Genomic DNA, 56,025 nt, shown 5'->3' with positions numbered 1-56,025 from the left:
CCCGGTCACCGACGGCAACCGGACGTACGGCGTTCTCGGTATCGGAGCGGGAGCCTCCGACGACATCAGCGACCGCGAGCGGACGCTGTTGGCCGATCTCGGCCAGCGGGTCGGCCAGGCGATCACCGCGGCCGAACAGCGGAAGTTCCTGCTGGCGGACACGGCGATCGAGCTCGCCTTCGAGTGTGAGGACGAACGGTCGTTTTTCGCCGACGCGTCGGCGACCCACTCCTGTTCGCTCTCGCTCGAAGGCGTCGTCCCCGGGGAAGAGCAGTCGCTGTTGTACTTCGTCACGCTCGCGGACGCCCAACCGGGTCCCGTCGTCGAGTGGGCGCCCACGACGGCGGCCGTTTCTGACGCGCGTCTCGTCCGAGACTACGGGGACGAAGCCCTGCTCGAACTCGTCGTCGAAGGGCCGGAGTTCTCCAAGGCGTTGGTCGAGCGCGGGGCGGCGATCTCCGAGATGAGCGTTGCATCGGGAACCCAGGAAGTCGTCGGCGAAGTTCCGGCCGACACCGACGTGCGGTCCCTCGTTCGGGACATCACTGACGCGTTCCCCGACACGGATCTGCTGACGAAACGCGAGCGCGAGCGGCCGGCCGAATCGCTCCCGGCGTTCCGGTCTTCGTTGCGCGAGAATCTGACCGAAAAACAAGCAGCCGTCCTCCAGGCGGCGTACCACGCGGGGTACTTCGAGTGGCCCCGCGGCAGCACGGCCGAGGAACTCGCCGACGCCATCGGGATCACCTCACCGACCCTGCACAATCACCTCCGGCGCGCACAGCAGAAACTCCTCACCGCGTTCTTCGCCGAGGAACAGGGTCGTGCCGACGAGATGCCCTGGGCTGACGAGTAGCTACCAGTCGCTAACTGTTTAGTGAGTTCCCGAACCGACTGGCAAATCGACGGACGGAACGGCCGTTGTCCCGTTCGGATATGGTCTTCACAGTAAATATCGGCCGAGAGGAACTGTATTTTTGTTCTCAGAGGTTTGTTATTCTGTGTGACATTCTCATAAAACTGAACGTGAGTTCCTACAGGGTTGTAATAATTAGAACCGTGGCTTAACATGGTAGTTGTATTCAATCATGTTGAATCATGTCCAACCAAGGAGAGTCCGACGGTGAACTGGAAGCTCGCCTGCCGGAGGGAGAGTCGTTCTCCCCGCCGGAGTCGTTCGTCGAGCAAGCCAACGTAACGGACGAATCTATCTACGAGGAGTTCGAGGAGAACTGGCCCGAGTGTTGGGAGCGGGCTGCCGACCTCCTCGACTGGGAAGAATCGTACGACCAGGTACTGGACGACAGCGACGCTCCGTTCTACGAGTGGTTCGCAGATGGCAAGCTGAACGCGTCCGAGAACTGTCTCGACCGTCACGTCGAGGACGGGCGCGGCGACGAAGTCGCCATCGAGTGGGTCGGCGAGCCCACCGACGAGTCACGTACGTACACGTACGACGAACTCCTGCAGGAAGTCAACGAGTTCGCTGCAGCACTCAGAGAACAGGGGGTAGAGGAAGACGACGTCGTCACGATGTACATGCCGATGATCCCGGAGCTGCCCATCGCCATGCTGGCGTGCGCCCGCATCGGCGCGCCCCACTCCGTGGTGTTCGCCGGGTTCTCGGCCGACGCACTGGCGACGCGGATGAACGGTGCCGACTCGGAACACCTCGTCACCTGTGACGGGTACTACCGACGCGGTGACCCGCTCAACCACAAAGACAAGGCCGACGAGGGTCTCGACGGCGTCGACCACGACGTGACGACCGTCGTCGTCGACCGCCTCGGCGACGAACTCGACCACGAGCTCGGCGAGAACCAGCTCGACTACGACGACCTCGTCGCGGACCACGAGGGCGCAACAGTCGAGCCGGTCACGCGTGACGCGGAGGACATGCTGTTCCTGATGTACACGTCAGGGACCACGGGCCAGCCCAAAGGTGTCAAACACACTACGGCTGGCTACCTGTCCTACGCTGCTTGGACCAGCCACGCAGTGTTGGACATCAAGCCCGAGGACAACTACTGGTGCTCGGCGGACATTGGTTGGATCACTGGTCACTCCTACATCGTCTACGGCCCGCTCGCGCTCGGGACGACGACGGTCATGTACGAGGGCACGCCGGACTATCCGGACAAGGACCGGATGTGGCAGATCGTCGACGACTACGACGTGACTCAGCTGTACACTGCGCCCACCGCGATCCGGGCGTTCATGAAGTGGGGCGCGGAGTACCCCCAGCAGCACGACCTCTCCAGTCTGCGCCTGCTCGGGACGGTCGGGGAACCGATCAACCCGCGGGCCTGGAAGTGGTACTACAAACACATCGGCGACGAGTCCTGCCCGGTGGTCGACACCTGGTGGCAGACCGAAACCGGCGGCATGATGGTGACGACGCTGCCCGGCATCGCCGAGATGAAGCCCGGCTCTGCCGGCCCGCCGCTTCCCGGAATCAGCGCGGACGTCGTGGACATGAACGGCTCGCCCGTCGAGCCCGGTGAAGCCGGCTACCTCATCGTGAACAAGCCGTGGCCCGGCATGCTCCGGACGCTCTACAAGAACGACGAGCGCTTCATCAACGAGTACTGGGACGAGTACTCCAACCCGGACAAAGACGAGTGGGTCTACTTCCCAGAAGACGGCGCGAAGCTCGACGACGACGGCTACATCACCGTCCTCGGCCGCGTCGACGACGTCATCAACGTCTCCGGGCACCGCCTGGGCACGATGGAACTCGAATCGGCCATCGTCGGCGTCGAAGGCGTCGCCGAGGCCGCCGTCGTCGGCGGCGACCACGAGATCAAGGGCGAAGCCGTGTACGCGTACGTCATCACGGAGGACGGCGTCGAGGGAGGCGCGGACCTCCGCGAGCAGATCGTCGAGGGCGTCGAGGACGCTATCGGCCCGATCGCGCGACCGGAGGAGATCGTCTTCTCGCCGGAACTACCCAAAACGCGCTCGGGCAAGATCATGCGTCGGCTCCTCGAAGACATCGCGAACGGTGACGAACTCGGGAACACCAGCACGCTGCGCAACCCCGAAATCGTCGACGACATCGCAGGCAAGGTCGGAGAGGACTAACTGACACACCGTTTTTCGATCACCCACGATTTGGACAACGATACAACACACACGATACCATGACAGAGAAAAACTCACACGAATCGACCGACGACGCCGTAGTCGAGACCGACGGTGGCACGGTCACTGGGGCCGCCCAGCGCCACCGCAACACCGACTACCTGAACCGCGAAGTGAACCTGCTGAAACCCAGCACGTCGTTCATGCGCGACCACCTGAAGCTGGTCTGGGGAAGCTTCATCGTCTGGATCCTCACGACGTGGGGACCGGTTACGGCGACGTACCTCGCCCCGGGGGCGATGACCTCGACGACGTTCATGGGCTTCCCGCTGCACTACTTTATGGTGGCCTTCTTCGCGCCGACCAGTTCGCTCGTTCTGGCGGCCGTGTACGCCCGCCAGCGGGACAAACTGGACGAGAAGTACGGCATCGACACCTCGGCACCCGCCGAGTCCGCGAGCGGTGCCGACGAAGCAGCCGCAACTGACGGAGGGATGGACGAATGATGATGCTACCGCTCCAGGCGGAGGCGCTCGACATCTCGTTCAAGCCAGTCGGCGCGGCCATCGTCTTCCTGATGATGGCGTCGTTCCTGGCGATCGGCTACCTGTTCCGCGTCGCGGACACCGAAGGCATGTGGGTCGCCGGCCGTGGCATCGGGTACATCGAGAACGGCATGGCGATCGGTGCCAACTGGATGTCGGCCGCGTCGTACCTCGGGATGGCGGGGCTGATCGCCCTGTCGGGCTTCTACGGTCTGGCGTTCGTCGTCGGCTGGACGACGGGCTACTTCGTCCTGCTCATCTTCCTGGCCGCGCAGATGCGCCGGTTCGGGAAGTACACCGCGCCCGACTTCGTCGGGGACCGCTTCAACTCCTCGACCGCACGCGCGATCGCAGCCTTCACGACGATCCTCATTGCGTACGTCTACTCCGTCGGACAGGCCAGCGGTATGGGTCTGGTCGGCCAGTACGTCTTCGGCCTCGACTTCGTCCCGATGGTCATCGTGATGATGGCGATCACGGTCGGGTACCTCGCGCTCTCGGGCATGCTGGGCGCGACCAAAGGGATGGCCGTCCAGTACGTCATCCTCATCGTCGCGTTCCTTGCCGGCGTCTTCGCCGTGGGCTGGTACCACCAGGGCATGATCCTGCCCCAGATCCAGTACGGCGCGATGATCAGCGACCTGGCGACGCAGTTCTCGGAACCGTTCGCTAACGCGCCGTTCTACGTCTGGGTCGCGACCGCGTTCTCGCTCATCTTCGGGACCTGTGGGCTCCCGCACGTGCTCGTGCGGTTCTACACGGTCCAGAACGAGCGGACCGCTCGCTGGTCGACCGTCTCGGGGCTGTTCTTCATCATGCTCCTCTACTGGTCGGCCCCCGCGATGGCCGCGCTCGGCGTCGACCTCTTCGCGAACGTCAACAGCATCTCCCCCGCGACCGTGTTCGCCGGTCCCGAGGCAGGAGGCCTGTCCGGCGCGGAAGGTGACGTCATCGTCGTGCTCGCCGCGCAGATGGCGAACCTCCCGACCTGGCTGGTCGGCTTCGTCGCGGCCGGTGCGATGGCCGCAGCGATCGCGACCACGGCTGGCCTGTTCATCACGGCTTCCTCGGCAGTCGCACACGACATCTACACGGAACTGATCAACCCCGACGCGACCCAGCGCCAGCAGGTGCTCCTCGGTCGCGCGACAATCGTCGGCATCGGTGCGCTCGTGACGCTCACGGCGCTCGACCCGCCGGCCCTCATCGGTGAGCTGGTCGCACTGGCGTTCTCGCTCGCGGCCATCGTGCTGTTCCCGATGTTCTTCCTCGGTCTCTGGTGGGAGAACGCTAACCGACAGGGCGCCCTCACGGGCATGACGACCGGCCTCCTGATCTGGATCGCCGCCGTCGTCAACGACCTCATCATGCCGTTCAGCGAGGTCTACGCCGAGTTCGTCCCGGCGATCGGTGCGGCACTCATCGGCACGCCGGTTGTCTTCGCCGTCACGATCACGGTCTCGCTCGTGACCAGCGAACCGCCACAGCGGACCAAGAAGATGGTCCGGCAGTGTCACAGCCCGGAACCGATGGGCCAGCAGCAGACCGCGGAAGACGTCGTTTCCACCGACGGGGGCCAGACCCCCGCGGACGACTGAACAATGTACGAACACATCCTCGTTCCCACGGACGGGAGCAAAACGTCAGAACACGCTGTCGACCAGGCGATCGACATCGCCTCGAAGTACGACTCGACGGTCCACGTCCTGTACGTGGTCGACGTCGACGCCACCAGCTATTCGCTGGGGACCGAGCAAGTCGACCGCATCCGACAGGGTCACCTCGACGACATGCCTGAGGTGAAGGAAGACGCCGACAAGGCGACGGGTTACGTCGCCGAGAAGGCCGCCGAACACGGCCTCACTGTCGAGGAACACATCCGCGTCGGCGAACCCGCGCGTGCGATCCGCAAGTTCGTCGAGGACAGCGAGATCGACCTCGTCGTCATGGGGTCGCACGGTCGGTCGGGTCTCTCGCGGGTCATCCTCGGGAGCGTCACCGAGAAGGTCCTGCGACGGACCCGACTTCCCGTCCTCGTCGTGGACGTCCACGGCGACGAGGTCGAAGTGGAAGAAACGGCAGAAGAAGAGGAAGAGGAATAGCGCCGCATCCCTAACTTACGAGCATGACTGCACTCAGCCCACGACCGAACCGAGGTGATCGACGATGAGCATCGTCGATACGATCAGTAACCACGTTCGCGAGCATCGCTCGGGCATGGTGTCTGACCTCGTGTTCGCGCTCGTGTGGGTGACGATCGTTGAGTTGTTCTTCAACTTCGTCGACGGCCCGACGTGGGCGTACTACATGTTCATGCTCGCAGGCATCGTCGCCTACTTCGGCTTCTTCTGGTCGCTGGAGTTGGCGAAAGCGCAGCAGTAGCTGCCACTTCACCACTCTGTCCTGGCGGTCTCGACGTCCCTCGATCGGTGAGCCGCTGCTCTGTTCGTCACGCGCTCGCCGTTCGACTGGCGTGCCGACAGGCAGGTTCCGATGGCTCGGCCAGAACGCATCCGTTGTCCTCAGGTATGAGCTTCACCACGCTCGCGATCTGCCAGTCATTGCTGTGGATGCGGCTGCGGATCGAACTGAATCTGGCCGTCTAACGACAGTTGGAACTGGCCAAAAGATGCTGTCGCACTCGCGAAAAAGTGGGTACGTCACCGAGTACCGAGCGGTGCTGGCACGAAAAAGAGGAAGTCGTTGCCCGCTCGGAGGGAGGGTGGTTACAGGCCGATGTCGTTGTGACCGATGTCGACTTTCACCGAGTCGATGATCTTGATCTGTCCCTTGTAGTTGTCCAGGATCGTGTTGTCGTCGACTTTGAGGTCCTTGACCTTGTAGACGCTCAGTCCGTACTTCTTGTTCTTCCGAATGTCGTTCTTGATGATTTCCACCTCGACGCTCTCACCGACGCCGTCGACGTCGATGCCGTTCTTGCCGTTCTTCTTGATCTCGTTGTCTTTGACCTTCACGTTGTGGAGCTTGGGACCCATCTTGTTGGTCTCCAGCTCGAGTCCTTCTCCACCGTTCTTCTTGACGTGGTTGTTCTTGACGACGCTATCGTGGACGCCGTCGAGGTCGATGCCCTCTCCAGGGTTCTGGGGCAACTGGAGGTTCATCGAGGTTGTCTGCACTTTGCCGTTCTTCCGCACTTGGTTGTCTAGGACCTGGGTTTCACCGCCCTCGATGTCGATGCCGTCCCACGTGTTCTTGGCCACGTAGGATTCTTCGACTTCGCTCTCGTCGACGTTGTCCATCTCGATGCCTTCGTCACCGTTGTTCTTGACTCGGCTGTCGTAGACACCCACGAAGCTGGCGTCGTTCGCGTCGATGCCGTCGTCGATGTTGTCGTGCGTGTCAACGTTTTCGAGCGTGACGTGACCCGAGAGGATGCGGATGCCGTCGTCGAAGCCAGTCACCTCGACGTTCTCGATGGTGACCTCGTCGTCGTTGTCAGGGGTGTCGATGCGGATGCCGTCGTCACCATCTTGGGGCGTCCCATCATCGAACTGGATGAGGTTCCCCTGTCCGTCGAGGGTCACGTCGCCTGCCTCGATCGAGATACAGGGTTCATTGTCGTTTTGGTCATCAGTGAGAGTCCCATCGAGCACGTAGTGACCGGGCTCGTCGATGGTCGTACAATCGTCGATTACTTCAGGCTCTTCACCGGCCGCGACTGCGGGCATCGTCCCCATGGCCGCGAGCGCGACCAGGAGTGCCACAGCGACGGTCCTGTATGGGTGGTTGGATACCATACACCCAGTGATTCCATGGATTCTCGTATTGTAATCCCGCGGCTGAACTGTTGAAAACACCTCCGCTGGAAACCGGTAACAGTGGCTTAGTCCGCGAGATAGTTTCGACCGGCCCCACTCGATTTCCACCTGCTTGCCGGACGGTTAGACCACCCTCACGCTCGGGTAGCGAACTGATGACCGGCGGTGTAGATTCCTGAAACCGCTGCTTATCCCGATTTTCTCTCCCTAACTCGTAGGGGTTCCGTGCCCCAATCGAACGTTCAGTTATCGCTTCGTTGCGGGATTTCTCCCACCGGAACAGGCAATCTGAGTCTCATATCCGTAGCGATCAATCCGGGAACACTGCAGTCCGTGTCGGTCGTTGTTCGGTCAGTCGAAATCGGTGCTGTCATCGCTGTACCGGGCTTCTCGCTCTCGATACCCCGCCACGAACGTCGTGGGTCTCTCGAAGCAGACTCCCACGCCCGTCGTCGTCCCTCGGTGGCGGTCTCGGTTCGTCCGGGACGCGTTTCTCCGGACTGGTCCCCACAATCGCACAGAGACACACCACTGTTACAAGTGAAACTCCAGATGCGAATTTCGGTGAGAAGAACACACCACCGTTGCAAGTGAAGGTTGCGGGATGGGAATTCCTTCACTTGTAGCAGTGGTGTCCCGGGGCCCGGTGTGTTCGAGTGTTTTGGGAAATGTGGTGTGAACCGGCAGGTGGGACGAGCGGTTCGTCCGGTGGCCGTCGGCTCGCCGGTGCGCGACTTACCCGACGTTGTTCATCACCGCGATCTCGCGGATCGTTTCGATCTCGCGGTCGAGTCGGAGGACGTCGTCCATCGCGTCGATCGCACTCGTGAAGGGAACGTCGAGTTCGTAGCTGTAGTAGTTGCCGCGGGAGCCGCTCCGATTTTCCTCTGCAGAGAGGATGCCGAGCATCCGGAGGTCAGACAGGTGGTTGTGGACCGAGCGCTGCGCGAGCGTGTCCATCCCCGACGACTCGCACAGGCGCGTGTACTCCTGATAGATGTCGCTCGCTCGGCAGGGCGTCTCGTCCTTCGCGGCCTTCGAGATGACGGTCAGGAGCGCGAGTCGACCGTGAGCGGTGAGTTCGCGCATTCCCTCCTCGACGCGCTCCTGTTCCAGTTTCGAGCGGGCGTCGTCGACTTCGGCCTCGGTGATGGTGTCTGCGTCCCTGGTTTCGGCGAGTTCGCCCGCGAGGCGGAGGAGGTCAAGCGCCTGGCGGGCGCTCCCGCTGTCACGGGCGGCGACTGCAGCGCAGAGGCTGACGACGCCGGATTCACACCCCTCGTCGACGACCGCGACCTCCGCCCTCGATTCTAAGATGTTCTTGAGTTCGGTCGCATCGTAGGGCGGAAACTGCAGTTCGCGCTCACAGAGCGTGTCCTTGACCCGCGGGTCGAGCTGCTCGCGGAACTTGAAGTCGTTGCTGATGCCGATGAGGCCGACCTTCGCCTCGTCGAGATAGCCGTTCGAGCGTGCCCGCGGCAGTTCGTAGAGGAGTTCGTCTTTCTCTCCGATGGAGTCGACCTCGTCGAGGACGATGAGGATGGTGCCGCCGACCGCTTCGAGTTCCTCGTAGAGCTTCTTGAAGACGGTCTGCTGTGGGTACCCCGTCGAACTGATCTCGGCGCCCGTCGGCCGAAGCGTGTTGACCAACTCGACCGCAACCTGGTAGGAGGAGTTGAGCGTTTTGCAGTTGACCGAGATCACGGAGAGGGAGACGTCGTCGTACGCTTCGACGTCATCCTGCAGCACGTCGAGGAGATACTCGGTGACGGCGGTCTTCCCGACCCCGGTGTTACCGTAGATGAAGATGTTGTTCGGTTCCCAGCCGTCGACGATTGGCTGGAGCGCGTCCATGTACGCGTCGATCTCCTCGTCGCGCTCCTCGATCGAGTCCGGCTGGTAGGATTCTCCCAGCGCGTCCTTGTTCTTGAATATCCGACGCTTCCGCTCGAACCGAGGCATACCCTGGACCTGACGTAGCTGGCATATAAAACCACCCTTTCATCTGTTTCAAGTGAATCTCCAGTACCACACCACCGTTGCAGGTGAAGCGCGAAAGACGACGCTGTTACCGACCGACACACCATCCTTTCATCTAAAGTGCTGACATATCGTCCGCTGCTGGACGATTCCCGGGAGGGCAGTTCTGTTAGCTCCTCGGGGGGCGGTGGTCAAAAGCCTACGGTTCGCAGGTCAGTCGTGTCAATCCGGCGACGACGAGTTCGCACGTGCGTTCCTGTTTTCTTCGAGAGGGCCAGCTGGCGCCGGCCGAATTCGCGTCCAGGTGTCCCTCTCTCGGGCGGCTTCACTTGCAACAGTGGTGTGTGACTGGGCTGATCACTCCATTCTCTCGTCCGCGTCGGTCTCCATGGCCGCGTACCGGGCTTCTTGCTCTCGGTACCCCGCCGCGTCGACCACCTCCTCGAACTCCTCGAAGGAGACGCCCTCGACGCCCGCCGTGGTTCTCTCGGTCGCCAGCGTCTCGTAGGCGTCCTGCATGGCCTGCGTGGCCGCAAACAGCGCCGTCAGCGGATAGACTGCGATGTCGAATCCGATCGATTCGAGCTCGTCGGCGGGTAGAACCGGTGTCTTCCCGCCCTCGACCATATTGGCGAACGTCGGCACGTCGAAGGCGTTGGCGATGCGCTCCAGTTCCGCGCGGGACTCGGGCGCTTCGACGAAGACGACGTCTGCGCCCGCCTCAGCGTACGCGTGCCCACGCTGGATCGCCTCGTCGAGATCGAGCGGTTCGCGGGCGTCGGTGCGACCGACGATGACGAACTCGGAGTCACGTTCCGCGCGGACGTCGGCGGCCGCGCGGATGCGCCGGACGTGCTCTTCCTCGTCGACGACTCGTTTCTCGTCCATGTGCCCGCACTTCTTGGGCCAGGCCTGGTCTTCGAGGATGACGCCAGCGACGCCCGCGTCGACGCACTCGTGCATCGTTCGCCGGACGTTCAGGACCGACCCGTAGCCGGTGTCCATGTCCGCGACGAGCGGGACGTCGATGCTGCTGGTGAGGCTATCGACGCGATCGACGTTTTCGGCCATGGTCAACATCCCCATGTCGGGTACGCCGAGCGTCGTCGCTGCGATGCCGAAGCCGGAGGTGAACACGGCGTCGAACCCGGCCTGCTCGGCCAGTCGCGCCGAGAGTGCGTCGAACACGCCGGGGAGTGCGACGGTTCCGGGTCTATCGAGCAACGCGCGGAGCCGCGCCGCCGGTGTCTGGTCGTTCATGCAAGCCAGTCAGACACCACCGCAATAAGCGTTGATAGCGTGCCACCGTCCGGCCAGCGTTAAGTGCCTCAGGGTGGATAGCTCATAATTGAAAATGAACGTAGATCGCCGTCATAAACCTTTTTCGCACCTCTGTGTGTTCATCGCCCATGGACGGGTATCCGATCTCTGGATGTGATCTCGTATGACGATGGAAGATCGCGTCGAGGAACTCCGAGAGAAGAAACGCGAAGCGGAGCTGGGTGGCGGTGAGGATCGGATCGAAGCCCAGCACGACCGTGGGAAGATGACCGCGCGCGAGCGCATCGACTACTTCCTCGACGAGGGGACGTTCAACGAGGTCGACACGCTCCGCGAACACCGCTCGACCAACTTCAACATGGACGAGCGTGAGATGCCCGGCGACGGCGTCGTCACCGGCTACGGCGAGGTCGACGGCCGCAAGGTGTTCGTCTTCGCGCACGACTTCACCGTCATGGGCGGGTCGCTCGGCGAAGCGTTCGCCCAGAAGGTCTCGAAGATCATGGACAAGGCCATCGAGACCGGCTGTCCGATCATCGGCCTCAACGACTCTGCCGGCGCTCGTATCCAGGAGGGAATCGACTCGCTGGCGGGCTACGCGGACATCTTCCACCGCAATCAGCTCGCCTCCGGTGTCGTCCCCCAGATCTCGGCGATCATGGGTCCCTGCGCCGGCGGTGCGGTGTACTCGCCGGCCATCACCGACTTCATCTTCATGGTCCAGGACACCAGCCACATGTTCATCACCGGTCCGGACGTCATCGAGACGGTCACCGGTGAGGAAGTCGGCTTCGAGGAACTCGGCGGTGCGAAGACCCACGCGACCGAGAGCGGCGTCTCCCACTTCACGCGCGCCGCAGAGGAAGAAGCGCTGGACGACATCAAGTTCCTTCTCTCCTTCCTCCCGCAGAACAACGTCGAGGACCCGCCGCGAGTCGAGCCCTGGGACGACCCGGACCGCGAGCCGGACGACCTCATGGACATCGTGCCGGACCAGCCCCAGAAACCCTACGACATGCGCAACGTCATCGATCGGGTTCTCGACGAGAACTCCTTCTTCGAGGTCGCCGAGGAGTACGCCCGGAACCTCACGATGGGCTTCGCTCGGCTCGACGGGCACTCGGTCGGCGTCGTCGGCAACAACCCGCACGTCAACGCGGGCACGCTCGACATCGACGCGTCGGTCAAGGGCGCCCGATTCGTCCGGTTCTGTGACGCGTTTAACATCCCCATACTAACCTTCGTCGACGTGCCCGGCTTCATGCCAGGCACGGACCAGGAACACAATGGGATCATCAAGCACGGGGCGAAGCTCCTGTACGCGTACTCGGAGGCGACGGTGCCGCTGCTGACCGTCATCACGCGGAAAGCCTACGGTGGCGCCTACGACGTCATGGCCTCCAAGCACGTCGAAGCGGACGTGAACTACGCGTGGCCGACGGCCGAGATCGCCGTCATGGGCCCACAGGGTGCCGTCAACGTGCTCTACGACGACGAACTCGCCGACGCCGACGACGTGGAGGCACGTCGCCAGCAACTCATCGACGAGTACCGCGACACCTTCGCGAACCCCTACACCGCTGCGGAACGCGGCTTCGTCGACGACGTGCTCGAGCCACAGGAGACGCGCAAGCGGCTCATCAGCGACCTCGAGGTCCTGCGCTCGAAACGGAAAGACAACCCGGACCGCAAACACGGCAACATCCCGCTCTAATCATGGCAGCCGATACCGACGGCGAGGCGACGCCTGACGGACCGACGCCGGACCCGACGCTCGTCGAGGCGGTCGTCGAGGCCGTTCCGTCTGCGACGGCGGACCAGGCGGCCGCGATCGCCGTGGCGATCAGCGCGCACATGACCGATCGGCAACGGGCGGCAGCGGCCGCCGAATCCGAACCCGAACCCAGTTGGGACGGGAAGCAGTGGGCGTACGCCGGTCGCATCCAGCAGACGCTCAAGCGAGACGTCACTCGCGTTCCCCGCGGCACCCCGACCGACGAGTGGACCGCTGCAGGCCGCGCGGACCGACTGTAAGCACGCTGACCGGTCTGAAACCGGTTTTTTACAGTGCTACGCGTCACGGTTTTTGGATTGCAGGTGCGAATACTTTTTTAAGCCGACTCACGGTAACTCACCGTATGTTCGACAAAGTGCTCGTGGCGAATCGGGGAGAGATCGCCGTCCGGGTGATGCGCGCTTGTGAGGAGCTGGGCGTCGAAACAGTCGCTGTATACAGCGAAGCGGACAAACACGGCGGTCACGTCCGCTACGCCGACGAGGCGTACAACGTCGGGCCCGCGCGCGCGGCCGACTCGTATCTCGATCACGAGGCTATCATCGAGGCCGCGAAGAAAGCCGACGCCGACGCGATCCATCCCGGCTACGGGTTCCTCGCCGAGAACGCGGAGTTCGCGCGCAAGGTCGAGGACACCGAGGGGGTCACCTGGGTCGGTCCAGCTGGCGACTCCATGGAAGGCCTCGGCGAGAAGACCAAAGCCCGGAAGACGATGAGCGAGGCCGACGTCCCCATCGTCCCCGGGACGAAAGACCCCGTCACAGAACCCGAGGAAGTCCGCGAGTTCGGCGACGAACACGGCTATCCCATCGCCATCAAGGCCGAAGGGGGCGGCGGTGGCCGGGGGATGAAGATCGTCAACAGCGAAGACGAGATCGAAGACCAGCTCGAAAGCGCGAAACGCGAGGGCGAAGCCTACTTCGACAACGACTCCGTCTACCTGGAGCGCTTCCTCGAAGGGCCGCGCCACATCGAAGTGCAGATCATCGCCGACCACCACGGTAACGTTCGCCACCTGGGCGAGCGTGACTGCTCGCTCCAGCGTCGCCAGCAGAAGGTCATCGAGGAGGGGCCGAGCACCGCACTCAGCGACGAACTCCGCGAGAAGATCGGCGAAGCCGCACGCCGCGGTGTCAAGGCAGCCGACTACTACAACGCGGGGACCGTCGAGTTCCTCGTCGAGGACGACCGCGAGGAGGACACGGAACTCGGTCCGGACACGAACTTCTACTTCCTCGAAGTCAACACCCGTATTCAGGTCGAACACACCGTCTCCGAGGAGATTACCGGCATCGACATCGTGAAGTGGCAGCTCCGGGTCGCCGCCGGCGAGGAACTCGACTTCGAGCAGGAGGACGTCGAGATCGAGGGCCACGCGATGGAGTTCCGCATCAACGCCGAGAACGCGGCCAACGACTTCGCGCCGGCGACCGGCGGCGAACTCGACGTGTACGACCCGCCGGGCGGAATCGGCGTCCGGATGGACGACGCGCTCCGCCAGGGCGACGAACTCGTCACCGACTACGACTCGATGATCGCGAAGCTCATCGTGGCCGCCAGCGACCGCGAGGAGTGTATCCAGCGCTCGAAGCGTGCGCTCCGCGAGTACGACGTCGAGGGCATCCCCACGATCATTCCGTTCCACCGGCTGATGCTCAACGACGAAACGTTCGTCAAGGGGCTCCACCACACGAAGTACCTCGACGACGAACTCGACCCCGAGCGCATCGACGAGGCTCAGGAGAAGTGGGGCGCGAGCGACGACGAGGCAGCGAGCGCCGAGGACGACGAGGAGGTCGTCGAACGGGAGTTCACCGTCGAAGTCAACGGCAAGCGATTCCAGGTCGAACTCGAAGAACGCGGCGCCCCGCCGATCCCGACCAGTGCCGGGAACGGCGGCAGCGGCAACCAGCCCCAGCGGCCGTCCGGCGGGAACAGCGGCGGCGGTGGCGACGGCGGCAGCGCCCAGGCCGCGACGGCCGAAGGCGAGACGGTCACCGCCGAGATGCAGGGGACCATCCTCGAAGTCAACGTCGAGGAAGGCGACGAGGTGGGTTCGGGCGACGTGATCTGCGTGCTCGAAGCCATGAAGATGGAAAACGACATCGTCGCCCCCCGCGGCGGCGAAGTCGCCCAGGTCGCCATCTCCGAAGGTGAGAGCGTCGACATGGGCGACCTCCTGATCGTCATCGAGTAACGTCGCGACTCGTTTTCTGCCGGTCGACAGCATCACTTACCTGCAAGCCGCCCGAGGCTCCGCTATGCAGGAGACGCGCCATCGCGTCCTCGACGCACTGGCAGACGGCCCGGTTTCGGGCCCCGACCTCGCCGACCGGCTCGACATCTCGCGGGCTGCGGTCTGGAAGCACGTCGAGGCGCTTCGAGAGGACGGCTTCACCGTCGAGAGCGGCGACGACGGCTACGAACTGACGGCGGTTCCGGAGTTCGGCGGGCCGGCCGTCGAGTTCGGACTGGAAGCACCGTTTTCGGTCGAATATCACGACACGATTCCGAGTACGAACAGTCGTGCACGGGAGCTCGCTGCCGACGGCGAGTCAGACGTGGTCGTGCTCGCCGACGAACAGACCGGGGGCAGGGGACGCCTGGACCGCGAGTTCGCCTCGCCGAGCGGCGGCATCTGGCTCTCGATCCTGTTTCGTCCCGAGACGCCCCCGGCACAGACGCCGATCTTCACGCTGGCGGCGGCCGTCGCCGTGACCAGGGCAGCGCGGGAGGCTGGCGTCGACGCGGGGATCAAGTGGCCGAACGACGTTCTCGTCCCCGCGGAAACGAGAGCCCGTCAGACGGGGCCTGACGACGGCTTGGTTGACGGCGAGAAACTCGTCGGCATCCTCACGGAGATGGAAGGCGAGGCTGACCGCGTGTCGTGGGTGATCGTGGGAACGGGGATCAACGCCAACGTGGACACAACAGACCTGGTCCCCGAAGCGACGAGTCTCCGCGAACAGGTCGGAGACGTCGACCGCCGGGTGTTCACGCAGCGCGTCCTCGAGGAGTTCGACGCACTCCGTTCCAACCCGGATCAGATAGTACCTGCCTGGCGAGAGCTCTCGTCGACGCTCGGCCAACGAGTCCGCGTCGAGACGCCGGGCGGCGAGGTCGTCGGTGAGGCGGTCGACGTGGAGTTTCCGGGCTCGCTCATCGTCGACACCGACGAGGGGACGGTCCGGGTGACGGCCGGAGATTGCGAGCACCTGCGACCCGAGTGAACGTTCGGAACGAGCGACCCTGCTACCTGCCTTCGAGCGACAGGGGTGGCTCGGTCACTCTGACGGTCAGCACCGGCACGTCCGAGGTCCGGACCACGCGCTCGGCCACGCTACCCAGGAGTAGACGATCGAGGCCGCCGCGCCCGTGGGTTCCCATGACGACGAGATCACAGTCGTCGTCGCGGGCGTGGCTGACGATCTCAGCACTCGGCGACCCCTCCGCAACGATTCCTTCGACCTGCGCTCGGTCGCCGACGACCTGCTCGACCTCGTTGAGTGCTTCCTGTCCCTCCTCGTGAAGCAGGTCCGCGATCCCCTCCCAGGACGTCTCCATCGGGAGACTGGTGAAACTCGTCGAATCGACCACGTACAGGGCGTGAATCAGCGCGTCGTGTTCGGCGGCCAGGTCCGCCGCGTGGTCGATGACGCGGTTCATCCCCGCCGACCCGTCCGTCGGCAGGAGAATGCGCTTGTACATTGGTACCAACTAGCATAGTGGGCGCCGGGCGGCTTAACTGTTCCCCGGGGACCGCCGGCGATCAGGCCGACTTCTCCAGGACGACGTCCTTGACGTCGCTGACGCCCGCACGGCGGACGACCGCGCGAACGACGTTCTGTGCGCCGACGAGGTTGTGCGAGTCCCCGTCGAGGACCAGCAGCTTCGCGTCTCGACCCGGCTCGACGACGCCGCAGTTCAGGTCGGCGATCTTCGCACCGTGGTGGGTCGCCATCTTCAGGACCTCTCTGGCCGACACGTCGCCGAGTTTGGCGGTGAACTCCATCTCGCGGAACATCGAGGGGCTGTTTAGCATGACGTTGTCCGTCCCGAGCGCGACGGTGGTGTGCTCGGCGAGTTCGGCCACGTCCGGGAACCCGACGTTCGTCACGAGGTTCGACCGCGGACAGATCACGATGGGAACCTCGTTGTCGGCGACCCGCTCCAGGTGGAGCGGCTCGGTATTGACCATGTGGACGAGGAAGTCCGGGTCCAGGTCCAGCGCCGGGTTCACGTCGTGACTGTCGCGCTCGCCCGCGTGAATCCCGAACAGCTTGCCGGCGTCCCGCGTCGCGTTGCGCTCGCGACCGAACTCCCCGTCGCGGGCACCGCTCGCGCCGAACCCGTCGCTCGCTTCCATCGCGTCGACGGTCTCGCGGCCGAGGACGACCGGCTCGACGTCCAGCGGTGCGGCCGCATCTCGGATGGCGTCGACGCCCTCGACGCCGCCCTCGCGGAACTCGATGCAGGCCGCGGTGCCGCTCTGTTCCATGTACTCCAGCGAGTGACGCATCCCCGCGACCATCTCGTCGCGGCTCGCTGCGCGGAGCAACTGGTGTTTGAGGCCGTCCGGTGGCGCGACCAGTTCGTCCAGGTCGAGCCCCTCGCCGGCTTCCTTGGCAATGGAGTCCCCGATGTGGGTGTGGGCGTTGACGAACGCCGGGAGGATGACGTCGTTACTCCGCGCGGTCGTCTCTTCCAACGCGGTGATCTCGCCGTCCTCGACGACGACGCGCCCCTCGATCGGCTCGAACTCCGGCCCCCTGAGGACTGTGCCTTCCAGGATCATGGCTCCCCCTGGAAGTCGTCGAGCGTCGTGTGGAGGCCGGGGCGGGTCTCGTTGACGAGTGCGCCGTCGATGTCGAGGCCCAGCACGCGGCTGGCGGCGTGGCCGACGCGTTCGCTGACCGCCGCCGGGGCGTAGACGCCGAGTCGCCACTGGTCGTGCTGGACGGCTCGCAGCGCGCCCACCAGCGTGGACTGGTCGCCCAGCGGACGCACGTCGCCGTTGACGAGCACGCGGCTGGTCGACTCTTTGATCTCTGGCTTGCCGGGCACGTCGATGATGACTTCGGAAGGATCGACCTCTGCCTCGTCCGCGATGGCACGCTCGTCCTCGCGAATGCCCTCGTGGTCGCGTTCGAGGAGCGCCTCGGGCACGTCGGGCATCTCGGCCCAGACGGCCCGCTTGTAGAGGTCGCGGTACGTGAGCCGGCGGGCCATCTCCTGTGTCTCCCCGCAGGTCCGGAGGCTCACGATGAGGTCGTGGTCGTCCATCCGGCGCAGTTCCTCCGCGCTCGCGTCCGACGCTTCGAGCAGCCGCTCGCTCGCACGCCGGAGCATCGTCTTCGAGATGCGCGCGGTGTGGTGGCCGTAGACGGTCGGCGTCATCAGCGCCCGCGCCACCAGGAGGCTCTCGGCGGTCTGGACGTTGCCCTCCTGTAAGACGAGTTTACCGTCGACGAACTGCAGCGCGCGGACGAGCCGTTCGTGGTCGATGGTGCCGTAGGGGACGCCGGTGTGGTGGGCGTCGCGAACGAGGTAGTCCATGCGGTCGACGTCGAGTTCGCCGGAGACGAGCTGACCGAGCTTGCCGTCGCCGGCCACGAGGTCGGCGATCTGGTCGGGGTTGAGCCCGTGGTCGGCCAGGACGCGAGCGACGTCGCCCTTCTCCAAGAGTTCGTGGACGTCGTCGTGCCACTTCCCGGTGTGACGGTGGACGACGTCCTCGATGTTGTGGCTGAACGGCGCGTGGCCCACGTCGTGGAGGAGCGCGGCGGCGCGGACCCGTTCGGCCTGCTGGCCTTCGATGCCGAGGTGGCCGAGCGCCTCGTTAGCGAGATGATAGACGCCGAGGCTGTGCTCGAAGCGGGTGTGGTTCGCAGATGGATAGACGAGTGTGACGGTCCCGAGTTGGCGGACGTGCCGGAGCCGCTGGACGGTGGGGGTATCGACCAGGTCCTGGGCGACGCCCGTCACCTCGATGTGGTCGTGCACACTGTCCTTGATGCTCTTCATTGCGCCCGGCTTCGAACCGACGGTACAAAAGGCCCCGCACGTCCCTGACGACCATCTGGCACCTGCTGATTCGAGTCCGGTTCTTTCAAGCCGTCCCGCCGGATTCACCCCACTGATGAACCGACGCACTGTCGCACTACTCGTGCTCGCCGCGCTGACAGCACTGAGTGGGTGTGCCGGCTTTCTCGGCGCCGATTCGACCGAGACGCCGACGACCAACGCGACGGCCGGATCCGAGACCCCGGTCCACGATCTCCCGCTGAACAGTAGTACCGTGCTCGATGCGAACAGCGCTGCGCTGACCGACGCAGGGTCTTTCACCTACCACCAGAACGCGACTGTCAGACTGACTGGCAACGAGAGCGGCATCGTCAACTACAAGAACGTGACGGGGCCGACCAATTTGACGACCGACCGCATCTTCACCCACGAGCGGATCGCCCTCCAGCCGCGACGGGATACGTACGTCGACGGGAACGGAACGATGTATCAGCGCCTGTGGTCCTCGCAGGACACGGCGTACCGCGTCAAGGGCGGGGCCACGGCGAACGCGACTCCCTACCTCGAACCGCCGCTGCGGGGGCACCTCTCTGGACTGAACTTCTCGGCGGCCGGCACGTCGTCCGTCGACGGCGTGACTGTCGACACCTACACCGTGACCGATCTCAGCCAGGTCGACCGACAGACCCACGATACGAAGGTGTTCCCGGCGCAGAACCTCGGCTCGATCTCGGTGACTGTCGCGATCGATCGGCGGGGCATCGTTCGCTCGTTCGACTACCACGCCACGGGAACGAACGCGAACGGCGACGCGCTCAGTTACCACCTCTCACTCGGGTACACTGACGTGGGCTCGACGACCGTCGCGGAACCGGAGTGGCTGTCCGAGGCGCGCAACGCCACGGAATAACACCTCCGGTGACGAAAGCGTTTAGCCCGACGCTTCCAGAGCCAGGAGTATGGTGACGTTTCTCTCCGGTGGAACCGGGACGCCGAAACTCCTCCGGGGCGCCGACGACGTGTTCCCGCCAGCCGAGACGACCGTCGTCGGGAACACCGGCGACGACGTCGAACTCGGGGGGCTACTCGTCTGCCCCGACGTCGATACCGTCCTCTTTCTCGGCGGCGACGTCCTCGACCGCGAGACCTGGTGGGGGATCGCCGACGACCCGGCGACGACCACCGAGGAGCTCCACCGGCTCGCCGAGGCGGCCGGCCTGGAGAGCGGCCCGCGATACCTCCCCGAAGACCGCCAGACCGACGGCCGGCGGATCGCCCGGTGGCGGCGGTTCTCCGGCGTCGCGGAGTTCATGCACATCGGCGACCGCGACCGCGCGGTCCACCTCACGCGGACGAGCCTGCTCGACGAAGGTCACTCGCTCACCGAGGTCACGCGCACGCTCGCCGACGCCTTCGACGTACCCTGGACGCTCCTGCCGATGAGCGACGACCCCGTCGCGAGCATCGTCCACACGCCCGAGGGGCCGATGCACTTCCAGGAGTTCTGGGTCGGCCGCGGCGGCGAGCCGACTGTCGAGGACGTGGAGTTCCGGGGAGCTGCCGATGCGACTGCGACCGACGCCGTTCTGACCGCGCTCGAAGACCCGGTCGTCGTCGGCCCCTCGAATCCCGTCACGAGCATCGGGCCACTGCTCGCCGTGGACGGCATCGAAGACGCGCTCCGCGAGACGCCGGTCGTCGCCGTCTCGCCGTTCGTCGAGGACCAGGTCTTCTCCGGCCCCGCCGCGAAACTCATGGACGCCGTGGGCTACGACCCCTCGACGGCGGGCGTCGCTGACGCCTACGACTTCGCCGACGCGTTCGTCCTCGACGACGCGGACGGCACCGACCTCGACAGCCCGGTGGTGCGGACCGACACGACGCTCGACACCGAGGCCGACGCGGCGCGCGTCGCTCGCGCCACGAGGGACGCGCTGGAGGCAGTCCGATGACGCTCGACGTCCAGCCCCGCGTCGTCCTCGCGAGTCTCAGCGGCGAGTCCGACGCCGAGTGGGCCCGCGCCGGCGCGGACTACGCGGGGGCTGCTATCCTTGGCGGGATCGCCCTCGACGAACCCACCCGCGCGGCCGCCCGCGAACTCGTCGCCCGCGACCGCGAGGAGTTCTTGCCCGACGATCCCGTCGCGTTCATCGACCGCCAGCTCGCGACGGTGGCCGACGCGGACCTCCAGCCGGGATTCAACGTTCGGACGACCGCCCTCGACCCGCTCCGGGAGGCTGCCCAGGTGTGTCGCGAGCGGGGTGCGATCCTGGAGGTCAACGCGCACTGCCGGCAGGACGAGATGTGCGCAGCCGGCGCCGGCGAATCGCTGCTCCGGGACGCGGATCGTCTCTGTGAGCAGGTCCGGACGGCTGCCGACACCGGCGCGACGGTGAGCGTGAAGGTCCGGACCGAAGTCGACGGCGTGGACCTGCCCGAGACGGCACGACGGCTCGACGCTGCGGGCGCGGACGTGCTCCACGTCGACGCGATGGATTCGGAGGCAGTCGTCGCGGACGTGGTCGCGGCCACCGACTGCTTCGTCGTCGCCAACAACGAGGTCCGCGACCGCGAGAGCGTCCGCGAGTACCTGGAACACGGCGCCGACGCGGTCAGCGTCGGCCGGCCGAGCGACGATCCCGCCGTGCTCCGCCGAGTGCGGAACGCGACCACCGAGTGGTTCGCCGCGGAGGGCGAAGCGTGACCGACGACTCGGACGCGCCGGCGGCGCCGCCCGAGCGGACCGTCGTCCAGAACGCCGAACTCGCGCTCCTGCTGGAGGTGACCGGGACGCCGAAACCGGGCAACGTCGATCGCGCCCACGAGTACGACGACCTGCGGTTCGAGCACTTCGTGGTCGGCGCGGTCGGCGCGCGACCGGGACTCCGACTGGCCGCCGACGGCGAGCGACTGGGTCGCGCCTTCGAGCGCGCGGTCGCCGGGATGAGTCGACAGTCCGGGGGCAACACGCAGTTCGGGGCGCTCCTCGCGCTCGTTCCGCTCGTGCAAGCGGCCGCGACCGGTGACCTGACCCGCGAACGCGCTGGTGAAATCGCCGCTGCGACGACCGTCGACGACGCGGCGGACTTCTACCGAGCGTTCGAGCACGTGAGCGTCGCCGTCGACGACCCGCCCGATGGGCTCGAACCCCTGGACGTCCGTCGCGGCTCAGGAGCGGTGCCCGCCCTCAGGGAGCGACAACTGACGCTGTACGACGTCATGGAGCGGAGTGCGGAGGTGGACGGGATCGCCCGGGAGTGGACCGGCGAGTTCGAGCGGACCTTCCACGCGGCCGACCGCCTGCTCGCGCTGGACGGATCAGTGGCCGACCGGGCGGCGCGAGTTTTCCTCGAACTGCTCGCCGCGGAGCAGGACACGTTCGTCGCGATCCAGCACGATCGGGCGACCGCCGAGGAGGCAACGGAGCGGGCGTCCGCGGCCCTCGAGGGGGACACCGACCCGTGGACGCTGGCCGACGAGTTCGTCGCCGAAGACGTCAACCCCGGGACGACCGCAGACCTTACCGCCGCGGCGCTCTTCGTTGCACTCGAACGAGGACTCGACGTGTGACCGACGACGACAGACTCCGGATGACCGACGAGGGCGGGACGCTGGCCATCGGCGCCGGCGTGACAGTCGCCGTGCTGGGGTACGCAGTCGTCGCGCTGGCGACCGGCATCGAGCGCTCGGCGTCGCTGACGACCGTCCTCCGTCCGGGAGCGCTCGGACTGCTCGCCGGCGCGCTCGTCGCCGGGTGGCTCGACGGTGGTTCGCTCCGCCGGAGCGCCGACACCGGCTTCCGGGCCGTCTTCGTCGGGACGACGCTCGCGCAGGGCGCACTCTTCTTGCGCGCCGACGCGCCGGCGCACTTCCTGTTGCTGGGCCTGATGGGAACTGCAGTCGGCTACGCGCTGCCCGGTGCGTTGTTCGGTGCGCTCGGGAGTGCGCTCCGTCGCCGATTCGACCGCGATCCGGAGGCGAAGCTGGATGTCTGAGGACGAATCGGCGGCGTGGCCGGTCGCTCTCCGCGGCGTCACGGAGTCGGTCGTGACGACGCTGGGACCGAACGAGCTGTGGAACGTCGCGGCGCTGGGACTGCACGCGCCCGAGGACGGCGACCAGCGGGTCACGGCACGCACCTGGGGCCGAACCCGAACCTGGCGGAACTTCACGGAGCGCGGCGGTGGCTACGTCCAGTTTACCACCGATCCCCTGGATTTCGTCGAGGCCGCACTGACGACCCGCGAGGAAGCCGAGCCTGTCCTCGATAGCGCCGACGCCTGGGCGCGCGTCGAGGTGGACCGCCTGGACGAAGGGCGGCGAGGTGGCACCCAGTGGGTCGAGTGGGCGCTCAGCCCAACTGAGACGGCCGTCGAACACCGGACGGTGCCGACCACGAATCGTGGGTACTACGCCGTCGTCGAGGCGACCGTGGCGGCCTCGCGGCTGGACGTGCCGTCCTACGACCGCGAGACGCTGCTCGATCGGTTGGCGTACTTCGCGGAGGTCGTCGAGAAGTGCGGTGGGGAGCGAGAGCGAGCGGCGTTCGAACGGCTGCGGGAATCGGTCGATGCGGACCTCCCGTTCGACTGGTGAAATCCGAACCCTTTTTCACCGTCACCGGGAGAAACAAAGCACATGGCAATCAAACCCGCATACGTCAAGAAGACCGGGACGATTCTGATGGAGCGCTACCCCGACGCCTTCGGTCACGACTTCGAGCACAACAAGGACGTCGTCGAGGAACTGACCAACATCGAGTCCAAGGGCGTTCGCAACCGCATCGCCGGCTACATCACTCGCAAAGAAGGCGCGCAGATCCCGGCCTGAACCGACGAGGAATCTCTCTTCTTCGTTCTCCGACCCGCCGAGCGACGGGAACGTGTCACCCCACTGTACGGCGAACTCAGCACGTATCCAAACCGTTTTGCATGGGGGACACAGACTGACCGAGTACCAATGACAGTACGCGTAGGCGTTCTCGGCGCCACCGGCGCAGTCGGACAGCGACTCATCCAGATGATCGACCCGCACCCGGACTTCGAGCTCGCGGCCCTGACCGCGAGTTCGTCCAGCGCGGGCAAATCTTACCGCGAGGCGGCCAAGTGGCGCGTCGAAACCCCCATCCCGGACGACGTCGCCGAGATGACCGTCGTCGCAACGGACCCCGACGAGGTCCCCGACGACGTCGACCTCCTCTTTTCCTCGCTGCCGTCCAGCGTCGGCGAAGACGTCGAACCGGCGTTCGTGGAAGACGGGTACGTCATGTCCTCGAACTCCTCGAACTTCCGGACCGACGACGACATCCCGCTCACCATCCCGGAGGTCAACCCGGACCACCTCGGCCTCATCGAGGTCCAGCGCGACGAGCGCGGCTGGGACGGCGCCATGATCAAGAACCCGAACTGCTCGACCATCACGATGGTCCCGCCGCTGGCGGCGCTCGACGAGGCGTTCGGACTGACCGACGTGCGCGTCTCGACGCTCCAGGCCGTCTCCGGCGCGGGCTACGACGGCGTCACCTCGATGGAGATCATCGACAACGCCATCCCGCACATCGGCGGCGAGGAGCAGAAGATGGAGACCGAGAGCCAGAAGCTCCTGGGCGAGTTCGACGGCGCCGAGGTCCAGTGGCACGACGCCGACGTCGCCGCCTCCTGTAACCGCATCCCGACGCTGGACGGCCACCTGGAGAACGTCTGGGCCGACACCGAGGAAGACATCACGACCGAGGACGCCGCCGAAGCCATGCGCGAGTACGAGAGCATCGACCTCCCGACCTCGCCCGACCAGCTCATCCACGTCTTCGAGGAGCCCGACCGCCCGCAGCCGCGCCTCGACCGGATGCGCGACGACGGGATGCAGGTCTCGGTCGGTGGGTTCCGCGAGACGACCGACGGCGTGCAGTTCAACTGTCTCGCCCACAACACGATGCGCGGCGCGGCCGGCGCCAGCCTGCTGAACGGCGAACTGCTGCTCGAAGAAGGCTACCTCTGAACGCCGGGACGGTACTCCCACCTCGCTGTTGTCGTTCCTTTTCGAAGGTGCGTTGGCGCAGATCGACGTCCGCGTCCCCGATAAGCTGGAGATACTGAACTCCTGAGTTGCGTCTTACCTGCCGTGTGCGCACCGAAGGAATCATGACCGGTTCCGCGTCCGATCCGACGGTCGTCGATCAGCCTGTGGGCTCCTCGTCGGATAAGCCACGTCTATTGTCAGGGTACCGTAGCGCTTCCGTCACAGATGTGCGCTTCTATTTATCAGACTGGTCGTGGACGTGGTGAACCGATGTCGAGGAAATCGTACGCAGTTCTCCTGGCCGTCGTCGTCGTCGCGACGGTGGGTGGCATGTATTTTCTGAACCAGCAACCCGCGACGAACGCGACGGGGACCCCGGCCCGTGACCCCGTCGACGGCGTCCAGCAAGCGAACGGCTCGATCGACGACCGACAGCAGTCCGAGCGGAAAGCCGGAGCGAAGCAGTCGGGCAGCGGATTGGATGCTGCCGGTCGGCAGGCGAACGGGCAGTTCGCAGTGACGAACATCTCGGCGCCCGGGCAGTTGAAGATGGGTGACACGATCGCTGTCGAGGCCACGATCGCGAATCTCGGGCAAGAGCCGACGACCCGAACCGCCCAGTACATACTCGCCGGGGAGCGCTACCAGGAACGGGCGGTGACGCTCGATCCCGACGAGTCGACGACGATTCGGTTCGAGCAAAACACCATGGGCATCGGTCTCGAAACCGGCGGGTACTACACCGGCGTTCTGGTCGGCGCTCACGGGGACATGTCACCGGTAACGTTCTACAAAGGGTACGACGTCGACAACATCGATTATCCGGACACCGTGACTGCCGGCGAGGAGTTCGTCATCGACGCCGAGGTGAAAAACTACAACCAGTTCGACGACGAGCAGGTCCTCGAATACAGACTCGACGGGGACGTGTTGGCCCGCAAATCGCTCGCACTGGAGAGCGACGAGGAGGTGACGACGTCGCTTCGAATCGACACCGCCGGGGTCGAGCCGGGAACGTACGTCCACGGGATCACCGCGAACGGGAGCGGGTCCCACGGAACCATCACCGTTGAGTCCGGCAACGGGTGAGTCACGACTGAGACCCTTCGAAGTGGCCCGGCACTGCCGCGGGTCGGCTCGGCTGCGTCGACGCTCGCTGCTTACCGCCCGTCGAGGCGGAGCGCCCCGTCGGCGTCGAACTCGCCTGCGTCGCCGGTGTGCAACCAGCCGTCGTGGAGGCTCCGCTTCGTGGCCTGCTCGTCCAGGCACCCCGCCGTGACGTTCGGGCCGCGAACCAACACCGTTCCCTCCTCGGAGCGGGCGAGTTCGGTTCCGGGCATCGGCCGCCCGACGCTGTCGATCTGGAACGAGTCGCCGTGGTTCAGCGTCGCCACGCCCGCCGATTCGACCGGCCCGTACAGTTCGCTCACGGGGACGCCGAAGCCGCGGAAGAAGTACTGGAGGTGGTCGTCGAGGCTGCCGACGCTGGCGAGGGCGTACTCGAGATCCCCGAGGCCGACCGCCTCGCGGAGCGGACCGAACACCAGCCGCTTTGCGGCCGAGTACTTCAGCGGCGTCCCGCTCCCGTCCAGCATGCCGCGCCCGTAGGACGCGACCCGTCCCGCGAGTTTGCGCTTCATCCAGCCGAGATCGCCGATGCGGTCCTGGAACTCGCCGTAGAGTTCCTGGTAGACCTGGGGGGTTCCGATCAGGACGGTCGGTTGGATCTCGGTGAGTTCGCTCACCACGTCGTCGGTCCCCACGTACGCGACGCCACCGCCTGCCTCCCAGAGGTAGTACGTCGCGACGCGCTGGTAGACGTGGGCGAGCGGGAGGATACAGGTTCCCGTCGCCCCCGGGTCGAGTGGCAACGACTCGGTCAGGGATGCCACGGCCGTGAGGAGGTTGCGGTGCGTGAGCTCACACCCGGACTGTTCGTCGGTCTCTGCGGCGTCGTAGACGATCGTCGCAACGTCGTCGGCGTCGGCCTCGAACCCGGGCAGCGTCCGTGCCGCTGCAGTCGGCAGCTCCTCGATCTGGATCACCGAGTCGACGGCTTCCTCGACCGCGACTGGGGTCTCCGGATCGGAGACGAGTCCCGCGACGTCGGCCGCCTCGACGACGTCGACGGCCCGTTCCGGGTCGAACCACTGATAGAGCGGGACCGAGACGAGACCCGCCATCTGACAGGCCAGATCGACGACCGACCACTCGTACTGGCTGGCCGCCTGGACGGCGAGGCGATCGCCGGGCGCGAACCCCGCGTCGAGGAGCCCGGCGGCGACCGCTCGCGCTCGCTCGTCGAGGTCCGCGAAGGTCCGCTCGACGTACTGGCCGTCCCGGGGGAGGAGAGCTGCCGTTCGCTCCCCGTATCGCTCGACGAGTCCGTCGAACCAGGCCGCCATCGGCCCGTCCGGAATGGAGAGGTCGCCGCCCTGGTACACGTCGCCTGCGACCGTGACGTCGAACTCGGCGTCCGAGCGGTCCTCGTCACTCGCGTCGGTGGCGTCGTCCCTCGCGGTCCGTCGGTCGCGCTTCAACTGGCCGGGGCTGTACTCGTAGTCCTCGATCTCCTCGCGGTAGTACTCGCCGTAGCTCTGGTCGACGTCGCTGGCGCCGATGTGTGAGTCCAGCCAGTCGCGGACGAACTGGAGCACTTCCACCGTGATGTGCTCGCCGTTCTCGTGTTTCTCGCGGAGTTCGCTCACCCGGTCGGCGAACTCCTCGTGCATCTCCCGGTGGTTGTAGAAGCAGTCGGCACAGTCCATGGCGTAGCCACAATCCTGCATGAACTCTTCCTCGTCACCGAAGTGGTACTCGGTGTACCGTTCGAGTTCCCGGAGGATGTCGCCGACTTTCTCCTCTGAGTGTCCCTCGTCCATCGCCGTGTGCAGGTCGTTCAGCAGCCCGAACAGCCGCTTGTGCTGCTCGTCGAACCGGTCGATGTCCACGCTGTACCGTTCGTCGTCCCACTCGGCGAACGCGTCCTGCGACGAGAGACCCATGCGCGAACGTTCCGTCGGAGACACGAAAAGGAGGGGACGGCGTTCTCGGTTCGTGAAAATGCGGGTTCGCCCTCAGTCACTCCGAACCGACGCCGATCGTCCGGATGACGGCGGGCATCAGCAGTCCCTGGATCACCGTTCCGAAGATGGCGACCCCGAAGACAGTCGCCTGAATCTCGTCGCGGTACGGGAAGGCCGGCGGGAGCGACAACGCCAGTGCGACCGGGACGACGGTGTGGAACCCGCCCCACACCATGAGATGTTGCCAGGACCGCGTGACTGGACTCGAACTGACGCGGTTCGAGACGGCGACGAGCGGATACACCGTCAGGCCGCGGACGGCGACGACGAGCACGGCCGCACCGACGACGAGGTGCCAGTACCGGAGGAACTGGCTGGGTTCGACCTGCGAGCCGATGAGCAGGTACAGCAGCGTACTGGCCAGAAACGCCGTGAACTCCCAGCTGTACTCCACGAACGTCTCCTGGGCGTCGATGCCCCCCCGAGACGACTCGTGTGGGACCATCACGAGTCCTGCGCCGACGACGGCGAGCACGCCGCTGACGCCGAGGAGTTCCTCGGCGACGAGAAACCCGCCGTAGGCGACGATGACCGTGAGGAGAACGACGCCCGACCGGTCGGTGAGACGCCGCTCGACCGCGTGCCCGATCGTCCCGACGAGCAGTCCGAAGAGGACGCCCCCGCCGCCGACCACCAGCACTGTGATTCCGACCGTCGCCAGACCGGACGGCGTGGTCAACTGCGCGAACGCCTGCTGTGGCGTCGCAGACGCCTGGTGGGTCGTGAGGACCGTCGAGAAGATGGCGATGGCGACGCCGTCGTTGAGGAGACTCTCCCCTTCGACCATCACTGAGAGGTCGGTCGCGACGTCCTGTTCTTCGAACACCGACAGCACCGCGGCGGGGTCCGTCGGCAACACGATCGTCGCGAACAGGACCGCGATCAGCGGGGGGAACCCCCAGCCGAGCGTCCCGACGGCGGCGAGCAACCCGATGGCGATCGGGAGGCCGACGACAGTCAGCAGCAGGATCGGGACGATGTCCTCGGTCATGTCGCGGATCGAAATCCCCAGTGCGCCGTCGAAGACGATGGCCGGGACGAACCCGACGAGGATGACGTCGGAACTGAGGCGAATCCCCAGGGGAACGTCCGTGATCGAGATGCCGAGTCCGACCGCGACGAGCAGCCCGGTGTACGAGAGCTGCCCTGCCCAGTCGACGACCAGGCGCACGGCGAACGCGACCGCAAAGAGCACGACGACGTTCCGGAGAAACAACTCGATCTCGCTCATCGCGGACAGGCGTGCTTCGGTCGGGGTGTGAATGAATCTTCGTCGGCTATCCCGCCGCGAGCCGATGCAGGTGATTTAAGCGGCCGACCGTCTGACAGTCGCCCGCAATGGACATTCTGCACACCTGCATGAACGTCTCGGACGCGGACGAACTCGCCGACTGGTACGTCGACCAGCTCGACTTCGAGCGCTCCTGGGAGTTCACCAGCGAGGACGGCGAGACGCGCAACGTCTACGTGGCCGACGGCAACGGCGTCGAGATCCAGCTCTCGGACACCGAGGGCGACGACGAGTTCGACTTCGGCACCGGCTGGGACCACCTCGCCCTCAAGGTCGACGACGTCGACGCAGCCTTCGAAGAGATCGACAACCACGGCGTCGAGAAGGAGCCGGCCGACCAGCCCGCCGCCGGCGCTCGCACGGCGTTCATCAAGGACCCCGACGGCCACGTCGTCGAACTGATCGAACCGCTGGACGACTGAGTTCCCGTCGCCCCGTGCTGTTTTCTGGCGGTCGGCAGGGTCGGTCTGTCCCCCGATGCTCACGTGACTTGGTTCCGGAGTCCCTCGTACTCGCCGGTCTCGACGATGCGGTCCACGTTCTCTGCGACGACTGCTGCCAGTCGATCGTGATACGCCGGGGTAAAGCCGGCGTTGTGCGGCGTGATCTGGACGTTCTCGAACCCCCAGAGCGGGTGGTCCTCCGGGAGCGGTTCCGGGTCGGTCACGTCGAGCGCGGCACCGCGGATGCGGTTGTGACGGAGCGCCGAGACCAGCGCGTCGGTGTCGACGATCTCGCCACGGGCGACGTTGACGACGACGGCGTCGGTGGGGAGCGTCTGCAACGCCGTCTCGTCGATGAGGCCTCTCGTGTCGATCGTCAGTGGACAACAGAGGACGAGGTACTCCGAGCGCGCCAGCGCTTCGTGGATGTCGCCGTACCCGAGGACCTTGTCGGTCGGTCCACCTTTCTCCGGGGAGTGACGGACCCCGATCGTGTCGACGTCGAACCCGTCCAGACGGTCCACGATGGCCTGACCGATGGCACCGAGGCCGACGATGCCGACCGTGCTTCCGGCGAAGTCGCTGGTCGGATAGGAACGCCATTCTCGCCGTTGCTTCCGACGCCACCCCTCGTCGAGACGGCGGGCGAACGTGAGACAGTACCCCAGCACCTGTTCGGCTACGTTCGGGCCGTGGACTCCCGACGCGGTCGTCACGGCGACGTCGTGGTCCCGAAGCTCGTCGAGCGGGAGGTGCCCGTAGCCGGCGTATGCGCAGGCGAACAATCGCAGGTCTTCTGCGGCGTCCAGCATCGACGGGTCGATGTCCGACCCGGTCGCGACGTCGGCGGTCTCCAGGAGTGCTCGCGCTCGGTCGGGCGTTTTGGCGACGCGAACCTGGTGGTCGGGCAACTGCTCTCGCAGCGCCGCCGCGTACTCCCCGGGCGGGAGCCCGTGGAACTTCTCACCCAGTACCACGATCTCGAGGCTGTCCGTCACTGGTCGTTCCCCCCGGGGCGGCCCGTTCCGCTTTGCATGCCCGTGTCCGCGGCCCCCGTCGGCAAAAAGGTACGCCAGGCTGTCCGACATGTGACACCATCGCGGGGCACTGACCGAAACGGGCGCCGCCCTCGTTTGCAGTCGCTACCCGGAATGGCAGGACTTTAACACCAGCACTGCGGGGTATCGGTATGGAACAGGTGGACGTGGCCATCGTCGGCGGCGGCCCGGCCGGGTCGTCCGCGGCCCGGGAGGCTGCCGCCCAGGGTGCCGACACAGTCGTATTCGAGAAGGGCGTTCCGCGTGCTGATCGCGACGGACTCGGACCGGATTCGACCGACGCAGCCGGCATGCTCGATTACTGGGTGGACATCATGGACATTCGCCCCTCCGAGATCCCGGACGACATCATTCTCAGCAAACTCGACGGGGCCCAGTTCCTCGGGCCGAACGAGGACATCACCATCCGCAGCACCGGCGTCTCCGCTCGCTATCCCGACTTCGGCTTTGCCTTCCATCGCGCGAAGTTCGACGACTGGCTCCGCGAGCGCGCCGAGGACGCCGGGGCGGAGTTCCGCGTCGGCGTCAGCGTCACCGACGTCGAAACGGACATGACCGGCGGCCACTCGCATCGCGTCGCACTCGCGGATGGCGAGGACGTCGAGGCGACCTATCTCATCCTCGCGGACGGCCCGCAGCGGACCATCACGACGGGCGTTCTGGACCAGTTCATGCCCCACGACCACAGCGTCAGCGAGTACCTCGGGCCGCGACAGGCCAACCACATCGCCTATCAGGAACACCGTCGCGTGCCGGAGGAACTGTTCGACCCGGAACTCATCAAGTTCTGGTGGGGCGTCATGCCCGGGCACACGGCTTACCCGTGGATCTTCCCGAACGACGACAACGTCGCACGCATCGGGTTGACGATGCCCATCGGGATGGACATCGACGACTACGACGCGAGCGAGTGGGCCCTGCTGCGCGAGGACGACACCGAGATTCCCCGCGGACAGGTCTACATCGAGCGCTTGCTCGAACGCGAGTTCCCCGAATACGACCTCGACGACTTCCCGATCGTCGAAGAACGCGGGAAAGCGAAGGGGACCGAGACCTACCCGATCTCGTCGACGCGCCCCATCGAATCCCCCACGAAAGCCGGCATCGCCGTGACCGGCGGCGCCATGGGCGCGACTTCGGCGTTCCACGAGGGCGGCGACCACGTCGCGGTCCGGACCGGGAAGATCGCCGGCCAACTCGCCGGCCAGGGCCGACTCGACAAGTACAACGCCAAGTGGCGGTCCGCGATCGGCGAAGAGGTCCGCCGGAACGTCTCGCTGGCGGACATGGTCCGAGACTGGGGACCGGCCCAGTGGGATCGGACCTTCGGCGTCGTCAGCGACATGCTCGACGGCGGGCACTACCGCCCGACGAAGGCCGTCACCGCGGGCGCGACCGGCCTCAAACTGCTCGCCGAGTACAAGGGCCGGAAGTTCTTCCTGCGGTCGGGTCGGTTCTGCCAGCTGCGCGAAGACGACTACTTGGTCTAGCGCGATACCCTTTTCTCCCGCTGGTTACTACGACTTCGTGCGTGCCTTTAGTCCCCGCCCGAGCACACCCGCCAGGGCGCGATGACAGCGCGGAGAACCCGGGCGCGCGACATCCGATAGGACTGGTCGCACTCACGCGACTCGTTTCGGTCGCGCTGACGCGCGACCCGATCCACGCTCGCGGCTGACGCCGCTCGCGTGTTCGGAGACTCTGAAGAGTCTCCCACCCGGCACGAGGGTTTCCCGACTGAGACGGGCACACAGCCCTGGATGATGTCGGTCGTTAGTGTTCCGGGTGTACATTTTGCGTACGTTACTCGGGAGAGGTAGTGCCGACGCCGCTCGCACACAGGTTCCAAGAATCGGTGCCAGTTACTTGCGGGTCCGGAACACGTGTTCTTACTTCCAGGGGGTGCCGATCACCTCGGCCTGAATCCCGTGGCCGACGCGCAGTCGGCAGTCTGATTTCGGCGTGGCGATACAGGGCAGGACGTATCCGGCGTCCAGCGAGCGCGCTTTCAACGCCCGTGGTGTCTTCTGGTGGCACAGCTCGCCGTCGAGACGTTCTGCAGTGCAGGTGCCACAGGCCCCGTACAGGCAGCCGTACGGAACGGCAACGTCGGCCCGCTCCGCTGCGTCGACGACGGTTTCACCGCTCTCGACGCGAATCGTCTCGGTCCGCCCGTCCGACCAGACGAGTTCGACGAGGTGGGTTGGTTCCGTCGTGGCGGCCATTCATCGCCAGACGTCGCTCGTGCAGTCGCCGCCCGGCCAGCGGATCTCGTGCGCGCGTGCGGGTCCGCCCGGCGCGTCGCCGAAGTCGACGAGGAACTCCTCGTCTAGTTCCATCCGCCCCTCGTCGGGGTAGACGTCGGCTTTGAGCATCAGCGACCCCTCTTCGGCGATCTCCGGGAAGAACTGATTGTCCCACGACGAGAACAGCGACGTCGTCCAGTAGAGCCGCTTCCCGTCTCGGGACAACTGGAGCATCTGCGGTGCGCCGCGGATCTCCTCGCCCTGCACCGTCTGTCGGTCGCCGAAGAGACCGCCGGCCCACACCTGGTCGACCAGTCGCGGGTTGGCGGCGTCGCTCACGTCGTACATCCGCACGTCACCGTGGAGCCAGTTCGAGAAGAACAGGTACTGGTCGTCCAGCGAGAGCAGGATGTCCGTAATGAGCGGTGGGACCGGCATGTCCCAGTCTTCGTGTTCGCGCGGCTCCTCGTCGATGACGACGTCCCAGTCCCACGCCCCGTCGGTTGTTTCGTAGAAGCGGATGATGTTCGAAGACAGCGCCGCCCCGACGTACCCCTGGGTCTCCTCGGGGTTGTGGCTCATCCGCACTTCGAGCGGGATCTGGCCCTGCTCGCCGAATTCGAGCGTCTGTACGTGCTCGCGGTCGTCCCACGACCAGATGTGAATGCTATTGCCGTACTTGCCCTCCTCGACGTCTTCGAGGTCGAAGCCCGGATAGTACGTGTTCGGCGCGGCCCACTCACTGGAGACGAGAACGTCGTGGCGGGGCTGGTACCAGTAGTCGTAGTTCATCTCCACGTCGCCGCGGTCGGCCTCCCAGTGACCGTCGATACTGAAGTCCTCCTGATCTAACTGGAGGAATCCACCGGGGAGTTCGCCCTCCGCGTCGCCGAGCATGCTGATGACGACCTTGCCGCCCGGCACGCAGTGGACAGTGTGTGGTGCCGAGAGGTCGTGCTCGAACACGTCTTCGGGTTCGATGACTGTCACCATCTCTGGGTCGCGCGGGTCCTCGGCGTCGATGACGTGGATGCGCGAGGACCGCTGGCCGGGGACGACCAGATACTGTCGGGAGAGCCCTTCGGCGTGACAGGACGACGAACAGGCGTTCCAGCCGAAGTGGTGGAGTTCGTCGCCTTTGTTGGGCATCTCGATCACGGTGATGAGTTCGCTGTAGGTGTCCGAGGTGGGGTCGAGGTCGACGACGCCGACGAAGTCCGGACCGTCGTTCTCCATGCCGACCCGTGGTGCCATCACGTAGGCCGTCTTCTCCCGGCCGCTCTCGGTCCGCATCGCGGCCGGCGTCGGATACCCCGGCCCCTCGACTTCGTGGTGTTCGTGACCTCTGTGCTCTTCTGCCGGAGCTGGTTCGTCGGTGCTCATTGTGTTCACACTCCATTTTAACACAATTAATAATTATGTCGCATAAGGTACGGAATCGGGACAGAAAGTTGCCTGGTACGCCAGTGATAGTCACGCGCTCGTGGAACAGTTCGGTCGTGAGTCGCTTCGTATCCGGTTGCGTGTCGGTGTGATTTTGGAGACGCGGTACGACGTCGCCGGCGTCGCGTGGGTCGTGCGGCCGGTCCGGATTCGGAACAGGGTCCTCTGAGACAGGTGTTCCGAGCTGTACAGTTCGACTGGTGGCCCCGTCTCTCATGCCGTCCGCGAGAACACGATGAACAGCGCCAGGACCACGCCGGCCACGAAGGCAAGCGTCGAGTGTTTCGTCTCGTAGGACTGGCCCTCCGGGAGCAGGTGGGCCGCGGACACGTAGAGCAGCACGCCGGACACGAAGCCGAGCACGAGGCCCAGGTCGCTGTCCCCCAGTCTGCTCACCAGCGGATAGGCGACGAACGCTCCGATCGGCGTCGTCAGCGCGGCGACGAAAAACGCGTAGAGCGCCGCCCGCCGCTCCGTCACGTTCCCTTCGAGCAAGACCAGATACGTGATGACGCCTTCGGCGAACTCGTGGACGACCAGTCCGATGCCTGCCAGAATCCCGGTCAGCAGCGAGATGCTGAACGTGACGGTGTACACGACGCCGTCGACCAGGGAGTGAATCCCGATTCCTTCCGCGGCGGTCACCCCGAACGCGAGAGTTTTCTCCCCGGTCCGATACGTGATGACCTTGTTCGAGAAGAACATGAAGAGGAACCCGGCCAGGGCGCTGTAGCCGGCGTCGGGACTTTTCGCGATCGCGTTCGGGAACGCGAGCAGCAACGGCGTCGAGATGAGGACGCCCGCGGCGAAACACAGGAAATACGGGAGGTTCTGTTCTGCCCACGACCGGTAGCGGAAGATCGTGAAGATCCCCGCGCCGTTGACGACGGCGGCGACGAGCGCGAACCCCGCGATCCAGACGAACGTCGACGTTACAGTCACCATGTCCGAGTATTCACCAGATGAGCCAGGACGTGGAAGAACTGTCGCCCGTGCTTCCAGGCGATGCCTCGGGGCTTCTGTACCGAACGCGTCTCGGAGTGCACTTCGCCGATTCGCGCCCCGTTCGCCGCTGCCTCCAGCACGAGCGTCCCGCAGGTACAGGCCGTATCCAGTTCCAGGTCGACCGCCAGCGAGCGACGCAGCGCGCGAAATCCCGTCCCGGAGTCCGTCACGTCGACTCGGAGCCGTGCCAACCGATTGAGCAGTCGCTCCGAGGGCCGCGGAATGGTGGTCCTGGCCCCGAGAACGAGGTCTAACTCGTCGTTCGCGATCGGCGCGACGAGTCGCTCGACGTCCGCTGGCTGGTGCTCCCCGTCGGCGTCGAACGTGACGACGATCTCCGCTGAAGCTTCCCGGAAGCCGCGTTTCAGCGCGGCAATGTACCCTTTGTTCGTCGGTTGCTCGATCACCGTAGCGCCGGCGCTGCGGGCCGCTTCGGCGGTGGCGTCGCTCGACCCGTCGTCCACGACGAGGACGCTGTACCCGTACTCCTCGACGAGTTCGTCGACTGTCCGACCGATGCGTCCGGCCTCGTTGTACGCCGGCACGACGACGGTGAAGCCTGTCACACGCGAGAATTCGGGACAGACCGACAGGAAGGTGTTGGTCTCGTAGCCGCCCGGACACACGCTTTTGTGCGCCGACCGTAAAGCCAGAGTATGGACACGCGTGCGCTGGGTGCGACCGGTCAGGACAGCACGATCATGACCTTCGGTGCGATCGCGCTCGACTACCTCGAACAGGAGGGCGCGAACCAACTGGTCGAACTCGTGCTCGACCACGGCGTCAATCACTTCGACGTCGCCCCCATGTACGGCGACGCGGAGCTCAAACTCGGACCGAAACTCCGTCAGCACCGGGAGGATATCTTCCTCGGCTGTAAGACCCAGGAACGAGAGTACGACGGCGCGAAACGCAAACTGGAGCAGTCGCTGAATCGCCTCGGCGTCGACCAGATCGACCTCTACCAGGTCCACGGGCTCGAGTACGAGCACGAACTGGAGACCATCACGGGCGAGGGCGGCGCGCTCGAAGCCTTCCGCGATGCGCAGGACGACGGGCTGATCGACCACATCGGCCTGACCAGCCACGGGAACCCGCAACTCATTCTCGACGCCCTCGATCGGATCGACGATCTCGAAACGGTGATGTTCCCGATGAATCCGGTCGTCGTCGGGAAAGACGACGCGGAGTACGACTACGAGGCCGTCCTCGAACGCGCGAACGAACTGAACGTGGGCACGCTCGGCATCAAGGCGTTCGCGAAGGGGCCGTGGCCCTCGACCGACGACCTCCCCGAGGGCGACCGTCCGTACGCCAACTGGTACGAGCCCGTCGGTACGCCCGCCGAGATCAGCGATCGGTTCGACTTCGCGGCTGCACAGGGGCTGACGAGCGTCGTCAGTCCCGGCGATCCGAAACTCGTGGCGATGGTTCTGGACGCGGCCGAACGCTACGACGGGATGGACGAACCGGCTCAGCGGTCGCTCGTCGAGCAGGCACGACACGATCAGAGCCCGGTCCCTGAACAACTGCACCACTGACCGAGGACGGGAGTCTCGCGATGGACGTGCCGCTGACGGTGAAGTCGGCGCTGGAGGATCGACCGGTTTCGGGAGCGGTCTGCCTCGAAGCCGGGGCTGGCCACGGGAACGCGACGGCCGGCCTCCTCGACGCGGGTGCCAGTTGCGTCTACGCGGTGACGAACGACCGTGCCCACGCGACCGCGGTCCGGGAGCGTGTCGGCGGAGCGGACGCGGACCGAACCGCCGTGCTCGAAGCCGATTGCCGCACGCTCCCGCTCGCGAGCGATTCGGTCGATCTCGTCACCGCCCACGGACTGTTCAATCTTCTCTCCCCCGCCGAGCTCGGAGCGGTCGCGGCTGAGGTGACCCGCGTCGCGGCTCCCGGATGCCATCTCGTCGTCGACGACTACGAGCCGCTGCCAGCCGACGCAGCCGTCCGTGCCCTCTTCGCGCTGGCGAACGCCGCGACCGAGTTGGCCGACGGGCGACCTGCACTGACGTTCTATCCGGCTGCAGTGCTTCGACGGCTGTTTCGTGGCTACGGCTGGACGTTCGATCGGGAGCGGACGCTGCTGGAGCCGGTGCCGTGGACCGAGAGCCACGTCGCAGCACACGCGGACCTGGTCCGCGCCGCGGCGGCGGACCTGCCGACTGAACTCGGTGCGCAACTGACCGCGGAGGCCGATCGGATCGCGGAGACCATCGGCCAGGAATCGGTCGGAACGATGTACAGCGTCGCGTTGCGACTCCCGCCCGCCACCGACTAATCCGTCTGACCGACGCACACGTGACGGCCCGCAGTCGTGAACCGCTCGGACGAAAGCGGCTGCGTGACTCCAGTCCCGACTCGTTTCTCCCGGAAAACGGCTTACCGAAACCGGGTGTAAGATCGTCTTACCGGTGCTTTCGAGGCCGACGCGACTGCTCGTGGGTAGCCTTTCCGCTCGGTACTGTAACGCCGATGGCCGTCCGGACAGGGTCTACTGCCCTCGGTGGTTGCTTCTGTACGTGCGTCGTATCTACAGACGAGCTGTGACTAGTAGCTGGATGCTTCGTCTCTACTAACAGTAATCTTAAGCAAGGCATCGGGTAAGACGGCGTTACTCGATGGGAACCGCCACGGCAGAACTGGACATTCGACGCGAGTCACTGATCGCAGCGGCAGCGAACGTCGTTCTCATCGCGGTTCAGTTGGCGACACTCGGGTTGCTCACGCGGACGCTCGGGGCGGACGGCGTCGGCACGTACTTCTTTGCCCTCTCGGCTGCCATTCTTGCGATCATACCCTCCCGTGAACTCGGCGAGATCATGCGCAAACGCGTCAGTGAGATCGACTCGCCCAGCCACGAGTTCTTCGGGCTCGCACAGGCGGGAACGGTGCTCTACCTGCTCGTGTGCGTTCCCGTGCTGTCGCTGGCGACACCGGTGGTGACGGCGTGGACGCCGTTGACCGGCGAGACCGTCCTGGCGTTCGGGGTGTACGCGGCAGTGCTGACCCAGTCGGAGATGGCGACTCGACTCCTGGACGCGGTGGGGAAACCGGGTGCGTCGATGGTGTCGCAGACGGTTCGCGAGACGGTGTTCTTCGGCGGCGTCCTCGCACTCGTCTGGCTGGGCGGCGCGTCACCGCAAACGGTGTTGCTCCTCGGGGCCGGCGTCCGCCTCTCGGTGGCGCTCGGGACCTACTGGGTGGTCGGGCTCGTTCCGCGGCTCCCGTCCCGTGACTCCCTCGCCAGCGCCGTCGCGTTCGGGAAGTGGAGCGTCCCGACCGGAATCGCGAGTCACGTCTGGGGACAGGCGCCGACGCTCCTGCTCGGCGTCGTCCTCGGCGGGTCGTCGGTCGCGGTGTACGAGACCGCAAAGCGCGTGACGATGATCGGCGCGTACCTCGCGACCTGCATCACCGACCCGCTGCTGGTCAAGGTCAGCGCGATGCACTCCGCTGGCGAGGACGTCCTCTCTCACGTGGAACTCGCACTCGATTACACGCCGAGCGTCGCGCTCCTGACGCTGTTCCTGGTCGCACCGATCGCGCCCGAGATCATGTCCCTCGCAGCCGGGTCGGCGTACGCGACCGGCGGCGTCGTTCTCGTCGGCGTGGCGCTGACGCGGGTTCTCTGGGGATTGAAGCGACCGGTGTCGGCGGCTCTCCTCGGCGTCGGCCAGCCCCGGTACGTGTTCGGTCTGTTCGCCGGTCTGCTCACCGTCGGTGGTCCGGCTATCGTCCTCGGAGCGACGTACGGCGGTGTCGCGGGAGTCGTGTTCGTCCTCGTGGTGCTCGAACTGGGCGGTGTGCTCCTCGTCCAGGGCGTGGCACGTCTCGTGTTCGGCCGGTTCGTTCGCCCGACTACGCTGTCCCGACAGCTGGTGATCGCCGCGACTGCCGGCGCGTTCGTCTGGCTCGCCAGTCACTCCCTGGACCTCACGTCGCCGTCGACCCTCGCTGCCGTCCTCGCAGGTGCCGTCGTGCTCCACTACGGACTGTTTGCCCTCGCGAGCGACCGGTTCCGAGCCGGATCCGCGCGAACGGTCAGGGAACTGGGTCAGGCGCTCGCGACCGTGACTCCCGGGTGATCGGTCCCGGCGGTACGCGGCTGATCTGTGTGTTTTGAACCGCTGAGACGTCCGTGTTCGATTTCACCGGCGCTCTCCACTGGGGGAGAACGTAAACGGCGCAAACCCCAACGTGGACGGCATGCCTGGGACAGACGACCGGTGCGGGTTCGTTCCCGACGGCAGCGAAGTCGCGGACAAGGGTGTCACCTGTTGCTGGCGGCCCGTGTGGGCGGACCGGGAACACTGTATCTGGCACGCCTCGATCGGAGAGAAGTCGTGGGAACTGCTCGAACCACACGCGTCATCGCTGGGCGACCGTCTCGATGGTGCGAAACTTCGGGGTGCGAGCCTCTCCCGGACTGACCTGTTCGCAGGATGTACACTCATCGGGGCCGATTTCACGGGCGCGACGTGCATCGAGACGGACTTCTCGGGTGCGGACCTCAGATGGACGGAGTTCAACGACTGTAACTTGACCGGAGCGAACTACGCACACGCGACTCTCGAGGACACGACCTTCGTCCGTGCCGATCTTCGCGATGCGGATTTCAGACGGGCCCGTCTTTACCGGACGGTGTTCGCGGACGCCCACGTCAACTCCCAGACGGCGTTCGACAAGGAACTCGTCTACGAGACGCGGATGCGGAACGCGACGGACGCGGGGACGAAAACGGAACTCGGCGAAGCCGCTGCCTGGACGTATCGGCGGCTCGACCGCCTGCTCCGCCAGAACGCTGTTGCCAAGCGCCGCCACCGGTTCTACACGCGCGCCCACGACGTCCGTCGTCGACTCGCGTGGGTCAACGACAACTACCTGAAAGCGCTCAAACTCGAAGGATCACGGTGGGTGATGCGCTACGGCGTCAGCCCCTGGCGCGTCCTCGCTGTCTCGGGACTGCTCGTCCTCGTCTCGGCGTTCCTGTATCCGTTGACCGGTGGCATCCAGGAAACGGCCGGCCAAACCACGCTGACGTACACCATCGAAGAGCCGACGAGCCCGGTCCTGTGGCACGTCTCACGAACCTACGTGAAGAGCCTCTATTTCAGCGTGGTCACGTACGCAACGCTCGGGTACGGCGATATCCAACCCGTTGGCTTGTGGGCACGCTTCCTCGCGGGCCTCGAGACGATCTTGGGATCGCTCCTCATCGCGATCCTGGTGTTCGTGCTGACCCGGAGCGTCGAGTAGCAGCCGGTCGCCCGGAGAAAAGAAGGGGGCGTGGTCAGCCGAACAGTTCGCCGAGGCCTTCGCCCGACGCTTCCTCCTCGTCTTCCTCCTCTTCTTCGGGTTCTTCCTCTTGTTCGGCTTCGGCTTCCGGCTGTTCCTCGACGCTCGGCTCTTCCCCTGCGGTCGGGGCCCCAGCGGCGGGTGCGAACGCGGCCCCTTCGAGCGCTTCCTCGATGTCGACGTCTTCGAGCGCTGCGACGAGCGCTTTGACGCGCGATTCCTCGACGGCTGCGTCCGCCGCGTCGAGGACGTTCGTCAGGTTCTCCTCGTTGATCTCGGCGTCCGATTCGTGCAGGACGAGTGCTGCGTAGATGTACTCCATCGATACTCACCTGCCGGGCTGGCACCGGCAGTCGCTGACGAGTCCGGCGACCCCAGCCAGACTCGGTTCGAACGGTCGTCGGCCACGAGGATAGAAATTCTGATGGCAATGGCAACAGTTCCAGATTGCGGAACTGCTCGGCCAGTCTCCCAGTTCGTCCGAGCGGACATATCCAGCCAGTATGAAGCCTCGTTATGACGTTTTGGGCCGAACAACGGGTATGCGGCTGGTCCAGATTCTGATCCCCGAGGGACGGCGAGCGGCAGCCCTCGACGTGCTCGACGACGAGGGGATCGACTACGCCGTCTTCGACGAGACGGGTCGGGGTGAGTTCGAGGCCCTCGTGCAGTTTCCAGTCCCCGAGAGCGGCGTCGAACCCGTGCTCGAGCGCCTGGCCGACGCCGGGATCAGAGAGGAGTCCTACACCATCGTTCTCGCGACCGAAACCGTGGTCTCGACGCGGCTCCCGGCTCTCCAGGCGAAGTTCGCCGGGTTCCGGATTTCCCGCGAGGAACTCGTCGCCCGCGCGCTGGACATGGCCCCGGAGAACTCGACGTTCTTCGCCTTCATCGTCCTGAGTACCGCGATCGCAACGACCGGACTCTTGCTCAACTCGGCTGCGACCATCATCGGCGCGATGGTCGTCGCGCCACTGATGGGTCCGGCCATCTCGGCCAGCGTGGGAACGGTTCTCGACGACAGCACCCTGGCGTATCGCGGCGTGCTGTTGCAGATCACCGGGCTACTCGTGGCCATCGCGACGAGTGCGGTCATCGGTGCGATCGTCCAGGGAACGATCCTCGTCCCGCCGGGGCTCGACGTCGAGTCGATTCCGGAGGTCGCGGAACGGACGAGTCCGACGTTCCTCTCGTTGTTCCTGGCGCTGGGGTCGGGCATGGCCGGGGCGATCAGCGTCATCCGGAACGTCGGCTCTGCGCTGGTGGGGGTGGCAATCGCCGTCGCGCTGATTCCGCCCGCGGCGACGTCGGGCCTGGGGATCGCCTGGGGAGATCTCAACGTCGCTCTCGCTGCTGCTGTGCTGGTGCTCGTGAACCTCCTCGCCATCAACCTCTCCGCCCTCGTCCTGCTCTGGATCGCTGGCTATCGGCCCACAGAGGCCGCCCAGGCCGCCCGGGCGCGCTCATCGCTGCTCGTGCGGATCGCGGTCCTCGTGGTCGCCATCGGCGTCCTCTCGGTCGTGCTCGCGCTCGTTACGTACTCGTCGTTCCAGGTCGCGCTCTTCGAGAGCCAGACTACCGACGAACTGGAGACGTTCTTCCGTGAGGAGTTTCCACGGGAGTTGGATTTCATCGAAGCGAACGTCGAGTACGATCCGACAGACATCCTGCTGGGCAATCCTGCAGAAGTGAACGTTCTCGTCGGTCGGCCGGCGAACTACGAGCCACCGCCAAACATCGCTGACCGGGTCGATCGCCGGCTCACGCGAGCGACTGGACGGTCTGTCGTGGTTCGCGTCGGATTCGTCACCGAACAACGGACGGGCGAGGTGGACGTGATCGACAACTCGAACGCGTTGTCTACCGAACCGGCGTTCCCGACGACCGACACCCGTCGACTGGCGTCGTCGGACTGTCGATCCCGGATGACCGCATCACCCAGGACATTGACGAACTGTGACGAGACGCGTGTCGGATTGTTGACCACCGACGCCACTTCCGGTTGAGCGGAAAAATGCGGTGGCCGCCGCGCTTACTGCTGGGGCTGCTGGCCCTGCTGGATCTGTTGCCCCTGTTGCGCTCCCTGCTGGCCGAACGTCTGGACGCGATTCAACGCCTGCCCGACCGACTGAAGCACCTGCTGTGCGTGCGTCAGTGACTCCTGTACGTCGGGTTCGCTCGCGTACTGCTGGAGTTCCTGGATCCCCTGCTGGATGGTTTGCTGGGTGGCCTGTCCGATGGGCTGGGCGAACGGGGACTGTCGGAGAAGGAGCTTCTTCTCGAGGTGAGCGATCTCCGCAAGATCGTCGCTCCGGTTGGCGAGGCGCACCATGCCCTTCTCCGTCGCCCGGCTCGTGAGCCATTCGCACACCGACTCGAACCGTTCGAGGTCGGAAACTGCCTGCTGCACTTCCTGCGGGACCGACTGTTGGTACCGCTGGCCGACGAACTGGCCGACCTGCGACTGCTGGACGGCCTGCCCCCGCTGCGTCTGGGCCTGATAGGCGGGCTGTACCTGGGTCTGTGGCTGTTGCATTTGCTGTGACATCGTTCTGCAGCGCATTCCGGTCGGCCGGCCGATCACCGGCACCGCAATGCTGTTCGAGAACTCCAGCAGGGACGTAAAAACAGGCCCACACTGTTTCTTCACGGTCAGTGAGGGTTACCGATCTCGACACCAGAGTTCACTCCCCAGCAGGCGACCCTGGCCAGCGTGGCCCGCATTCCGCTTCATCCCGGTGCTCTCTGCTGAAAAATGAGTGGCCAGCGGAGTTCTCAGGTATCCCTTTCCCTACCACCTCCGCGGTCGTCGCTGCCAGTCCGATAACGTGGGGATACGACCGCTATCCGCAAGGTTCGCTGACTCCATCCGCCCCGAGTTCGAAAAAAGGTGTACTTTAGCGTCCAGCCGGCCGTCCTGCGGGCGCGGGCTTGCGGCCCTTGACCATCCCACCGAGCGCACCGCCGATCGCTCCGGGGATCGCGTAGAGGCCGAGGAACAGGAAGCCGACGAGGACGGTCGCGAGGCCAACGAGGCCGAAGAACAACGTCCCGAAGATCGCCATGAACGCGCCGACGATCAGGGCTCCCAGGGTGGTTCCGACGATGCCGTTGACGGCCCCGGTTCCGATGCCGTCGGCGGCGACGTACCCGGCCGCGAAGCCACCGATGATGCCGGTCAACGCCCAGCTCAGGGTGGGGATCGTGAGGTCAGTCATTGGAAGCGTAGTCCCGCCAACGACCCCGATGAGGAGTGTAACGACGAAGCCAGTTATCACTGCGCGCCAGTTGAGTTCTGCCATAACAGTATACTGTACGCTTCGCAGAAGCTTAAACCAGTTTGATGGATTTGCCGGAAGTTCCGGACGGAATGCAGCTGTTGCGACTTCTTTTTACATATCTTTGCGTCCGATGGTGTGATGTTGGGAGACTGTGGCAATCTCTCGCTTCACGAAGGAACTGTTCGGTTGTCGTCAGCGTCTGGCCGTTCAGCCCACGATGTTACTGACGACGATGGCGACGAAAAACAGGAGCACGACTTCGTTGACGATCCACGAGTTCTCGTTCATCCAGTCGCGCGCCGTCGGGAGGAACGCTGCCGCTCGCGCGCCGAACGTGAGCACGGCCAGTGCGGGGAGAGCGAGCAAGAAGAGCGTGAGCGCGACGAATCCGGCCGCGTCGAGCAGCGGCAGTCCCTCCGCCGCGAGAAACGAGCCGACGGCGACGGACGTAATCAGGTCGGTTGGAAACACACCCAACAACAGGAAGCCGAGTTTGAACGAGAACCGCGGGGTTGCGGACGTCAGCTTGCTCATCCAGGCAGGGGGTTCCGACTCGTCTCTCCCCAGATAGACGCGAACCATGGCGACGAGGAGCAAGGCGAGGACGACGAGACCGATGAGGTCACTGGATGCGCCCTGCTCCCTGGCCCCGTCGCTGACGAAGTAAGCCAGGGTGACGATCGCGGAGATCGAGAGCGCCGCGCCGGCGACGAAGGCGGCGGAGTTACGCCGCCAGCGCTCGGTCGTGGCGAGGAAGATGGCACTGAGAAGCTGTGGCCCAGCCACCATCACGATCGCCAGTGGAAGGACTTCCAGCAGGCCGACAAGACTCATCGTTCAGGGCCGTTGTCTCGATGTTCTCATAGTCGGACACCTACAGTCATCGGCTGATTCGAAAGCGTGCGCCCAGAACGGAATTGTTAGAAACCGATTATCGTAGTCTCCCGTCCACTACTCGCTCTCGGCTGCCCCGGACGACCTCGCAGTGAACCGCGGTGACCGGCGGTGCTGACGACTCGTGGTCTGTAACAGGACTGTTCGGTGAATTCTCCGAGCGACCGTACAGTTTCCTTAATCCTTCTCGTGTGATACCATTTCGCATGGTCGAAACCGATCCCACGATCCGGGACGTCCGCGTCTGGGCTGGTCGGCAGCATCTGGGGTGGTGGCTTCTCGGACTCGGCGTGGCCGCAGTCCTGGCGCTGGTCGTCGAGCAGTATCTGGCGTGGTTGGTGTTCGGACTGTTCGTCTACTACGTCGCCCGTCCGGTCAGCCGGTGGTTAGAGCAGTGGCTCACGCCGAGCCTCGCGGCAGCGGCGACGTTGCTCCTGCTGGTCGTCCCGGTGGTCGCGCTCCTTGCCGCGCTGCTGTTGGTCGCTCTCGGGCAATTGGTCGCCGTCCTGTCGAACGCACCAGTGCAAGAGATCCTCACACGACTCCCGTTTCAGATTCCGGACCTTCCGAACACGCCCGAAGAGGTCTACCAGACGACGCTCGTGTTGATTCGGGACCCGTCGGTGCAATCGGTCGTCGGATCGATCGGTGGTGTCGTGGGCACTGTCGGAGCGACGCTGTACAACGTGTTCATCGCGCTGTTGCTCGCCTTCTTCCTTCTCATCAGCGACCGCCCGCTCGCTTCGTGGTTCGAATCGAACGTCTTCGGGACGGAGAGTCTGGCGTCGAAGTACCTGACTGCTATCGACAGCGGCCTCAGATCCGTCTTCTTCGGCTATACGATGACCATCTTCGCCATCATGATCCTCACCTCGCTCATCTACACGCTGGCCAACGTCGTCGCACCCGGGCAGTTGCGCATCCCCTCGGCAGTGTTGCTGGGCGTCATCACTGGCGTGTTCACGCTCGTCCCGCTCGTGGGTCGCTCGATCGTGTACTTCCTCATCGCCGCCGTCATGGGCGTGCAGGCAGCCACGACCGATCCGAGGCTCCTCTGGTACCCGCTCGTCTTCCTCGCGGTGATGACCGTCGCGTTCGACAACGTCGTCCGAACGTACATCCGCCCGTACCTCTCCGGCAGGGATCTCAGCACCGGCCTGGTCATGTTCGCGTACCTGTTCGGCCCGCCGATGTTCGGCTGGTACGGCATCTTCCTCGGCCCGTTCCTGCTCGTCGTGATCGTGACGTTCGTTCGGATGATCCTGCCAGTGCTGGCCAATCCCGACCGGGAGCAGCCCCCGTCCCAGACCGGGCACACGCTGGACGAGTTTTACACGGTGAGCGACGCCGAAGAGAGCGCCCAAACCGAGTCGGAGCGCGGCGGCCCGGAACCCGGCTGAACGCGCGTCGGATCGACTGCACTGAAAAGAGCTGTTCGGGGACCGATCTCACGCACCGGCTTCCGCTGGCGCTTCGGCCCGGGCGACTGCCCGCTGCTTGCGGCCGTGCATGATCATCGAGAAGCCAGTCACCAGCAGGTCCACGCCGAAGAGGACGCCGACGGCCCACAGCGCGCTTGCGGGAAAGCCCGCCCAGAGCAGCGCCGCGAGCGCCAGCGAGATGGCGCCGCTGAGTCCGAGCCAGAGCCTGCTTCCGGCGCCGCCGGAAACAGCCCACACCAGTTCGACGATTCCCTCGGCGACGAAGAACGTGATGACGAGCAGCGTGAGCGTCGCGAGTCCGAGCACCGGGTTCGTCAGCACGGAGATGCCGGCGAAGCCGTAGACGACGCCCAACACGGCCTGCCAGACGACGCCTCGAACAGTGCCGGCCGAAAAGGCGGCCGCGACGTGGACGAGCGCACCCACGACGAGGACGCCACCGAGCAGCACGGAGAGTGCGAGCCCGGTGACGAAGGGCGCGAGCAGCGCGAGCAGACCGAGCAGTGCGAGGAGGATCCCGCCGACGATCCCGCCGCGAGCCCACTGTTCCCGCATCGTCTCCATTCCGGTGGCTGATGTTTCTGCTACCATTGGAACCACTAGGTGTAGCTGAGGGCTGCGAGCGTGGAAAAGGATATTCGACCATTGCCCAACTGTGGTAGACAGTCGCGTTCCCGATGGGTCAGGATACTGTCCTCGTAGCTGTCCGACGCCGACAGTCTCGATTCGGTTGCCGAAACACGATCGACTCACGGCGGAGGCTCGTCCAGTTCCCACCGTTCGATGACCTCGATGATCGGCTCTTCGTCACCGATGTGACCGACCGTCGTTTCGAGGCCGGTCGCCAGGAGCACGCGACACACGTCGGCTGCTGCGCCCGCCAACCGGAGGTCGATCCCTCGGTCGCGGCGGTCGTCGGCGAGGGTCGCGAGCGTCTCCCCAGCGGTCACGTCGACGGTCGGTAAGGAGGCCGGCGCACAACCCGGTCACCGGCGCGAGATTGAGTGGTGAGCGCGGCCGCGGCCACGCGGGAAAGGCCAGATTTCCCACGACAATCGAGTATATGGCCGACATTACAATCTGGGCGGCGAGCGAAGCGCCGGCACTTGTCGGCCGACTCCGGGTGGGTTGGCGTTCGCGAGACGCCCGGACGCAGATGCGAGAGCAACTGTGCCGCAACAGCGCAACCTGGTGTGGGCGGCACAGGCGTTCACGTCCACAGACAATGGCCCCGGACGCCCTGCTCGCCGTGTCGGTGATCGTCGCGTTCGCAGCCGTCTCGAAACTCATCGGGGACTGGTATCAGCTCCCGAGCGTCGTCTTCCTGCTCGGGTTCGGCGTCCTCCTCGGTCCGGAAGGCGTCGGGTTTCTCAGCGCGTCGCTCTCCAGCAGTGAACTCTCGGCTGTCGTCGGGTTCGCCGTCGCAGTCATCGTCTTCGAGGGCGCGTTCTCGCTCTCGCTGCACAGGATTCGGACCACGCCGAAACCGACGCTCTTGCTGGTGACGGTCGGCGCTGCGATCACCTTCCTCGGTCTCGGGCTCACGGTCCGGTTCGTACTCGGCCTGCAGTGGACGATCTCGCTGGTCATCTCCGCGCTGCTCGTCGCGACCGGCCCGACTGTTATCACGCCGATTCTCGAACAGATCACGGTCACCGAACGCGTTGCGAGTCTCCTCGAAGCCGAGGGGATCATCAACGACGTCTCGGCGTCCGTCCTGGGCTCCGCGCTCTTTACCGTGACGCTGCTCTCGAAACGCGCAGGACGGGTCGAAACCATCGTCACGGAGTTCGTCTCACAGGTCGGTGTCGGTATGCTCTTCGGCGTCGTCCTCGCTCTCGCGTCCAGTTACGTGCTCCGAGCGTACAGCAGGTCGCCGCAGGATTCACGCGTCGTCATCCTGGCAGTCGCGCTGCTGACGTACTCCCTCGCGACCCTGTTCGGCGACGAGTCGGGCGTCGTCGCGGTCGCCGTCGCGGGACTGGTGATGGGGAACCAACCCATTCCGTACCAGGCAGAGATCGCCCGGTTCGGCAGTGCCATCTCGACGATCGTGCTCGGAACTGTGTACATCGTCCTCGCTGCGCTCATTCGGTTCGAGGAGATTTTCGCACTCGGCCTGGGTGGCCTCGTCGTCGTCCTCGTCGCGATGTTCGTCGTCCGCCCGCTCAGCGTGTTCGTCTCGACGTACGACTCCGAGTTCTCGACGAACGAACGGGCCTTTATCTCGGCCATCGGCCCGCGGGGGATCATCCCGGCCGCGACGGCGACCCTGTTCTCGCTCCAGCTCGCTCGCGCAGGCGTGCCGAACGCCTCGAGCGTCGTGAGTCTCGTCTTCCTCGTCATTCTCGTGACGGTCGTCGTCGAAGCGGGCGGCGCACCCTTCCTCGCGAACGCATTCGGTATCATTCCCATGACCACACTCATCATCGGCGGCGGTGTGATCGGACGACAGCTCGCAGCCGAGATCGACGCCCGGGGCGGCAATCCCGTCATCGTCGAACGCGACGAGGCGACGGTGGCCGACCTCCGTGCCGCGGCGTACTCGGTCGTCCAGGGCGACGGAACGAACGCAGACGTGCTGGCGGAGGCGGGCGTCGAAAACGCGACGCGCGTCGTCGCGACGACCAGCGACGACGCGGTGAACATCCTCGCCTGCCAGACCGCACGCACGAAGTTCGGCGTCGAGTCGCTCGTCTCGCTGGCGAACGACCCGACGAAAGTCGAGTCCTTCGAGGACCTCGGCATCGCGACGTTGACGCCGTCGGCGGCGACTGTCGACGCCATCTCCGACCTCGTCACCCTCCCGAGTCTGTCCGCGTGGCGGGCGTCTACGCGTCGGCGGGAGCACCTCGCCGAGGGTGTCGTCTCCGAGACCGTCGACGGCACGCGCGTCGCCGACCTCGATCTCCCACCGGAGAGTATGCTGGTGCTTCTCCAGCGAGACGACGAGTTTCTGATCCCCTCCCCGGACGTCGTGCTGCAGGCGGGCGATCGCGTCACCGTCCTCGGACAGTCGGATGCAGTCGAGTCCGCGCTGACGCGACTCACTGCCTGACTTACGACGCGAGTCGGTCCGCGTCGCCCGCGAGGAACGCCGTGAGTGCCTCGTTGAACGCGTCGGGATTGTCCTGATTGACGAGGTGGCCGGCAGTGGGAATCTCGAGGACCGTGCCGTCGGTGACGGCCGACGCGATCCGGTGCCCTTGCTGTTTCACCAGAGACACCTCGTGATCGCCGTAGACCACGAGCGTCGGCGTCGAGACGTGTGACAGCTCCGGCGGTTCGTAGTCGTACAGCGCCCGGAAGATCTTCCGGAACTCCCCGCGCTGGACGTCGCTGACGGCGTCCTGCGCCCACGACTGCACCGTCGGGTCGACCGACAGCCACGGCCCGCCGTGCATCGGCCTGACCGAGGCGAGCAGTGACTGGAACGTCGCCGTCGGCCCGGCGAACGACGCCGACGCGGCGATCCACGGCAGCGGCGACACGAACGGTTTGAGATCGCTGGGGACGTCGACCGGCGGCATCGACTGAACTGGCCCCGCGACGACCGCGCGCTGGGCCTGATTGGGATGTCTGTCGAGGTACTCCTGAACGACCATCCCGCCGAGCGAGAGGCCACAGAGGACGGGCTGGTCCACGTCGAGGTGGGTGAGCAAGGCTTCGACGTCGTCGGTGAACAGTTCGACCGAGTAGCGGCGCTGGCCGGACTCCCCGGTTCGTCCGTGGCCGCGGAGGTCGACGGTGACGACCTCGTATTCTGGCGTGAAGCGGTTTACCTGCGATTGCCAGGCGTCCCCGTTCATCCAGCCACCGTGAAGAAAGACCAGCGGCGGTCCGTCCCCTGCGACTTCGTACCGGAGGTCGACGTCGTCCAGCGAGAGCGTTGGCATCGAACTCCGTACGGTCTGGAGCTACGTGAACGGTGGGATTGGATCACAACAGCACCGACAACTGTGCGCTCGAAGCGGCGCGAACGGTGCGTCTGCGGGAACGCTTTTCATCATCGGCTACGAACCCATGCGAAGATGGGTCGCGCAGGAACTGACTGGCCGACGCCCTCCGAGAACTTCCACTATCGAGGCTGTGAACAGGTGGGCCAGTGACTGACTTCGTCTTCTGGGGACTCGTGGCGCTGGCCACCGTGACGGGGTTGTTCACGGCCTGGACGCTCGGTGCGAACAGCAATTCGCCACCGTTCGCGCCAGCGATCGGGGCGAACGCCATCTCGACGATGCGCGCAGCGTTTCTCATCGGCATCCTCGCCGCACTGGGAGCGCTGACCCAGGGGGGAAGCATTTCCGAGACGGTCGGCGCCGGACTGATCAACGGCGTCGCCATCACCTCGCTGGCCGCGACGGCAGGCCTCCTGACCGCCACGGCGTTCATGGCGTTCGGCGTCTACTCGGGGTATCCGGTCCCGGCGGCGTTCGCCACGACGGGCGCGATGGTCGGCGTCGGCCTCTCCCTGGGCGGAACGCCAGCGTTCGACACCTACCAGCGGATCGTGACGTTCTGGGTCCTCGTCCCGCCCGTCTCCGGTGGCCTCGCCTACCTGACCGCAACGCTGTTGCGACGCGACGACATCCCCGAGACTGTCGGCGTCCCGCTGTTGGCAGCCATCGTGGGTGGCATCGTCGCCAACGTCGAACTGAGCGTCATTCCGTCGCCGCCCGGTGCGACGCAGGCGTCGCTCGCCGGCTTCCTCTCGCGACTCGTCGGTACCCCGACGGTCGGCGACATTCACGTGGGCGTCGTCCTCGTGACGGTTCTCGCGGCGGTGGTGAGTTTCGCGTTCATCCGAAAGCGAACCCGGGACTCGGTCGACCGTGGCGTCAAGACGTTCCTCGTCATCCTCGGCAGCGTCGTCGCCTTTTCCAGCGGCGGCAGCCAGGTCGGGCTGGCGACGGGGCCGCTGGAGAACCTCTACACGGCCGAACTCGGCCTGCCGGGGCTGGTGCTGCTCGCGGTCGGTGCCGCCGGCATTCTCGGCGGGGCGTGGATGGGTGCCCCACGACTCCTCCAGGCCACCTCTCGTGAGTACGCCCAGCTCGGCATCCGCCGGTCGATCGCGGCGCTCGTCCCGGGGTTCATCATCGCACAGGCCGCCATCGCGCTCGGCATCCCCATCTCGTTCAACAACATCATCATCTCGGGAGTCATCGGCGGCGGCCTCGCCGGCGGCTCGGCGGGCGTCTCCCGGCGAAAGATCGGCGTGACCCTCGCGTTCTGGCTCATCACCCTGGTCACGTCGGTCGCCATCGGATTCGGCGTCTACCGGGCCTTCTCGTCGGTGCTCGGCACCTAGCGGACGACGGTCACCGTGACGGGTGCTTTGCCGACCACGACCGTCGCAACAGTGCCCAGCAGGCGGCGGGCGAGTTCGTTGCGGTCGCCGCCGTGGCCGCCCATGACGACGTGGTCCACGTCCGAGTCTTCGACGAACGCCAGAATGGTTTCTGCCGGATCGCCGGTCTCCACGACGGTGTCGACGGTTCTGCCGGCCTCTGACGCCCGCTTCTTGGCGGTCTCGATGACGCTCTCCGCCCGTTCTCGTTCCCCTTCGCGCCGCTCTTCGCCCGTTTCGAGGACGCCCCCTTCGCTCATCGAACTGTCGAGCGGTGTCACGACGTTCAGGACCGTCACGCGACAGTCGAACGTGTCGAGTGCGTGTACCAGAGCGTCGTCCGCGAGGGGTGAGCCGTCCAGCGGGACGAGTACGTGCGAGGGTGCCATACTGGTAGTCAGGGGACGGAGCACAAGTATCCTTCCGGTCGATTGAGACCTTCGACACGTCCGTCCCGTCCGGTTCGCGATCGCCCGTGTGGTTATCCCATCGCAGGCCGTAGGGAAGCTAATGCTCCTCGATCCGCTGTCCATGCTGGAGGAGGAGGAAGACCCGGAGTTCTCTGCGGAGTTCCAGGAGACCATCGAACGGGCTGATTCGGGTACCCTCTGGGCGTTCATCGCGGCCGTCCTCCTCGCACAGGCCGGCCTCTTCGCCGTCAGTCTCGGCGCGATGCTGATCTGGTTCCGGAACCAGTGGACGCTCGGCGGCGGCCTGGTCGGCGGCGGCGCAGTGGCGCTGGCGCTCACGGTGGGGATCTACTGGTGGCATCGGACGCGTTCGACGGGCGTCAGTTGAGGACCGCGTTGACGAACGGAACGACGCCGTCCGCGAAAAGCGCCATCGACAGATCGGTCGCCTGGGCGGTCAACTGGCCGGCGAGTTCCAGACTGCTCAGTGCGGTGAACACCGGGAAGGTCGCGACGCTCACCGCTGCGGTGGTCGCCGGGATGTCGCCGCGCGCGTGGCTGACCGGCCTGTAGTGTGGGTTCGAGCGGTCTCGCTGGACCGTCCAGTGGTCGGGGTATTCGCGGATCTGGAGGTGATCGCCGGGCGTATTCTCCCTGTAAACGCGGGTGGCGCCCTTGTGGATCGACCACGGGAAGTTCGACAGGCGGAGGTCGACCGACTGGGGGAGCGTCGGTTCCGCGACCTTCGGGACCCGGATCGTGGCCCCGTAACCGAAGCCGCGGATCGCAGCGATCGCCTGTCCCCACGAGTTCAGCGTCACGTCTCCACCCATGGGGACCTGTAGAGGCGAATGAAGTATAAGAACACCGGCGGTCCGAACCCGGCTGACCGGGTGTCGAGCGCACCTACGTCAGTCGTCGCGGCGTTTCAGCCATTCGTCGAGGAGGTCGCGGATCGCTGCCTCGCGGTTGTCTCTGTGGTGGGCGAAGGCGAGCTTGTCGATTTCCTCGAGTTCGTCTTCGTCCAACTCGATTGTCACCTCGTCCATGTCGAGGAAATTCTCGGGCATCGGTGATACCGCCGTCCGAGGGACGTAAATAACTGAGTCAGACGTCCGTCTGGCGTGCGTAGGACGCCGTCCACGACGGGGAACTGACCCGCCCGGTCGTGCGTTTCGGGCGTCGGTATCCGGGTGACATTTAACCTCCCTGAGTACGAACCACTGGACAGTAGCTCCCCTGCATGGCAGAGACGTTCTACAGCGTCCTCGGCGTGGACCCCGAGGCAGACACGGAGACCATCCAAGCGGCCTACCGGGAACTGGTGAAAACCCACCACCCGGACGTCAGTGACGAGGACGACGCTGTCTCTCAGTTCAAGCGGATCACACAGGCTCGGGACATCCTCTGTGACGAATCCAGCCGCAAACAGTACGACCGCGTCGGCCACAACACCTACGTCCGCCGGTACATGGACGGCAACGCCTGGACCGTCGACCACACGACGGATCCCGGGACCACGACGAGCAGTACCACGTCAGGCAGCGGGGAAACCACGGGCAGCGACTGGACGACGGATCGAACGGACGCCACTACTGAGAGCGCCACCGGAACCGCAACCGGGAACAGTTCCCGCTCGCAGGGTGGCACTGGGCGGTCACAGCGGACGAACGAGTCGGGGACCGCACACGATTACGACCGCTATCGATCGAACTACTCGGCCGAGGAAACGTACCAGTCAGGCCAGTCACGGACGGCGTGGCAAGACCGGGCCTGGACCGACGACTTCGACTGGTCGCCCGACGACGGAACGGCGACAGACGGACCCGGCTCCGGCGGGACGGGGTCTCACGAGCAGGCGCAGGCTGACGGCTGGCAGGCTGCACAGGCTGCAGCGACTGGCTACCGACCGTCCGGTCGCGAGTCGGCGAGCGCGAACGCTGACTTCGGCGCGAGCACGGGCACCGTTCGACACACACTCCGGGAGGTTGGCCCCTGGCTGGTGTTTCACTTCGTGTTCCTCGTCAGCGCGTTCGTCACCATCCTGCTGCTGATAAGCTGGAAAGCGACGTTCATGACGGTCTTCATCTCGTTGATCGTGCTGGGCGGGTCAGTGTTCTTCTCCGTCCTCCACATGATCTCGCGGATCTACTCCTGACGAGCCGGTTATTCGACTTCGACCCCGTCCACGGCGGCCTGGGCCTCTCTGATCGAGACGTCGCTCGTTTCGTCCCAGTTTAACTCGTTGTAAAGCGTGCAGTTCTCACACTGGTCGGAGAAGACGTCACGCTCCGTCGTGACGTTGCGCGCGTCGCAGTACGCACAGTGCCATACCTTCGTCACACCCCAGACGAACTCTGATCCCATATCTTTTCGTGCCGTCTCGGCCAGCAAAATTCCCTGGCAGACGACCGTCTGACGTGAGCCACCGGCTTCAGCACGCTCGAAGTTTAACAACCAGGTCGTTTCTGTTAATTCCATCAAATTAATACAGTAATTTGTGGTGTTGTGTCACGGGGGATGTGAACATGGACATATCGAGACGTGCGTTTCTCAAGACGACAGCGGTAGGCACAGCAGCCACCTGCGGGGTGGGGACCGCCTCGGCGACCGCAGCGAGCCGCTACGACTCCTACTCCGGAGTCGTCCGCACGCGCGACCACTTCGACATCTCGTTTTGGGGAGACGTGTACCGAACAGACGGTCACTCTCGGACGGATTACGAGACAACGGGGACGATACCCGGGATGACGGACGATTCCGAACCGTCGGAACTCGTGGTGTTCGTCCACGGCTGGAAGCACGACGCGGTCGAGGCCCGCGCGAAGTTCCGGAAGGTGACCGAAGCGCTCCGGGGACAGGACGTGAGCGCGCCCGTGGTCGGCTACTCGTGGGATTCCGAGGGAGAGACGCTCCAGTGGTGGGACTTCGTCGAGATTGCCGACCTGAACGCCGACAAACTCGGGACGTTCGTCCGTGACTACCAGGCCGCCAGTCCCGGGACCGACGTTCGCGTGATCGCACACTCGCTCGGTGCCAAGACCGTCGTCGAGTGTCTGGAGTTCTTCATGGACCGCGGCTACGACACGTCGATCAGATCGGTCGATCTGCTGGGCGGCGCGGTCGACGACGACGAGGTAGCAACGGGTGGCGAGTACGGCCAGGCCATCGCCGATCACTGTGAACACTTCCGCAACTACTACAAAACGGACGACGAGACGCTCGAGACGGACTATCGTCTCGCGGAGTGGGACACCGCCGTCGGTCACCAGGGGATCGAGGGCGAGGCCCCGCACAACTACGAGGAGTACGACGTCACCTACGTGACCGGTCACGACGACTATCCCAAGCCCGAGAAGGGCTGTATCCCGGACGTCGTCGGGAACTGGCAGTAGGGTCGCAGTTCGACAACCGTTTTTTACTCGCCTGTGTACGGGTGTGCATGAACGTTCGGGCAATTTCGGACCTCGGTCCCAACGAGCGGGCCGCGCTCTTCGACCGGGACGCCGGCATCGAGGAGATCCGCGGCGACGTCCGCGAGATCGTCGACCGGGTTCGAACTGAAGGCGACGTAGCAGTGCGCGAGTTCTCCGAGGAGTTCGACGACGTGTCGGTCGGGAATATCGACGTGACCGACGCGGCCGAGCGCGCGGCCGAGGAACTCGACGACGACATTCGAACGGCCATCGAGACGGCCGCAGAGAACGTCCGGACGTTCCACGAACGCCAGGTTCCCGAGGACTGGCGCGAGTCGTTCGACGGCCGCGAACTCGGCCGTCGCTACCGCCCGGTCGAACGCGCCGGCGTGTACGTCCCCGGCGGCACCGCCGCGTATCCCTCCAGCGCTCTCATGGGCGTCATCCCGGCGACGGTCGCCGGCGTCGAACACGTCGTCGTCACGACGCCGCCGGCCGAGGAACTGAACGAGGTCACGCTCGCGGCGATCCACGTCGCGGGCGCCGACGCGGTGTATCAGGTCGGCGGCGCACAGGCGATCGGCGCGCTCGCCTACGGGACCGAAACGGTCGACCGCGTCCAGACCGTCGTCGGCCCGGGCAACCGCTGGGTGACCGCTGCCAAGGCCGAGGTCCGCGGCGACGTGGAGATCGACTTCCTGGCGGGGCCGAGCGAGATCGCGATTCTCGCCGACGAGACCGCCGACCCGGAACTCGTGGCCGCCGACGTGGTCGCCCAGGCCGAACACGACACGCACGCTTCCGTGGTGGCGGTCACCGACGACGAGGAAACTGCTGAGGCCGTCGC

The 56,025-nt window shown here is 65.3% G+C and carries 57 protein-coding genes (2 of these 57 only partly in view); 33 read left to right on the top strand and 24 right to left on the bottom strand.

Translation table 11 applies throughout. The annotated features are described in order from the left end of the window. The 6 genes from MU553_RS13950 to MU553_RS13925 all read left to right on the top strand — a co-directional run. Positions 1-856: the 3' portion of a bacterio-opsin activator domain-containing protein gene (locus MU553_RS13950; RefSeq protein WP_247378616.1), read on the top strand. The gene continues 980 nt to the left of window position 1, outside the view; only the last 856 of its 1,836 coding nucleotides appear in the window; its start codon lies off the left edge, out of view; it ends in the stop codon at positions 854-856. 242 nt (positions 857-1,098) lie between these two features. Beyond that, complete coding sequence (gene acs / locus MU553_RS13945) at positions 1,099-3,084, top strand: acetate--CoA ligase (RefSeq protein WP_247378615.1); 1,986 nt, start codon at positions 1,099-1,101, stop codon at positions 3,082-3,084. A gap of 59 nt (positions 3,085-3,143) precedes the next feature. Further along, positions 3,144-3,590, top strand: coding sequence for a DUF4212 domain-containing protein (locus MU553_RS13940; RefSeq protein WP_247378614.1), 447 nt, complete (start codon positions 3,144-3,146; stop codon positions 3,588-3,590). Beyond that, positions 3,590-5,227 (top strand): VC_2705 family sodium/solute symporter, encoded by a 1,638-nt coding sequence (locus tag MU553_RS13935; RefSeq protein WP_247379035.1) that lies wholly within the window; start codon positions 3,590-3,592, stop codon positions 5,225-5,227. Before MU553_RS13940 ends, MU553_RS13935 begins: the two co-directional genes overlap by 1 nt. Before the next feature lie 3 nt (positions 5,228-5,230). Next, positions 5,231-5,731: a universal stress protein gene (locus tag MU553_RS13930; protein ID WP_247378613.1), complete on the top strand. Its 501-nt coding sequence runs from the start codon at positions 5,231-5,233 to the stop codon at positions 5,729-5,731. A 64-nt stretch (positions 5,732-5,795) separates the two neighbouring features. Continuing rightward, positions 5,796-6,011: a DUF8119 family protein gene (locus MU553_RS13925; protein WP_247378612.1), complete on the top strand. Its 216-nt coding sequence runs from the start codon at positions 5,796-5,798 to the stop codon at positions 6,009-6,011. 344 nt (positions 6,012-6,355) lie between these two features. On the opposite strand, the gene MU553_RS13920 is transcribed toward MU553_RS13925, so the two are convergent. The 3 genes from MU553_RS13920 to MU553_RS13910 form a co-directional block, all read right to left on the bottom strand. Beyond that, positions 6,356-7,354, bottom strand: a complete 999-nt coding sequence (locus MU553_RS13920; protein ID WP_247378611.1) for a right-handed parallel beta-helix repeat-containing protein — start codon at positions 7,352-7,354, stop codon at positions 6,356-6,358. Between the two features lie 789 nt (positions 7,355-8,143). Further along, positions 8,144-9,370, bottom strand: a complete 1,227-nt coding sequence (locus MU553_RS13915; RefSeq protein ID WP_247378610.1) for an orc1/cdc6 family replication initiation protein — start codon at positions 9,368-9,370, stop codon at positions 8,144-8,146. Between the two features lie 375 nt (positions 9,371-9,745). Then, positions 9,746-10,648, bottom strand: coding sequence for an isocitrate lyase/PEP mutase family protein (locus MU553_RS13910; protein WP_247378609.1), 903 nt, complete (start codon positions 10,646-10,648; stop codon positions 9,746-9,748). Between the two features lie 184 nt (positions 10,649-10,832). On the opposite strand from MU553_RS13910, the gene MU553_RS13905 reads away from it, so the two are divergent. The 4 genes from MU553_RS13905 to MU553_RS13890 all read left to right on the top strand — a co-directional run bounded on the left by MU553_RS13905 (position 10,833) and on the right by MU553_RS13890 (position 15,694). Continuing rightward, positions 10,833-12,383, top strand: coding sequence for an acyl-CoA carboxylase subunit beta (locus tag MU553_RS13905; protein WP_247378608.1), 1,551 nt, complete (start codon positions 10,833-10,835; stop codon positions 12,381-12,383). 2 nt (positions 12,384-12,385) lie between these two features. Continuing rightward, positions 12,386-12,703 (top strand): DUF8022 family protein, encoded by a 318-nt coding sequence (locus MU553_RS13900; protein WP_247378607.1) that lies wholly within the window; start codon positions 12,386-12,388, stop codon positions 12,701-12,703. Between the two features lie 104 nt (positions 12,704-12,807). After that, the gene (locus tag MU553_RS13895) at positions 12,808-14,661 is read left to right on the top strand and encodes an acetyl-CoA carboxylase biotin carboxylase subunit (protein ID WP_247378606.1); all 1,854 of its coding nucleotides are present in this window, start codon (positions 12,808-12,810) and stop codon (positions 14,659-14,661) included. A gap of 64 nt (positions 14,662-14,725) precedes the next feature. After that, positions 14,726-15,694 carry a biotin--[acetyl-CoA-carboxylase] ligase gene (locus tag MU553_RS13890; RefSeq protein WP_247378605.1) on the top strand — a complete coding sequence of 323 codons (969 nt, stop codon included), beginning with the start codon at positions 14,726-14,728 and terminating at the stop codon, positions 15,692-15,694. 22 nt (positions 15,695-15,716) lie between these two features. Here the strand turns inward: MU553_RS13890 and MU553_RS13885 are convergent, their stop codons facing one another. The 3 genes from MU553_RS13885 to MU553_RS13875 form a co-directional block, all read right to left on the bottom strand. Beyond that, entirely contained in the window at positions 15,717-16,172 is a 456-nt protein-coding gene (locus tag MU553_RS13885) for a universal stress protein (protein ID WP_247379033.1), read from the bottom strand. Positions 16,173-16,233: 61 nt separating this feature from the next. After that, the gene (locus MU553_RS13880; RefSeq protein WP_247378604.1) at positions 16,234-17,259 is read right to left on the bottom strand and encodes an amidohydrolase family protein; all 1,026 of its coding nucleotides are present in this window, start codon (positions 17,257-17,259) and stop codon (positions 16,234-16,236) included. Next, the gene (locus MU553_RS13875; RefSeq protein WP_247378603.1) at positions 17,256-18,488 is read right to left on the bottom strand and encodes an HD domain-containing protein; all 1,233 of its coding nucleotides are present in this window, start codon (positions 18,486-18,488) and stop codon (positions 17,256-17,258) included. Before MU553_RS13875 ends, MU553_RS13880 begins: the two co-directional genes overlap by 4 nt. 115 nt (positions 18,489-18,603) lie before the next feature. Here MU553_RS13875 and MU553_RS13870 point away from each other — a divergent pair, with 115 nt between their 5' ends. The 9 genes from MU553_RS13870 (at position 18,604) to MU553_RS13830 (ending at position 25,595) form a co-directional block, all read left to right on the top strand. Next, a complete protein-coding gene (locus MU553_RS13870; protein WP_247378602.1) occupies positions 18,604-19,398 on the top strand; it encodes a DUF7537 family lipoprotein in 795 nt (264 codons plus the stop codon). A gap of 49 nt (positions 19,399-19,447) precedes the next feature. Then, positions 19,448-20,440, top strand: a complete 993-nt coding sequence (cofD, locus tag MU553_RS13865; protein WP_247378601.1) for a 2-phospho-L-lactate transferase — start codon at positions 19,448-19,450, stop codon at positions 20,438-20,440. Continuing rightward, positions 20,437-21,192, top strand: a complete 756-nt coding sequence (locus tag MU553_RS13860) for a tRNA-dihydrouridine synthase (protein ID WP_247378600.1) — start codon at positions 20,437-20,439, stop codon at positions 21,190-21,192. The genes cofD and MU553_RS13860 overlap by 4 nt, the downstream gene beginning before the upstream one ends. Further along, positions 21,189-22,058: a triphosphoribosyl-dephospho-CoA synthase gene (locus MU553_RS13855; protein WP_247378599.1), complete on the top strand. Its 870-nt coding sequence runs from the start codon at positions 21,189-21,191 to the stop codon at positions 22,056-22,058. Before MU553_RS13860 ends, MU553_RS13855 begins: the two co-directional genes overlap by 4 nt. Then, on the top strand, positions 22,055-22,483 hold the full coding sequence (locus MU553_RS13850) for a hypothetical protein (RefSeq protein WP_247378598.1): 429 nt from the start codon (positions 22,055-22,057) through the stop codon (positions 22,481-22,483). Before MU553_RS13855 ends, MU553_RS13850 begins: the two co-directional genes overlap by 4 nt. Beyond that, positions 22,476-23,084, top strand: coding sequence for a DUF447 domain-containing protein (locus MU553_RS13845; protein ID WP_247378597.1), 609 nt, complete (start codon positions 22,476-22,478; stop codon positions 23,082-23,084). Before MU553_RS13850 ends, MU553_RS13845 begins: the two co-directional genes overlap by 8 nt. Before the next feature lie 42 nt (positions 23,085-23,126). Then, positions 23,127-23,318 carry a 30S ribosomal protein S17e gene (locus MU553_RS13840; RefSeq protein WP_247378596.1) on the top strand — a complete coding sequence of 64 codons (192 nt, stop codon included), beginning with the start codon at positions 23,127-23,129 and terminating at the stop codon, positions 23,316-23,318. 129 nt (positions 23,319-23,447) lie between these two features. Continuing rightward, entirely contained in the window at positions 23,448-24,485 is a 1,038-nt protein-coding gene (asd, locus tag MU553_RS13835) for an aspartate-semialdehyde dehydrogenase (RefSeq protein ID WP_247378595.1), read from the top strand. A 291-nt stretch (positions 24,486-24,776) separates the two neighbouring features. Next, positions 24,777-25,595 carry a hypothetical protein gene (locus MU553_RS13830; RefSeq protein ID WP_247378594.1) on the top strand — a complete coding sequence of 273 codons (819 nt, stop codon included), beginning with the start codon at positions 24,777-24,779 and terminating at the stop codon, positions 25,593-25,595. A 71-nt stretch (positions 25,596-25,666) separates the two neighbouring features. Here the strand turns inward: MU553_RS13830 and MU553_RS13825 are convergent, their stop codons facing one another. Both MU553_RS13825 and MU553_RS13820 read right to left on the bottom strand, forming a co-directional pair. Continuing rightward, positions 25,667-27,511, bottom strand: a complete 1,845-nt coding sequence (locus MU553_RS13825) for a bacteriohemerythrin (RefSeq protein ID WP_247378593.1) — start codon at positions 27,509-27,511, stop codon at positions 25,667-25,669. Positions 27,512-27,587: 76 nt separating this feature from the next. After that, the gene (locus MU553_RS13820; RefSeq protein ID WP_247378592.1) at positions 27,588-28,823 is read right to left on the bottom strand and encodes a cation:proton antiporter; all 1,236 of its coding nucleotides are present in this window, start codon (positions 28,821-28,823) and stop codon (positions 27,588-27,590) included. Between the two features lie 107 nt (positions 28,824-28,930). Between MU553_RS13820 and MU553_RS13815 the strand changes: the two genes are divergently transcribed. Further along, positions 28,931-29,305 carry a VOC family protein gene (locus MU553_RS13815; protein WP_247378591.1) on the top strand — a complete coding sequence of 125 codons (375 nt, stop codon included), beginning with the start codon at positions 28,931-28,933 and terminating at the stop codon, positions 29,303-29,305. Between the two features lie 59 nt (positions 29,306-29,364). Here the strand turns inward: MU553_RS13815 and MU553_RS13810 are convergent, their stop codons facing one another. Beyond that, positions 29,365-30,324 carry a D-2-hydroxyacid dehydrogenase gene (locus MU553_RS13810; RefSeq protein ID WP_247378590.1) on the bottom strand — a complete coding sequence of 320 codons (960 nt, stop codon included), beginning with the start codon at positions 30,322-30,324 and terminating at the stop codon, positions 29,365-29,367. A 191-nt stretch (positions 30,325-30,515) separates the two neighbouring features. Here MU553_RS13810 and MU553_RS13805 point away from each other — a divergent pair, with 191 nt between their 5' ends. Beyond that, positions 30,516-31,874, top strand: a complete 1,359-nt coding sequence (locus tag MU553_RS13805; RefSeq protein WP_247378589.1) for an NAD(P)/FAD-dependent oxidoreductase — start codon at positions 30,516-30,518, stop codon at positions 31,872-31,874. Between the two features lie 399 nt (positions 31,875-32,273). Here the strand turns inward: MU553_RS13805 and MU553_RS13800 are convergent, their stop codons facing one another. The 4 genes from MU553_RS13800 to MU553_RS13785 form a co-directional block, all read right to left on the bottom strand. Further along, complete coding sequence (locus MU553_RS13800; protein WP_247378588.1) at positions 32,274-32,609, bottom strand: 2Fe-2S iron-sulfur cluster-binding protein; 336 nt, start codon at positions 32,607-32,609, stop codon at positions 32,274-32,276. Further along, entirely contained in the window at positions 32,610-34,013 is a 1,404-nt protein-coding gene (locus MU553_RS13795) for a selenium-binding family protein (protein WP_247378587.1), read from the bottom strand. It abuts the gene before it with no gap. Between the two features lie 273 nt (positions 34,014-34,286). Continuing rightward, positions 34,287-35,018, bottom strand: a complete 732-nt coding sequence (locus MU553_RS13790) for a ZIP family metal transporter (RefSeq protein WP_247378586.1) — start codon at positions 35,016-35,018, stop codon at positions 34,287-34,289. Next, positions 35,012-35,644: a glycosyltransferase family 2 protein gene (locus tag MU553_RS13785; RefSeq protein WP_247378585.1), complete on the bottom strand. Its 633-nt coding sequence runs from the start codon at positions 35,642-35,644 to the stop codon at positions 35,012-35,014. The genes MU553_RS13790 and MU553_RS13785 overlap by 7 nt, the downstream gene beginning before the upstream one ends. Positions 35,645-35,734: 90 nt before the next feature. Here MU553_RS13785 and MU553_RS13780 point away from each other — a divergent pair, with 90 nt between their 5' ends. From MU553_RS13780 to MU553_RS13765, 4 genes are all read left to right on the top strand, one after another. Further along, entirely contained in the window at positions 35,735-36,619 is an 885-nt protein-coding gene (locus MU553_RS13780) for an aldo/keto reductase (RefSeq protein WP_247378584.1), read from the top strand. A gap of 20 nt (positions 36,620-36,639) precedes the next feature. After that, on the top strand, positions 36,640-37,368 hold the full coding sequence (locus MU553_RS13775; RefSeq protein WP_247378583.1) for a class I SAM-dependent methyltransferase: 729 nt from the start codon (positions 36,640-36,642) through the stop codon (positions 37,366-37,368). Between the two features lie 340 nt (positions 37,369-37,708). Beyond that, the gene (locus MU553_RS13770; protein WP_247378582.1) at positions 37,709-39,175 is read left to right on the top strand and encodes an oligosaccharide flippase family protein; all 1,467 of its coding nucleotides are present in this window, start codon (positions 37,709-37,711) and stop codon (positions 39,173-39,175) included. Between the two features lie 121 nt (positions 39,176-39,296). Next, positions 39,297-40,346 carry a pentapeptide repeat-containing protein gene (locus MU553_RS13765; RefSeq protein ID WP_247378581.1) on the top strand — a complete coding sequence of 350 codons (1,050 nt, stop codon included), beginning with the start codon at positions 39,297-39,299 and terminating at the stop codon, positions 40,344-40,346. A gap of 34 nt (positions 40,347-40,380) precedes the next feature. Here MU553_RS13765 and rpl12p read toward each other — a convergent pair whose 3' ends face one another. Continuing rightward, positions 40,381-40,707, bottom strand: a complete 327-nt coding sequence (rpl12p, locus tag MU553_RS13760) for a 50S ribosomal protein P1 (protein WP_247378580.1) — start codon at positions 40,705-40,707, stop codon at positions 40,381-40,383. A 220-nt stretch (positions 40,708-40,927) separates the two neighbouring features. On the opposite strand from rpl12p, the gene MU553_RS13755 reads away from it, so the two are divergent. Beyond that, on the top strand, positions 40,928-42,391 hold the full coding sequence (locus MU553_RS13755; RefSeq protein ID WP_247378579.1) for a TIGR00341 family protein: 1,464 nt from the start codon (positions 40,928-40,930) through the stop codon (positions 42,389-42,391). Between the two features lie 26 nt (positions 42,392-42,417). Here MU553_RS13755 and MU553_RS13750 read toward each other — a convergent pair whose 3' ends face one another. From MU553_RS13750 to MU553_RS13740, 3 genes are all read right to left on the bottom strand, one after another. Further along, positions 42,418-42,921, bottom strand: coding sequence for a hypothetical protein (locus tag MU553_RS13750; RefSeq protein WP_247378578.1), 504 nt, complete (start codon positions 42,919-42,921; stop codon positions 42,418-42,420). A gap of 361 nt (positions 42,922-43,282) precedes the next feature. After that, positions 43,283-43,687: a DUF5518 domain-containing protein gene (locus tag MU553_RS13745; protein WP_247378577.1), complete on the bottom strand. Its 405-nt coding sequence runs from the start codon at positions 43,685-43,687 to the stop codon at positions 43,283-43,285. 186 nt (positions 43,688-43,873) lie between these two features. Further along, entirely contained in the window at positions 43,874-44,500 is a 627-nt protein-coding gene (locus tag MU553_RS13740; protein WP_247378576.1) for a GAP family protein, read from the bottom strand. Between the two features lie 266 nt (positions 44,501-44,766). Between MU553_RS13740 and MU553_RS13735 the strand changes: the two genes are divergently transcribed. Beyond that, the gene (locus MU553_RS13735) at positions 44,767-45,960 is read left to right on the top strand and encodes an AI-2E family transporter (protein ID WP_247378575.1); all 1,194 of its coding nucleotides are present in this window, start codon (positions 44,767-44,769) and stop codon (positions 45,958-45,960) included. A gap of 48 nt (positions 45,961-46,008) precedes the next feature. Here MU553_RS13735 and MU553_RS13730 read toward each other — a convergent pair whose 3' ends face one another. Further along, a complete protein-coding gene (locus tag MU553_RS13730; RefSeq protein WP_247378574.1) occupies positions 46,009-46,557 on the bottom strand; it encodes an HdeD family acid-resistance protein in 549 nt (182 codons plus the stop codon). Between the two features lie 194 nt (positions 46,558-46,751). Continuing rightward, positions 46,752-46,952, bottom strand: a complete 201-nt coding sequence (locus MU553_RS13725; protein WP_247378573.1) for an STAS domain-containing protein — start codon at positions 46,950-46,952, stop codon at positions 46,752-46,754. A 275-nt stretch (positions 46,953-47,227) separates the two neighbouring features. On the opposite strand from MU553_RS13725, the gene MU553_RS13720 reads away from it, so the two are divergent. After that, a complete protein-coding gene (locus tag MU553_RS13720; RefSeq protein WP_247378572.1) occupies positions 47,228-49,060 on the top strand; it encodes a cation:proton antiporter domain-containing protein in 1,833 nt (610 codons plus the stop codon). Between the two features lies 1 nt (position 49,061). Here MU553_RS13720 and MU553_RS13715 read toward each other — a convergent pair whose 3' ends face one another. Further along, positions 49,062-49,898 (bottom strand): alpha/beta fold hydrolase, encoded by an 837-nt coding sequence (locus MU553_RS13715; protein ID WP_247378571.1) that lies wholly within the window; start codon positions 49,896-49,898, stop codon positions 49,062-49,064. A gap of 209 nt (positions 49,899-50,107) precedes the next feature. Between MU553_RS13715 and MU553_RS13710 the strand changes: the two genes are divergently transcribed. Beyond that, positions 50,108-51,313, top strand: a complete 1,206-nt coding sequence (locus MU553_RS13710; RefSeq protein ID WP_247378570.1) for an inorganic phosphate transporter — start codon at positions 50,108-50,110, stop codon at positions 51,311-51,313. On the opposite strand, the gene MU553_RS13705 is transcribed toward MU553_RS13710, so the two are convergent. After that, positions 51,310-51,741: a universal stress protein gene (locus tag MU553_RS13705; protein ID WP_247378569.1), complete on the bottom strand. Its 432-nt coding sequence runs from the start codon at positions 51,739-51,741 to the stop codon at positions 51,310-51,312. The genes MU553_RS13710 and MU553_RS13705 overlap by 4 nt on opposite strands. A 121-nt stretch (positions 51,742-51,862) precedes the next feature. Between MU553_RS13705 and MU553_RS13700 the strand changes: the two genes are divergently transcribed. After that, entirely contained in the window at positions 51,863-52,150 is a 288-nt protein-coding gene (locus MU553_RS13700) for a DUF7322 domain-containing protein (protein ID WP_247378568.1), read from the top strand. Here MU553_RS13700 and MU553_RS13695 read toward each other — a convergent pair. Both MU553_RS13695 and MU553_RS13690 read right to left on the bottom strand, forming a co-directional pair. After that, a complete protein-coding gene (locus MU553_RS13695; RefSeq protein ID WP_247378567.1) occupies positions 52,143-52,595 on the bottom strand; it encodes a hypothetical protein in 453 nt (150 codons plus the stop codon). The two genes, MU553_RS13700 and MU553_RS13695, sit on opposite strands and share 8 nt — an antisense overlap. A 78-nt stretch (positions 52,596-52,673) precedes the next feature. Further along, positions 52,674-52,832, bottom strand: coding sequence for a ribbon-helix-helix protein, CopG family (locus tag MU553_RS13690; RefSeq protein WP_247378566.1), 159 nt, complete (start codon positions 52,830-52,832; stop codon positions 52,674-52,676). 173 nt (positions 52,833-53,005) lie between these two features. Between MU553_RS13690 and MU553_RS13685 the strand changes: the two genes are divergently transcribed. Then, a complete protein-coding gene (locus MU553_RS13685) occupies positions 53,006-53,920 on the top strand; it encodes a J domain-containing protein (protein ID WP_247378565.1) in 915 nt (304 codons plus the stop codon). An 8-nt stretch (positions 53,921-53,928) separates the two neighbouring features. Here the strand turns inward: MU553_RS13685 and MU553_RS13680 are convergent, their stop codons facing one another. Then, positions 53,929-54,129 carry a hypothetical protein gene (locus MU553_RS13680; protein WP_247378564.1) on the bottom strand — a complete coding sequence of 67 codons (201 nt, stop codon included), beginning with the start codon at positions 54,127-54,129 and terminating at the stop codon, positions 53,929-53,931. 380 nt (positions 54,130-54,509) lie between these two features. Between MU553_RS13680 and MU553_RS13675 the strand changes: the two genes are divergently transcribed. Further along, the gene (locus MU553_RS13675) at positions 54,510-55,157 is read left to right on the top strand and encodes a DUF726 domain-containing protein (RefSeq protein ID WP_247378563.1); all 648 of its coding nucleotides are present in this window, start codon (positions 54,510-54,512) and stop codon (positions 55,155-55,157) included. A gap of 47 nt (positions 55,158-55,204) precedes the next feature. Continuing rightward, on the top strand, positions 55,205-56,025 hold the 5' portion of the coding sequence (gene hisD / locus MU553_RS13670) for a histidinol dehydrogenase (protein WP_247378562.1). The gene runs 454 nt beyond the window's last position; the window shows 821 of its 1,275 coding nt (coding positions 1-821); its start codon is at positions 55,205-55,207; the stop codon falls past the right edge of the window.

The organism is Halorientalis brevis, from assembly GCF_023077655.1.
This window is presented reverse-complemented; position numbering and strand designations above follow the sequence as displayed.

Bases quoted from the DNA above. Each gene is read 5' to 3' on its own strand.
- MU553_RS13930 (WP_247378613.1), top strand. From the start codon at position 5,231: ATGTACGAACACATCCTCGTTCCCACGGACGGGAGCAAAACGTCAGAA.
- MU553_RS13890 (WP_247378605.1), top strand. From the start codon at position 14,726: ATGCAGGAGACGCGCCATCGCGTCCTCGACGCACTGGCAGACGGCCCG.
- MU553_RS13780 (WP_247378584.1), top strand. From the start codon at position 35,735: ATGGACACGCGTGCGCTGGGTGCGACCGGTCAGGACAGCACGATCATG.
- asd (WP_247378595.1), top strand. From the start codon at position 23,448: ATGACAGTACGCGTAGGCGTTCTCGGCGCCACCGGCGCAGTCGGACAG.
- MU553_RS13925 (WP_247378612.1), top strand. From the start codon at position 5,796: ATGAGCATCGTCGATACGATCAGTAACCACGTTCGCGAGCATCGCTCG.
- MU553_RS13770 (WP_247378582.1), top strand. From the start codon at position 37,709: ATGGGAACCGCCACGGCAGAACTGGACATTCGACGCGAGTCACTGATC.
- MU553_RS13790 (WP_247378586.1), bottom strand. From the start codon at position 35,018: ATGGTGACTGTAACGTCGACGTTCGTCTGGATCGCGGGGTTCGCGCTC.
- MU553_RS13740 (WP_247378576.1), bottom strand. From the start codon at position 44,500: ATGAGTCTTGTCGGCCTGCTGGAAGTCCTTCCACTGGCGATCGTGATG.
- MU553_RS13885 (WP_247379033.1), bottom strand. From the start codon at position 16,172: ATGTACAAGCGCATTCTCCTGCCGACGGACGGGTCGGCGGGGATGAAC.
- MU553_RS13745 (WP_247378577.1), bottom strand. From the start codon at position 43,687: ATGGCAGAACTCAACTGGCGCGCAGTGATAACTGGCTTCGTCGTTACA.
- MU553_RS13705 (WP_247378569.1), bottom strand. From the start codon at position 51,741: ATGGCACCCTCGCACGTACTCGTCCCGCTGGACGGCTCACCCCTCGCG.
- MU553_RS13730 (WP_247378574.1), bottom strand. From the start codon at position 46,557: ATGCGGGAACAGTGGGCTCGCGGCGGGATCGTCGGCGGGATCCTCCTC.
- MU553_RS13750 (WP_247378578.1), bottom strand. From the start codon at position 42,921: ATGCAACAGCCACAGACCCAGGTACAGCCCGCCTATCAGGCCCAGACG.
- MU553_RS13765 (WP_247378581.1), top strand. From the start codon at position 39,297: ATGCCTGGGACAGACGACCGGTGCGGGTTCGTTCCCGACGGCAGCGAA.
- cofD (WP_247378601.1), top strand. From the start codon at position 19,448: ATGGTGACGTTTCTCTCCGGTGGAACCGGGACGCCGAAACTCCTCCGG.
- MU553_RS13860 (WP_247378600.1), top strand. From the start codon at position 20,437: ATGACGCTCGACGTCCAGCCCCGCGTCGTCCTCGCGAGTCTCAGCGGC.
- rpl12p (WP_247378580.1), bottom strand. From the start codon at position 40,707: ATGGAGTACATCTACGCAGCACTCGTCCTGCACGAATCGGACGCCGAG.
- MU553_RS13875 (WP_247378603.1), bottom strand. From the start codon at position 18,488: ATGAAGAGCATCAAGGACAGTGTGCACGACCACATCGAGGTGACGGGC.
- MU553_RS13815 (WP_247378591.1), top strand. From the start codon at position 28,931: ATGGACATTCTGCACACCTGCATGAACGTCTCGGACGCGGACGAACTC.
- MU553_RS13795 (WP_247378587.1), bottom strand. From the start codon at position 34,013: ATGAGCACCGACGAACCAGCTCCGGCAGAAGAGCACAGAGGTCACGAA.
- MU553_RS13830 (WP_247378594.1), top strand. From the start codon at position 24,777: ATGTCGAGGAAATCGTACGCAGTTCTCCTGGCCGTCGTCGTCGTCGCG.
- MU553_RS13735 (WP_247378575.1), top strand. From the start codon at position 44,767: ATGGTCGAAACCGATCCCACGATCCGGGACGTCCGCGTCTGGGCTGGT.
- MU553_RS13695 (WP_247378567.1), bottom strand. From the start codon at position 52,595: ATGGGTGGAGACGTGACGCTGAACTCGTGGGGACAGGCGATCGCTGCG.
- MU553_RS13905 (WP_247378608.1), top strand. From the start codon at position 10,833: ATGACGATGGAAGATCGCGTCGAGGAACTCCGAGAGAAGAAACGCGAA.
- MU553_RS13690 (WP_247378566.1), bottom strand. From the start codon at position 52,832: ATGCCCGAGAATTTCCTCGACATGGACGAGGTGACAATCGAGTTGGAC.
- MU553_RS13685 (WP_247378565.1), top strand. From the start codon at position 53,006: ATGGCAGAGACGTTCTACAGCGTCCTCGGCGTGGACCCCGAGGCAGAC.
- MU553_RS13840 (WP_247378596.1), top strand. From the start codon at position 23,127: ATGGCAATCAAACCCGCATACGTCAAGAAGACCGGGACGATTCTGATG.
- MU553_RS13935 (WP_247379035.1), top strand. From the start codon at position 3,590: ATGATGCTACCGCTCCAGGCGGAGGCGCTCGACATCTCGTTCAAGCCA.
- MU553_RS13910 (WP_247378609.1), bottom strand. From the start codon at position 10,648: ATGAACGACCAGACACCGGCGGCGCGGCTCCGCGCGTTGCTCGATAGA.
- MU553_RS13680 (WP_247378564.1), bottom strand. From the start codon at position 54,129: ATGGGATCAGAGTTCGTCTGGGGTGTGACGAAGGTATGGCACTGTGCG.
- MU553_RS13845 (WP_247378597.1), top strand. From the start codon at position 22,476: ATGTCTGAGGACGAATCGGCGGCGTGGCCGGTCGCTCTCCGCGGCGTC.
- MU553_RS13915 (WP_247378610.1), bottom strand. From the start codon at position 9,370: ATGCCTCGGTTCGAGCGGAAGCGTCGGATATTCAAGAACAAGGACGCG.
- MU553_RS13715 (WP_247378571.1), bottom strand. From the start codon at position 49,898: ATGCCAACGCTCTCGCTGGACGACGTCGACCTCCGGTACGAAGTCGCA.
- MU553_RS13800 (WP_247378588.1), bottom strand. From the start codon at position 32,609: ATGGCCGCCACGACGGAACCAACCCACCTCGTCGAACTCGTCTGGTCG.
- MU553_RS13825 (WP_247378593.1), bottom strand. From the start codon at position 27,511: ATGGGTCTCTCGTCGCAGGACGCGTTCGCCGAGTGGGACGACGAACGG.
- MU553_RS13940 (WP_247378614.1), top strand. From the start codon at position 3,144: ATGACAGAGAAAAACTCACACGAATCGACCGACGACGCCGTAGTCGAG.
- acs (WP_247378615.1), top strand. From the start codon at position 1,099: ATGTCCAACCAAGGAGAGTCCGACGGTGAACTGGAAGCTCGCCTGCCG.
- MU553_RS13675 (WP_247378563.1), top strand. From the start codon at position 54,510: ATGACGGACGATTCCGAACCGTCGGAACTCGTGGTGTTCGTCCACGGC.
- MU553_RS13720 (WP_247378572.1), top strand. From the start codon at position 47,228: ATGGCCCCGGACGCCCTGCTCGCCGTGTCGGTGATCGTCGCGTTCGCA.
- MU553_RS13755 (WP_247378579.1), top strand. From the start codon at position 40,928: ATGCGGCTGGTCCAGATTCTGATCCCCGAGGGACGGCGAGCGGCAGCC.
- MU553_RS13775 (WP_247378583.1), top strand. From the start codon at position 36,640: ATGGACGTGCCGCTGACGGTGAAGTCGGCGCTGGAGGATCGACCGGTT.
- MU553_RS13900 (WP_247378607.1), top strand. From the start codon at position 12,386: ATGGCAGCCGATACCGACGGCGAGGCGACGCCTGACGGACCGACGCCG.
- MU553_RS13880 (WP_247378604.1), bottom strand. From the start codon at position 17,259: ATGATCCTGGAAGGCACAGTCCTCAGGGGGCCGGAGTTCGAGCCGATC.
- MU553_RS13870 (WP_247378602.1), top strand. From the start codon at position 18,604: ATGAACCGACGCACTGTCGCACTACTCGTGCTCGCCGCGCTGACAGCA.
- MU553_RS13700 (WP_247378568.1), top strand. From the start codon at position 51,863: ATGCTCCTCGATCCGCTGTCCATGCTGGAGGAGGAGGAAGACCCGGAG.
- MU553_RS13805 (WP_247378589.1), top strand. From the start codon at position 30,516: ATGGAACAGGTGGACGTGGCCATCGTCGGCGGCGGCCCGGCCGGGTCG.
- MU553_RS13820 (WP_247378592.1), bottom strand. From the start codon at position 28,823: ATGAGCGAGATCGAGTTGTTTCTCCGGAACGTCGTCGTGCTCTTTGCG.
- MU553_RS13895 (WP_247378606.1), top strand. From the start codon at position 12,808: ATGTTCGACAAAGTGCTCGTGGCGAATCGGGGAGAGATCGCCGTCCGG.